General features: G+C 39.4%; 52 protein-coding genes and 1 riboswitch (1 of these 53 running past the window's edge). Of the genes, 18 read left to right on the top strand and 34 right to left on the bottom strand.

The annotated features are described in order from the left end of the window. Nucleotides 1-353 precede the first annotated feature (353 nt). The gene (locus G8761_RS22345; RefSeq protein WP_166030170.1) at nt 354-1,229 is read right to left on the bottom strand and encodes a nucleotidyltransferase-like protein; all 876 of its coding nucleotides are present in this window, start codon (nt 1,227-1,229) and stop codon (nt 354-356) included. A 196-nt stretch (nt 1,230-1,425) separates the two neighbouring features. Here G8761_RS22345 and G8761_RS22350 point away from each other — a divergent pair, with 196 nt between their 5' ends. Further along, a complete protein-coding gene (locus tag G8761_RS22350) occupies nt 1,426-1,782 on the top strand; it encodes a YgzB family protein (protein ID WP_207789310.1) in 357 nt (118 codons plus the stop codon). A gap of 107 nt (nt 1,783-1,889) precedes the next feature. On the opposite strand, the gene perR is transcribed toward G8761_RS22350, so the two are convergent. The 8 genes from perR to G8761_RS22390 all read right to left on the bottom strand — a co-directional run bounded on the left by perR (nt 1,890) and on the right by G8761_RS22390 (nt 7,858). Next, nucleotides 1,890-2,327 carry a peroxide-responsive transcriptional repressor PerR gene (perR, locus tag G8761_RS22355; protein WP_166030172.1) on the bottom strand — a complete coding sequence of 146 codons (438 nt, stop codon included), beginning with the start codon at nt 2,325-2,327 and terminating at the stop codon, nt 1,890-1,892. A gap of 113 nt (nt 2,328-2,440) precedes the next feature. Then, nucleotides 2,441-2,992, bottom strand: coding sequence for a cob(I)yrinic acid a,c-diamide adenosyltransferase (locus tag G8761_RS22360; RefSeq protein WP_166030173.1), 552 nt, complete (start codon nt 2,990-2,992; stop codon nt 2,441-2,443). Nucleotides 2,993-2,995: 3 nt separating this feature from the next. Further along, nucleotides 2,996-3,946, bottom strand: a complete 951-nt coding sequence (locus G8761_RS22365; RefSeq protein WP_166030174.1) for a D-2-hydroxyacid dehydrogenase — start codon at nt 3,944-3,946, stop codon at nt 2,996-2,998. A gap of 229 nt (nt 3,947-4,175) precedes the next feature. Then, nucleotides 4,176-4,643, bottom strand: a complete 468-nt coding sequence (bcp, locus tag G8761_RS22370; protein WP_166030175.1) for a thioredoxin-dependent thiol peroxidase — start codon at nt 4,641-4,643, stop codon at nt 4,176-4,178. A 60-nt stretch (nt 4,644-4,703) separates the two neighbouring features. Next, on the bottom strand, nt 4,704-5,126 hold the full coding sequence (locus G8761_RS22375; protein ID WP_420800278.1) for an ion channel: 423 nt from the start codon (nt 5,124-5,126) through the stop codon (nt 4,704-4,706). A gap of 128 nt (nt 5,127-5,254) precedes the next feature. Next, the gene (locus tag G8761_RS22380; protein ID WP_166030177.1) at nt 5,255-6,040 is read right to left on the bottom strand and encodes an ABC transporter permease; all 786 of its coding nucleotides are present in this window, start codon (nt 6,038-6,040) and stop codon (nt 5,255-5,257) included. A gap of 3 nt (nt 6,041-6,043) precedes the next feature. Next, nucleotides 6,044-6,835 carry an ABC transporter permease gene (locus G8761_RS22385; RefSeq protein WP_166030178.1) on the bottom strand — a complete coding sequence of 264 codons (792 nt, stop codon included), beginning with the start codon at nt 6,833-6,835 and terminating at the stop codon, nt 6,044-6,046. 15 nt (nt 6,836-6,850) lie between these two features. Beyond that, nucleotides 6,851-7,858: an ABC transporter ATP-binding protein gene (locus tag G8761_RS22390; protein WP_166030221.1), complete on the bottom strand. Its 1,008-nt coding sequence runs from the start codon at nt 7,856-7,858 to the stop codon at nt 6,851-6,853. A gap of 214 nt (nt 7,859-8,072) precedes the next feature. On the opposite strand from G8761_RS22390, the gene G8761_RS22395 reads away from it, so the two are divergent. From G8761_RS22395 to G8761_RS22405, 3 genes are all read left to right on the top strand, one after another. Beyond that, on the top strand, nt 8,073-9,368 hold the full coding sequence (locus tag G8761_RS22395) for a glutamate-1-semialdehyde 2,1-aminomutase (RefSeq protein WP_166030179.1): 1,296 nt from the start codon (nt 8,073-8,075) through the stop codon (nt 9,366-9,368). 329 nt (nt 9,369-9,697) lie between these two features. Further along, entirely contained in the window at nt 9,698-14,167 is a 4,470-nt protein-coding gene (locus tag G8761_RS22400) for a glutamate synthase-related protein (protein ID WP_166030180.1), read from the top strand. Between the two features lie 242 nt (nt 14,168-14,409). Next, nucleotides 14,410-15,492, top strand: coding sequence for an FUSC family protein (locus G8761_RS22405; protein WP_166030181.1), 1,083 nt, complete (start codon nt 14,410-14,412; stop codon nt 15,490-15,492). A gap of 255 nt (nt 15,493-15,747) precedes the next feature. Here G8761_RS22405 and G8761_RS22410 read toward each other — a convergent pair whose 3' ends face one another. The 5 genes from G8761_RS22410 to fabL form a co-directional block, all read right to left on the bottom strand. Further along, nucleotides 15,748-17,517, bottom strand: coding sequence for an ABC transporter ATP-binding protein (locus tag G8761_RS22410; RefSeq protein ID WP_166030182.1), 1,770 nt, complete (start codon nt 17,515-17,517; stop codon nt 15,748-15,750). A gap of 186 nt (nt 17,518-17,703) precedes the next feature. After that, on the bottom strand, nt 17,704-18,234 hold the full coding sequence (gene ntdP / locus G8761_RS22415) for a nucleoside tri-diphosphate phosphatase (protein WP_027321011.1): 531 nt from the start codon (nt 18,232-18,234) through the stop codon (nt 17,704-17,706). 188 nt (nt 18,235-18,422) lie between these two features. Further along, nucleotides 18,423-18,680 (bottom strand): YgaB family protein, encoded by a 258-nt coding sequence (locus tag G8761_RS22420; RefSeq protein WP_166030183.1) that lies wholly within the window; start codon nt 18,678-18,680, stop codon nt 18,423-18,425. Between the two features lie 217 nt (nt 18,681-18,897). Then, entirely contained in the window at nt 18,898-19,308 is a 411-nt protein-coding gene (locus G8761_RS22425) for a gamma-type small acid-soluble spore protein (RefSeq protein WP_166030184.1), read from the bottom strand. Between the two features lie 84 nt (nt 19,309-19,392). After that, nucleotides 19,393-20,142, bottom strand: coding sequence for an enoyl-[acyl-carrier-protein] reductase FabL (fabL, locus tag G8761_RS22430; protein ID WP_166030185.1), 750 nt, complete (start codon nt 20,140-20,142; stop codon nt 19,393-19,395). A gap of 146 nt (nt 20,143-20,288) precedes the next feature. On the opposite strand from fabL, the gene G8761_RS22435 reads away from it, so the two are divergent. Then, nucleotides 20,289-20,513 carry a hypothetical protein gene (locus G8761_RS22435; protein ID WP_166030186.1) on the top strand — a complete coding sequence of 75 codons (225 nt, stop codon included), beginning with the start codon at nt 20,289-20,291 and terminating at the stop codon, nt 20,511-20,513. A gap of 59 nt (nt 20,514-20,572) precedes the next feature. Here the strand turns inward: G8761_RS22435 and mutY are convergent, their stop codons facing one another. Next, the gene (gene mutY, locus G8761_RS22440; RefSeq protein ID WP_166030187.1) at nt 20,573-21,691 is read right to left on the bottom strand and encodes an A/G-specific adenine glycosylase; all 1,119 of its coding nucleotides are present in this window, start codon (nt 21,689-21,691) and stop codon (nt 20,573-20,575) included. A 175-nt stretch (nt 21,692-21,866) separates the two neighbouring features. Between mutY and G8761_RS22445 the strand changes: the two genes are divergently transcribed. Beyond that, nucleotides 21,867-22,850, top strand: coding sequence for a metal-dependent hydrolase (locus tag G8761_RS22445; protein ID WP_166030188.1), 984 nt, complete (start codon nt 21,867-21,869; stop codon nt 22,848-22,850). 46 nt (nt 22,851-22,896) lie between these two features. Here the strand turns inward: G8761_RS22445 and G8761_RS22450 are convergent, their stop codons facing one another. Then, nucleotides 22,897-23,166 (bottom strand): YfhJ family protein, encoded by a 270-nt coding sequence (locus tag G8761_RS22450; protein WP_166030189.1) that lies wholly within the window; start codon nt 23,164-23,166, stop codon nt 22,897-22,899. A 131-nt stretch (nt 23,167-23,297) separates the two neighbouring features. On the opposite strand from G8761_RS22450, the gene G8761_RS22455 reads away from it, so the two are divergent. Further along, nucleotides 23,298-23,477, top strand: a complete 180-nt coding sequence (locus tag G8761_RS22455) for a small, acid-soluble spore protein K (RefSeq protein WP_166030190.1) — start codon at nt 23,298-23,300, stop codon at nt 23,475-23,477. Nucleotides 23,478-23,516: 39 nt separating this feature from the next. Here the strand turns inward: G8761_RS22455 and G8761_RS22460 are convergent, their stop codons facing one another. Continuing rightward, on the bottom strand, nt 23,517-23,840 hold the full coding sequence (locus G8761_RS22460; RefSeq protein ID WP_166030191.1) for a YfhH family protein: 324 nt from the start codon (nt 23,838-23,840) through the stop codon (nt 23,517-23,519). Between the two features lie 96 nt (nt 23,841-23,936). Here G8761_RS22460 and G8761_RS22465 point away from each other — a divergent pair, with 96 nt between their 5' ends. Next, nucleotides 23,937-24,605 (top strand): SDR family NAD(P)-dependent oxidoreductase, encoded by a 669-nt coding sequence (locus G8761_RS22465; protein ID WP_166030192.1) that lies wholly within the window; start codon nt 23,937-23,939, stop codon nt 24,603-24,605. 19 nt (nt 24,606-24,624) lie between these two features. Here the strand turns inward: G8761_RS22465 and recX are convergent, their stop codons facing one another. Continuing rightward, the gene (gene recX, locus G8761_RS22470; RefSeq protein WP_166030193.1) at nt 24,625-25,437 is read right to left on the bottom strand and encodes a recombination regulator RecX; all 813 of its coding nucleotides are present in this window, start codon (nt 25,435-25,437) and stop codon (nt 24,625-24,627) included. A 94-nt stretch (nt 25,438-25,531) separates the two neighbouring features. Here recX and G8761_RS22475 point away from each other — a divergent pair, with 94 nt between their 5' ends. The 4 genes from G8761_RS22475 to G8761_RS22490 all read left to right on the top strand — a co-directional run bounded on the left by G8761_RS22475 (nt 25,532) and on the right by G8761_RS22490 (nt 29,002). Further along, nucleotides 25,532-26,437: a TIGR01777 family oxidoreductase gene (locus G8761_RS22475; protein ID WP_166030194.1), complete on the top strand. Its 906-nt coding sequence runs from the start codon at nt 25,532-25,534 to the stop codon at nt 26,435-26,437. A gap of 73 nt (nt 26,438-26,510) precedes the next feature. Further along, nucleotides 26,511-26,636, top strand: a complete 126-nt coding sequence (locus tag G8761_RS22480; RefSeq protein ID WP_166030195.1) for a YfhE family protein — start codon at nt 26,511-26,513, stop codon at nt 26,634-26,636. Between the two features lie 137 nt (nt 26,637-26,773). Further along, nucleotides 26,774-26,941 (top strand): YfhD family protein, encoded by a 168-nt coding sequence (locus G8761_RS22485; RefSeq protein ID WP_166030196.1) that lies wholly within the window; start codon nt 26,774-26,776, stop codon nt 26,939-26,941. A 978-nt stretch (nt 26,942-27,919) separates the two neighbouring features. After that, entirely contained in the window at nt 27,920-29,002 is a 1,083-nt protein-coding gene (locus G8761_RS22490) for a M20 family metallopeptidase (protein ID WP_166030197.1), read from the top strand. Between the two features lie 42 nt (nt 29,003-29,044). On the opposite strand, the gene G8761_RS22495 is transcribed toward G8761_RS22490, so the two are convergent. The 5 genes from G8761_RS22495 to G8761_RS22515 form a co-directional block, all read right to left on the bottom strand. Continuing rightward, entirely contained in the window at nt 29,045-30,274 is a 1,230-nt protein-coding gene (locus G8761_RS22495) for a homoserine dehydrogenase (protein ID WP_166030198.1), read from the bottom strand. A gap of 91 nt (nt 30,275-30,365) precedes the next feature. Then, nucleotides 30,366-30,474, bottom strand: a riboswitch (SAM riboswitch). Between the two features lie 150 nt (nt 30,475-30,624). Continuing rightward, a complete protein-coding gene (locus G8761_RS22500; protein WP_243450122.1) occupies nt 30,625-31,236 on the bottom strand; it encodes a GNAT family N-acetyltransferase in 612 nt (203 codons plus the stop codon). 60 nt (nt 31,237-31,296) lie between these two features. Next, nucleotides 31,297-31,980, bottom strand: coding sequence for a GNAT family N-acetyltransferase (locus G8761_RS22505; protein WP_166030199.1), 684 nt, complete (start codon nt 31,978-31,980; stop codon nt 31,297-31,299). A gap of 26 nt (nt 31,981-32,006) precedes the next feature. Continuing rightward, nucleotides 32,007-32,864 carry a carbon-nitrogen hydrolase family protein gene (locus tag G8761_RS22510; protein ID WP_166030200.1) on the bottom strand — a complete coding sequence of 286 codons (858 nt, stop codon included), beginning with the start codon at nt 32,862-32,864 and terminating at the stop codon, nt 32,007-32,009. Between the two features lie 420 nt (nt 32,865-33,284). Continuing rightward, nucleotides 33,285-38,831 (bottom strand): OmpL47-type beta-barrel domain-containing protein, encoded by a 5,547-nt coding sequence (locus tag G8761_RS22515; RefSeq protein WP_166030201.1) that lies wholly within the window; start codon nt 38,829-38,831, stop codon nt 33,285-33,287. Nucleotides 38,832-39,036: 205 nt separating this feature from the next. Here G8761_RS22515 and G8761_RS22520 point away from each other — a divergent pair, with 205 nt between their 5' ends. After that, nucleotides 39,037-40,179 carry a HupE/UreJ family protein gene (locus G8761_RS22520; RefSeq protein ID WP_166030202.1) on the top strand — a complete coding sequence of 381 codons (1,143 nt, stop codon included), beginning with the start codon at nt 39,037-39,039 and terminating at the stop codon, nt 40,177-40,179. Between the two features lie 192 nt (nt 40,180-40,371). Here the strand turns inward: G8761_RS22520 and nikC are convergent, their stop codons facing one another. From nikC to G8761_RS22545, 5 genes are all read right to left on the bottom strand, one after another. Continuing rightward, entirely contained in the window at nt 40,372-41,271 is a 900-nt protein-coding gene (gene nikC / locus G8761_RS22525) for a nickel transporter permease (protein WP_166030203.1), read from the bottom strand. Nucleotides 41,272-41,290: 19 nt separating this feature from the next. Beyond that, nucleotides 41,291-42,298 carry an ABC transporter permease gene (locus tag G8761_RS22530; RefSeq protein ID WP_166030204.1) on the bottom strand — a complete coding sequence of 336 codons (1,008 nt, stop codon included), beginning with the start codon at nt 42,296-42,298 and terminating at the stop codon, nt 41,291-41,293. 122 nt (nt 42,299-42,420) lie between these two features. Further along, nucleotides 42,421-44,037: an ABC transporter substrate-binding protein gene (locus G8761_RS22535; RefSeq protein ID WP_166030205.1), complete on the bottom strand. Its 1,617-nt coding sequence runs from the start codon at nt 44,035-44,037 to the stop codon at nt 42,421-42,423. A gap of 54 nt (nt 44,038-44,091) precedes the next feature. After that, a complete protein-coding gene (locus G8761_RS22540) occupies nt 44,092-45,060 on the bottom strand; it encodes an ABC transporter ATP-binding protein (protein ID WP_166030206.1) in 969 nt (322 codons plus the stop codon). Beyond that, nucleotides 45,041-46,051: an ABC transporter ATP-binding protein gene (locus G8761_RS22545; RefSeq protein WP_166030207.1), complete on the bottom strand. Its 1,011-nt coding sequence runs from the start codon at nt 46,049-46,051 to the stop codon at nt 45,041-45,043. Before G8761_RS22545 ends, G8761_RS22540 begins: the two co-directional genes overlap by 20 nt. Nucleotides 46,052-46,285: 234 nt before the next feature. Here G8761_RS22545 and G8761_RS22550 point away from each other — a divergent pair, with 234 nt between their 5' ends. Beyond that, the gene (locus G8761_RS22550) at nt 46,286-47,464 is read left to right on the top strand and encodes a trans-sulfuration enzyme family protein (protein ID WP_166030208.1); all 1,179 of its coding nucleotides are present in this window, start codon (nt 46,286-46,288) and stop codon (nt 47,462-47,464) included. Nucleotides 47,465-47,513: 49 nt separating this feature from the next. Here the strand turns inward: G8761_RS22550 and G8761_RS22555 are convergent, their stop codons facing one another. Together G8761_RS22555 and G8761_RS22560 are read right to left on the bottom strand one after the other, a co-directional pair. Beyond that, on the bottom strand, nt 47,514-48,086 hold the full coding sequence (locus G8761_RS22555; RefSeq protein ID WP_166030209.1) for a 3D domain-containing protein: 573 nt from the start codon (nt 48,084-48,086) through the stop codon (nt 47,514-47,516). Between the two features lie 450 nt (nt 48,087-48,536). Then, nucleotides 48,537-49,136 (bottom strand): histidine phosphatase family protein, encoded by a 600-nt coding sequence (locus G8761_RS22560; RefSeq protein ID WP_166030210.1) that lies wholly within the window; start codon nt 49,134-49,136, stop codon nt 48,537-48,539. Nucleotides 49,137-49,573: 437 nt separating this feature from the next. On the opposite strand from G8761_RS22560, the gene G8761_RS22565 reads away from it, so the two are divergent. Further along, nucleotides 49,574-49,780, top strand: coding sequence for a hypothetical protein (locus G8761_RS22565; protein ID WP_166030211.1), 207 nt, complete (start codon nt 49,574-49,576; stop codon nt 49,778-49,780). A gap of 51 nt (nt 49,781-49,831) precedes the next feature. Here G8761_RS22565 and G8761_RS22570 read toward each other — a convergent pair whose 3' ends face one another. Further along, the gene (locus G8761_RS22570) at nt 49,832-50,671 is read right to left on the bottom strand and encodes an STAS domain-containing protein (RefSeq protein ID WP_166030212.1); all 840 of its coding nucleotides are present in this window, start codon (nt 50,669-50,671) and stop codon (nt 49,832-49,834) included. A gap of 387 nt (nt 50,672-51,058) precedes the next feature. Between G8761_RS22570 and G8761_RS22575 the strand changes: the two genes are divergently transcribed. Then, the gene (locus tag G8761_RS22575; RefSeq protein ID WP_166030213.1) at nt 51,059-52,552 is read left to right on the top strand and encodes a peptide MFS transporter; all 1,494 of its coding nucleotides are present in this window, start codon (nt 51,059-51,061) and stop codon (nt 52,550-52,552) included. Between the two features lie 663 nt (nt 52,553-53,215). Here the strand turns inward: G8761_RS22575 and G8761_RS22580 are convergent. Further along, entirely contained in the window at nt 53,216-54,013 is a 798-nt protein-coding gene (locus tag G8761_RS22580; protein ID WP_166030214.1) for a muramidase family protein, read from the bottom strand. Nucleotides 54,014-54,311: 298 nt separating this feature from the next. Between G8761_RS22580 and G8761_RS22585 the strand changes: the two genes are divergently transcribed. Beyond that, nucleotides 54,312-55,301, top strand: coding sequence for a hypothetical protein (locus G8761_RS22585; RefSeq protein ID WP_166030215.1), 990 nt, complete (start codon nt 54,312-54,314; stop codon nt 55,299-55,301). 20 nt (nt 55,302-55,321) lie between these two features. Beyond that, the gene (locus G8761_RS22590; protein ID WP_166030216.1) at nt 55,322-55,882 is read left to right on the top strand and encodes a hypothetical protein; all 561 of its coding nucleotides are present in this window, start codon (nt 55,322-55,324) and stop codon (nt 55,880-55,882) included. Nucleotides 55,883-55,927: 45 nt separating this feature from the next. On the opposite strand, the gene rlmD is transcribed toward G8761_RS22590, so the two are convergent. Both rlmD and G8761_RS22600 read right to left on the bottom strand, forming a co-directional pair. Continuing rightward, nucleotides 55,928-57,307: a 23S rRNA (uracil(1939)-C(5))-methyltransferase RlmD gene (gene rlmD, locus G8761_RS22595; RefSeq protein WP_166030217.1), complete on the bottom strand. Its 1,380-nt coding sequence runs from the start codon at nt 57,305-57,307 to the stop codon at nt 55,928-55,930. A gap of 13 nt (nt 57,308-57,320) precedes the next feature. After that, nucleotides 57,321-57,671, bottom strand: partial view of a DNA-3-methyladenine glycosylase family protein gene (locus G8761_RS22600; protein WP_338001019.1) — the 3' portion only. It continues 516 nt past the right edge of the window; only the last 351 of its 867 coding nucleotides appear in the window; its start codon lies off the right edge, out of view — the gene reads right to left on this strand; its stop codon occupies nt 57,321-57,323.

Here is a 57,671-nt window from a genome sequence, read left to right on the forward strand (position 1 = left end):
TACGTTGGCTGATGAATAAATTCATCATGTTATTGTTTGTTTGTTCACGCTTTGTTTGTTTAGTTTTCAAAGAGCAAGGCAACTTCTTTTGATTCTTCCTCTTTGCAGCCTCGCGACGAGCTGAACATATTCTTCTTGAATAAGCTCTGGCGCAGGAGCAATTATAAGGTTGCATCGTGAAGTTTATTAAGTTCGCCGCTCAGAAGCGACTTTATCAATATACCATGTTAACCACTTTCGTGTCAACATCTTTTTTTACCCGCCGCTCAGAAAAGTTTTTTTAAGAACTTATCGTGGCGACGGATATTAATATACCAAGTAATTTAGCATTGGTCAATAGGTTTTTTGTTTTTTTACAATAATTTTTCTCCAACACAGTAATATCGATGATATATCCCTTGTCCTTTGGTCTCTACGTTTACTACTTCGATAAAATGCTTCTCTACTAAAAACTCTACAAGCACTTCCAGATCGACTGAATATGGCAATACTTCAGCTTCACTCATCATTTGATCAAAAGACCAATATTCCCTGCCCTCAAGAATTTCAAGGAGATGAGCAGCCCCCATATGAGTCCTTGAATGAATTAGAAATTCGCTGGCAAGAAATAAAAGCTCCAGCCTTTTCTCCAAAGATTCCTCACTATTGACCAGTTCTTCATATAACTTAAAGATTTCAGGCTCTATTTGTTTAACCTGCTGCCAAACCGTAAGTTCCGAGTGAAACCCATTTTCTATCACAGATAACCTAGCCAGATGATGAAGGGAATGCACAACGTGATTATAAGCATCAAGATATTGGCGATTTTCAAATAAAGCTCTTCCATCCACATAGCGGCGGATTAACTTTGCAAACTCAATCCCCATTTTTAATTTGCGGCCGTAAAAAGGAAATTCCCGGAGTTCTGTTTTTAGCCTTGATACATACTCATTTCGATCAAATAAAACCTTTGAATCATTTAGCCACTCAAATATTTTTCGATTGGAACCCAGCATAAGCCATTCATTTAATTGGGCTTCAGATACAATATGCATTGCTGCCTTTTTATCATTATAAGCATAGTGTTTGATAAATAGGGGCTGGTCTGCTTCCTTTACAATAAGAAGCAAAACCGCATCAAACGAATCTGTTGTATAGTAAGATTTCTGCTTTTTTTCTATCAGTAATACTCCCAAGGTATTTAACTGACTGGCTCTTTCCTGATATATAGGACGAAGGATATCCTCCATTGTTCATTCCTCCATTTATTTTCCGATGGGGTGGCGGATTATTTTAAAAAACAAATTATAAACTTTTTTTTATTTAATTCACAGGCTTATACTTTCGACAGTAATAAAAAAAATCCTTCTAAAATCCCTACGAAGTTAAGCGCCATCCATTTTTCAAATCGTTTAATTATGTTATAGTCTTTTTCAGGAGGGACGTTTGATGGCTAAATACTCTAATAAAATAAATAAAATCCGGACATTTGCCTTAAGCCTTATCTTTATAGGATTTATTGTTATGTATGGCGGTATCTTTTTCCGGACTTCTCCCGCAATCATGACTACTTTTATGATTTTAGGTCTTCTTTTCATTATTGCGAGCACTGTTGTTTACTTTTGGATCGGTATGCTCTCCACCAAAACAATCCAGGTTGTTTGTCCGAGCTGCGGCAAGCCTACAAAAATGCTTGGCAGGGTTGATATGTGCATGCATTGCAACGAGCCCTTAACTCTGGATCCTCAACTTGCAGGAAAAGAGTTTGATGAAACTTATAATCGAAAAAGAAATCAAAAATAGCTAACCCGCATCACGGGCTAGCTATTTTTTAATTAATTTTTCAAACAAGAGAAAACAAATCATGAATATAAAAAGAAAAAGCCGAAATTATCGACTTTTATTTCTTATTAATGCGCTTCTTTTACTGCACAATCAGGGCAGGTTCCGTAGATTTCCATTCTGTGATGGCCTACTTTGAAACCAGTTACGTGAGAAGCGAGATGTTCTACTTCATCGAGTCCGGGATAACTAAAATCGACGATCTTTCCACATTTCTCACAAATGACATGGTAGTGGTCTGTAGTAATAAAATCAAAACGGCTTGATGCGTCTCCGTATGTTAGTTCCTTAACCAGGCCTACTTCGCGAAATACTCTTAAATTATTATAAACAGTTGCCACACTCATATTTGGGAACTTACCTTCTAAGGCTTTATAAATATCATCAGCAGTTGGGTGTGACATAGAGCTTATTAAATATTCAAGTATCGCATGACGTTGAGGAGTAATACGCACTCCAGTTTCTTTCAACGTATCCAAAGCTTCTTTTAATTGGGGTTGTGACATCGCCATGCACCTCTTTCCAAAAAATATTCTTAGATTATAATTGTTATAATTAGTTTACTAAGAATTCAATCCTTTTGTCAATAAAATAACCAATATATACACGTTCTTCGCAGTTATTCCCCATGAAGCAGCTTATCTGTTACTCCAAGTTTTTCATTAACAAATCTTGCGGATACAAAAAGCAAATCGGACAGTCTGTTTAAATAAGCAAGCACCAGCGGGTTGACTTCATCTTCCAGTCCAACAGCACATCTCTCAGCCCTTCTCGTAATAGTCCTTGCTACATGAAAAGCTGCTCCGGCAGGATGGCCTCCAGGAAGAATAAAATTGGTCAGGGCAGGGAGTACACCATCCCATTCATCTATTTGCTTCTCCATGGTTTCTATATCAACCTCAGAGAGAGACCATTTCACTTCTTTCCCTTTTGGAGTAGCCAATTCAGCTCCCACATAAAAAAGAGTGGTCTGGATTCTGTGGAAAACCCGTTCAAGTTGATTCTTTTCAGTAAAACTTTCTTTTTCTAAGTAACTAAGAGCCAGCCCAATCATGGAATTTGCTTCATCACAGGTTCCATACGCTTCAACCCTCGCATCATTTTTGGAAACTCTTTGTCCATAAATGAGTGAAGTTGCCCCTTTATCCCCGGTCTTTGTATAGATCTTCATATCTTAGTACCCCCTTTCCAAATCAATCACATTGATAAAATCATTCCCGTTATTAATATATGTATGAAGATTATGTTTAAAAATTTCAAAACCTCTTGGCTGATATTTTTTTGTAATACTCGATAAGTGCGGAGTGACGGTTACATTGTTCATTTCCCAGAAAGGGTGCTCAGGTTTTAAAGGTTCATTTTCAAATACATCGAGATATGCATGCGAGATAAGCTCTTCCTCTAGGGCTTTTAACAGGACTTCTTCTTTCACCAAATCTCCTCTGCCTATATTAATAAATACAGCAGATTTCTTCATCAGCCTGAAATGATCCTCATTTAATAAATATTTTGTCTCACTTGTGCTAGGCAATACAGATACAATAAAATCCGGCTCAGATAAATGTTCCTCCAATTTATCAAGTTTAACGGTAATATCCGCAAACTCATTTGCATGTCCGCTTCTGTTGAAACCAATCACCTTCATACCGAAGGCCTGAGCCAGCCTGGCAATTTCTCCTCCAATAGCTCCAATTCCTAAAACCATAATCGTTTTGCCGGATAACTCAGCCATCGGCACTTTTCGGTCCCACTTTTTACTTATTTCATTTTCTCGCAGCTGTTTCCTTTGCTTTACATGCTCCAGCATCGTACCCAGGGTAAATTCAGCCATCGGGATTTTATGTATCCCACTGGCATTTGTTACAAGAATTCCTTTATCTGCACAAGCTGCAAATGGCATTCTTTCTAGACCTGCAGACAAAACCATAATCCATTTAAGATTTTTTGCCAGCTCTATATATTCTGGAGTTAAATCCTCGCCATATGTTAAAAATACTTCAGCATCTGTAAAAGCTTTTTCGGCATTTTTAATTCCTTTATAATACTCAATCTCGATATTTGGAAATTCATCTTTAAAATCCTTTTGTATTTCTTCTGAAGGAACAAATGAGGCCACTATTTTCATGATATACACTCCTAAAAAAAGCTTTTTTTCTATTATGATAACACCTGCTGAGGTTATTTTAAAAATTATAAAAATTAAACCGCCGAATACATAAAAAAGGCGGGCCATTGCTGGCCCGCAAATTCTATCTGAGGAGGTATGCCCTAATAAAATGATATTCAAAACTTGTTTCTTTGCATGGACATCCGCCTTTTTACAGAAAAATAGGCTGAAAAATTTAAAGTCTAAATTATAAATTTTCTTTAATAAAGTTCAAGGCTTCTTCCACATGCCCTTTCACTTTAACCTTTCTCCACTCTTTTGCAACTTTGCCTTCCTTGTCAATGACAAAGGTGCTCCGTTCAATCCCCATGTATTCTTTTCCAAAATTATTTTTAAGCTTCCAGACATCATATTCCTCTGCTGCCTTATGGTCTTCATCGGAAAGCAGCAAAAATGGCAGTCCGTATTTCTCCATAAATTTTTTATGCCGTTCAATAGGGTCGGGGCTAATCCCCAAAATAACCGCTCCCATTTCCCCAAACTGCTCATGCTGGTCGCGGAAATCACATGCTTCTGTGGTACAGCCCGGGGTCATATCTTTTGGATAAAAATAAAGAACCACATTTTTCCCTTTAAAATCTGATAATCTGACGGTTTCACCATTCGTTGCTTCTAAAGCAAAATCAGGTGCCATTTTTCCAATTTCTATAGCCATAAATACCACTCCATTTTTGATTTCTATATATAGCGTATCCAATCTTCCCGCCTAAAACAACTATTTTACTGCTGGCGGTTTATTCTCCATATTAGATACTGCTTTTGCCACGAATGCAGCGGGAATGGTATATCCAATTAAGGCTTCCAAAATGGCTATTGCTCTGCCAACTCCCAACGGTACGATATCTCCATGACCTACAGAAAATAAGGTCATCGCACTAAAATAAACACTTGATTCAATTGTTTCTATAAAATCAGAGGCAGGGCGAACCGTCCCTGTCTCACCCAATACAGGATGGCCATTTAAGTGGAGAAGTGAATATAAAAGAGCAAAGCCTATCATGACAGTCACATAAATTGTTCCCAAAAATAAAAAGTTCTCGATAGAGACAATCTTACCCTTAATCTTATATGGTTGAAAAAGAGTCCTTAAACTCATAAAAATACAAAAAATAATTAATCCTAGCAGTACATAGAACATCAAATCCCCTTCTTCCCTTTTCCCTCAGTTCATTGTATGTCCACACGAGTTAATAAATACAAAAAAGCACCAGGCTAGTACCATTAAAAAAACCAGACTGAAACAGCCTGGCTTTTTTATCATAAATATTAATTTCCGGCGCCTCTGTATTTTTTGACTCCTTGATTCCACAGAAATATAGAAACAGTAAAAAAGACAACCCCTATAACTGGTGTCAAAAAGGAGTAGAAGGTCCATTCTCTTTTCCCAAGAAAGAAAGCGGCTGGATAAACGCCAACGAAAGCAAACGGCAAAATCCAAGTAAGAACAAAACGGATTGCCTTATTATAAATATCAACAGGATACCGGCCGTAGTTCCCGATATTATACATCATGGGCATAATAGATGTCCTTGCGTCGGCCCAGAAGCTGATGCATGCCAGCATGACAAACACCCCTCCATAAACCAGAGCCCCTCCTATTACAAAGAGAAGAAACACAAACGGATCATACCAGTGCATTTCAAGTCCAAGCTTGATACCTGAATAAAACATAATTGCAATTCCTGTAACGGCTCCAAACAATGATTCCAGTTCAATACGCTCCAAAATAATTTGAAACAAGCTATGAATCGGCCTTGTAAGAATACGGTCAAATTCACCTTTTACAATATAACGTTCATTAAAATCCCATATATTAAAAAAGGACGAAAAAACAGCAAATGGAACGAGGAAAAATCCATAAATAAAAATAATTTCATTTCTGGACCAGCCAGCAAGCAAGCTGGTATGACCGAATACCACTAGAATAAAGATAAAATTGACGGCCTGTGAAAGCAAATCGGAAAAAATCTCAACGAATAAATCCGCCCTATATTGAAGCCTTGTCTTCATATACTGGGCAAGATACTGGAAAAACATTGATCCATAAAACATCTATTACCCTCCCTGAATGACAAGCTGTTTTTTTGCTAAACTCCATAAAACCTGAATCGGCAAGACCAAAATAATTACCCAGATAGCCTGCTCCAAAATTGCATGGAAAGCTGCCTGACGGGTGAATCCATTTGAAAAAATCATACTTGGAATATAGCTGATACCCTGAAACGGCAGGTACTTCATGATTCCCTGGGCCCAGCCCGGAAAGAAACTGATAGGCAAAAGAAGACCGGAAAATAAGTCAATTACCACCCTTTTGGCGCGGATCAAGCCGGAATTATTAAATAGGAAGAAGGTAGTAATCCCTGTCAGCAAATTCAACTGAGTATTGATAAGGAAGCTAAGCACTATGGAAACAGCAAATAGTCCCCATACAGCCGGATTCCAGGTGAATTTCACCGGAAAGATAAACGAAACAATCAGCATGCCAGGAACTGAAAAGAAAAACAATCTAAAAATACCCTCTCCCAGCCCCTGCATGGTTTTCATCATTAAATAACTGTATGGCCGGATCAGTTCTACTGCAACCTTTCCTTCCATTATTTCAACCGCCATCTCCCGGTCGATATTGTTAAAATAAAAGGCCCTTGCCATCCATGCAATAGCTACATATGTAGTCATCTGAACAACTGACAGTCCTTCAATTTGTGTTTTATGCCCGTAAATAGCTGCCCATAAAAAATAGTAAGCTCCAATGTTAATGGCATAAATTAAAATCCCTGTATAATAGTTAGTCCGGTAAGCAAGCATCATTAAAAAGCGAATCCGGATCATTTCAATATATTTATCCATTCAGGCTCACCCCTTTCATGAGACAGAACCCTTTTCATAGATATTTCGAATAATCTCTTCTGTTGAGATTTCATTGATCTTCATATCTCTTATTTGATAGGCTTCAGCAACCTTGGCGATAGTCCGGGAAACAAGCTCATTATCCTCAATCATGGCAGAGAATACCATTTTCTTCTCATCCAGTTCCCAGTAAACCGGCATCCCCCGGGTTAAATTTTGAACTGCATTCAATTCAGGGTCTTTTAAAAATTGAAACTGCAGTTCTTTCCCTTCACCCCATTTTTCCTTTAAACTGTTCAAAGCTCCATCATAAATGATATTTCCTTCATCAAGCATGATAACCCTTTGGCATAACGCCTCAATATCTGAAAGATCATGAGTTGTCAGCAAAATAGTTGTATTGTATTTCTCATTAATCTCCTTCAGGAATTCACGAATTTTTAATTTTACTAGTACATCAAGCCCTATCGTTGGTTCATCTAAAAATAAAAGCGGAGGGTTGTGGATTAATGCTGCGGCTAATTCACAGCGCATCCTCTGACCCAGTGACAGCTTTCGCACCGGCTTGTCCAAAAGCGGTTCAATATCGAGCGTTTTAATCACATGATTCATATGCTCGTTATAGTGAGCATCCGAAACCTTATATACTTTTTTCAAAAGCCTAAAGGACTCCTGAACAGCGATATCCCACCACAGCTGGGAACGCTGCCCAAAAACCACTCCTATTGTCTGAACAAACCTTTCCCTTTCCTGGTGGGGATTCATTCCATTTACCATAATCCTTCCGGAAGTAGGTGTCAGGATTCCTGTCAGCATTTTAATGGTAGTGGATTTACCAGCTCCATTTTCACCGATATAGCCCACCATTTCTCCCTGCTTTACAGAAAAACTGATGTCATTTACTGCCGGCACAATTTTATAATTTCGGGTAAAAAGATCCCTAAAGGCACCTTTTAATCCACTCCTGCTAGAGTAACCTTTAAATTCTTTGCGTAAATTTTCAACTTCTATGGCATTTTTCATCTTCATTTGATTCCTCCTGATGATGGGTTGTCCCCAAAAAATTAGTTTAGCCAATCCAGTGGTTTAACACAACTATCCTGATTTTTACAAACCTAAATTCTTTTTATGTAAGAATATAGGAAATTTTCGGATTAAAGAGACATAAGAATGGAACAGGCCAAAACGTTTTTAAAAGTGGTAGAATAGTGAAATATCATTTATAAGGAGGAAAAACATGCAATTCATAAACTCTGAAAGAATACATAGTGAAGCACTTGAACATATAGTTGGAGGAGTAAACAGCCCTTCCCGCTCCTTTAAAGCAGTCGGCGGCGGTGCACCAGTAGTAATGGAACGTGCTCATGGTGCCTACTTCTGGGACGTCGATGGAAATCAATATATTGATTATCTTGCAGCTTATGGTCCTATTATTACCGGTCATGCACATCCCCATATCACAGAGGCAATTAAAAAAGCTGCTGAAACTGGGGTGCTGTACGGAACGCCTACTCCCCACGAAGTAAAATTGGCTAAAATGCTGAAGGAAGCTATTCCGGGTATGGATAAGGTCCGTTTCGTCAATTCAGGAACAGAAGCTGTCATGACGACCATCCGGGTTGCCCGTGCCTATACAGGCAGGGACAAAATCATAAAATTTGCGGGCTGTTACCATGGGCATTCAGACCTTGTCCTTGTGGCTGCTGGTTCCGGCCCATCTACACTTGGAACACCGGATTCTGCAGGCGTGCCAAAAAGTATTGCGCAGGAAGTCATCACGGTACCCTTTAATGATATTGAGCCTTTTAAGGAAGCTCTTGAAAAGTGGGGGAATGAAGTTGCAGCAATATTAGTAGAACCAATCGTGGGAAACTTCGGAATCGTGGAACCGAATCCCGGATTTTTACAGCAGGTAAATGATCTAGCCCATGCGGCTGGCGCACTTGTCATTTATGATGAAGTAATTACAGCCTTCCGTTTTATGTACGGAGGCGCACAAGACCTGCTTGGTATAAGACCTGACTTAACAGCTTTAGGAAAAATTATTGGAGGAGGCCTTCCAATAGGCGCCTATGGCGGTAAAAAAGAAATCATGGAAAAAGTTGCTCCCCTCGGGCCAGCTTACCAGGCAGGAACGATGGCAGGAAATCCAGCCTCAACGCTTTCCGGAATCGCCTGTCTTGAGGTTTTAAAACAAGAGGGCGTTTATGAATACCTTGACCGTCTCGGAGCTATGCTAGAGGAAGGAATTCTAGCTGCAGCCAACGAAAACAGCATTCCTATCACTATTAACCGATTAAAAGGGGCTCTTACTGTATTTTTTACAAATGAAAAGGTTGAAAACTACGACCAGGCCCAAAATACAGATGGTGAAATGTTTGCAAAGTTCTTCAAGCTGATGCTTCATCAGGGGATAAATCTTGCACCTTCCAAATATGAGGCCTGGTTTATGACAATTGCACACACGGAGGAAGATATTGAGGCTACCCTCCATGCTGTGAACAATGCATTTTACTCACTTAAGAACGAATAAATATTCATTTTTTATGCAAAAAGGGTGTGGATAACACGCCCTTTTTATTTATACTATTTTTTGAAAACGTTTACATTTATACGTTATTTAAAAATTTTGCACCTTTTTTTTAATTTCGCATATCCAAATAAATGTATAATTATTTGATTTCTGAAAATTCTTATGATAATATTAAACTATTATTGTTTAACCCTTTAAATAGCAGCCTCGCTAAATAATAAACGAATAATAAGCCAACCCTTTTTTACCACAATACCCTATTAAGTAAACAACAAGATATCTTAGGAGGTGAAAGTGCTTTATAGGCGACATTCCTGTAGAGCCAAATCATGACAAAAAACTGGACCCCTTCTCTTTTTAAAGAATTTTATAAGCAGGAACACGATGCATGTGGTATTGTTGCTTGCCTTGAAAAGGAAAACATCCCGACATCAAAAAATATTTTTGATTGTATAGATGCATTGGTAACAATGAACCATCGTGCCGGCTTTATCAATGGTGAAGGTGATGGCGTAGGAATCCATATCGATATTCCGCGTGAACTTTGGCAAGCAAAGCTTGCAGATGCAGGTCTTAACCCTGAGCTTGCTTTATCTGAAGGTTTTATTGTTGGGCATATCTTTATCAGCAGTAAAACCGACACAAATCTCGTTAAAGAAGAACTTAAACGTAAGCTTAAAGCATATGGCCTTCAGCTCCATTTTGAAACAGACAGGGTAACGGATCCTTCGGCGCTTGGCCCAATTGCCATACAGGAAAATCCTTTATTCTGGCAAATAGCCTGCCTTTCGCCTCTAACCGGAAATGCACTATCAAAAGTTTTATTTGATGTATTAGTAGATTTAGAGCAAAATGAGGCTGTTCATGTTGCTTCCTTAAGCCAGCACCATGCTGTGTATAAGGTAATGGGAGCCGGAGATATTCTGCCGAAATATTACAGTGATCTAGCGAATCCATTGGCAGCTTCTACTATGACTCTTGGTCATAACCGTTATTCAACAAACACTTTATCAAGCTTTTTCCGGGTGCAGCCTTTCAGTGTGCTTGGCCACAATGGAGAAATTAATACCATTGCTAAGCTTAGGGATGAAGCAAAAATGATTGGAGTTCCTCTGGTAAATGGAGGAAGCGACTCCCAGGATCTTAGCCGTACAATAGAGACTTTAATTTGTCGGGATGGCTACACCCTGTTTGAAGCTATGGATCTTATGTTCCCTCCTATTATTAATGAAATAAAATCTTACCCTAAGCATCTTCAGGATTTATATACTTATTTGCGTGAAGGCTGGGGGCATTTTGCCCAGGGTCCTGCAGGTATCATATCCAGATTTGGAGACGAGGCAGTATTCAGCGTTGATTCGCTTGGCTTACGTCCATTATGGATGCTAGAAACAGAGACTTCTTTTCTGTTTTCTTCTGAACCTGGAATAATATCTTCCAGTGAGTATGTTAACGAACCAAAACCTCTAGCACCAGGCGAAAAGGTTGGTTTTAAATGGAATGGAAATAAACTTGCCGTATATGCCCATCCTTCCTACCAAGAGGAAGTTTACAAGAGGTATTCAAAGCGTGTCGATCTGAACAATGCAGGTAAGAGGCTTACTCCTCCTGTTTTGGAGAAGAAAGTGACAATGGCTTACTCGGATAAAATTCATAATGGCCAATATAAGTCCTTTGGATGGGAAAGAGACCATATCCAATTGATTGAGCAAATGGCCGAAAAAGGGGTTGAACCTATACGTTCGCTTGGCCATGATGCTCCGTTGGCTGCTCTTAATCCTGAACGGAAAAATATTCCGGATTATATTAAGGAAAGTGTTGCAGTAGTTACAAACCCTGCAATTGACCGTGACCGGGAAATGGAGCACTTCTCCACGAGGATAATTATTGGTAAACGCCCTAATCTTTTTGCCAGGGAAGCAGAGAGTATCGTACTTGAATTGAACTCTCCTCTTCTTCTTGAAGGCAGGGCAGGATTTGACTGTTCTGATGTATTAGGACAGCCAAGTTTCGACCAGCTGGCAGAGTATTTTATGACTAAGAAGGCTTCGGCATATCTGTCGATAACTTTTGAGGCCAATGAAGAAATTGCGGCTGCACTCGAAAGACTTTCCCAGGAAGCTGTTACCGCTGTTAAGGCAGGAAAAAGCTTCTTGATCCTGGATGATGCTAAAGCACATCAGGACAATAATTTGTGGATCGATCCGCATCTTGCAACTGCAGCTATTAGCCAGGCTTTGGTTAACGCTGATGTAAGACGTGATTGTTCCCTGGTACTGCGCTCTGCAGCCCTCCGTTCTTTACATGATATTGTTACAGCATATGGATTAGGCGCAGACTTAATTAACCCTTACTATATGTTCTTAACAGTACTTGATGAGTCGTTAAAACCACTAACCAATCTCTATACAGCTCTGACAAAGGGATTAGAAAAAGTCATCTCTACGATAGGTATTCATGAATTAAGAGGATATGGCCGCCTGTTTTCGGCAATTGGTTTAAATGAGGAGCTGGCAGAAGCCCTTGGAATCGTCAATTTCTTTGGCTCAAGCGAACTCGAATCTAATTTTACCAGCATGAAAGAAGATGCTATTGCCCGAGCTGCAGACTTCCAGAATGAAAAGGAACGGATCGGTAAGACTTTCCATCTGTTCCCGCGAATTTGGAAAGCAATTAGCGAGGTGGCTTCAACGGGTGATTATACCGCTTTTGGCGAAAAAATCACCGAACAGGAAACGGAGAATCCAACAACTATTCGTCATTTAACAGCTCTGAAAAGAAGCGGAGCCCCTTTTTCTCCTGAAAATGTAGATATTAGCGTTGGAGAGCACAGCCTTCCGTTCGTCATTTCTTCCATGTCCTTTGGCTCGCAGAATGAAACAGCATTCCGTGCCTATGCTGAAGGAGCTAACCGATTAAATATGGTCAGCCTGAATGGAGAAGGCGGAGAAATTAAGGATATGCTCGGAAAGTATCCAAGGACCAGAGGCCAGCAGGTTGCTTCCGGACGTTTTGGAGTAAACGCCGAGTTATTAAATTCGTCTAACTTATTGGAAATTAAAATTGGCCAGGGAGCAAAGCCTGGTGAAGGCGGACACCTTCCAGGTTCAAAGGTAACAGCCAAAATTGCTGAAGCCCGTAATGCAACCATCGGTTCGGATTTGATTTCTCCTTCAAATAACCATGATATTTATTCAATTGAAGATTTAGCTCAAATGATTCTTGAATTAAAAACAGCCAATGACCAGGCTAAAGTAGCCGTTAAAGTACCTGTTGTTCCTAATATCGGAACCATTGCTGTTGGTATCGCAAAGGCCGGAGCTGATATTATTACCCTCAGTGGTTTTGACGGCGGTACTGGGGCTGCAAGAATCCATGCACTCCAGCATGTAGGGCTGCCAGTTGAAATTGGTGTTAAAGCTGCTCACAATGCCCTTCTAGAGAGCGGACTCCGCAATCAGGTTGAGCTATGGGCCGACGGTGGAATCAAAAGTGCAAGTGATGTATTAAAAGTGATGCTCCTTGGAGCTAACCGTGTTGGTTTTGGCACTCTGTCAATGCTTGCTATCGGCTGTACTACCTGCCGCGGCTGTCACTTGGATACATGCCATGTTGGAATTGCTACTCAAATTGAGTCCGAAGCTCAGGCCAAAGATCATGGATTGCGCAGATTTGTTCCGCGCCAGCTAGATTTGGCGGTGCAGGGAATTATGAATCTATTTACCGCATTTGGTAACGAGCTAAAATCTCTTGCTGCCTCAGCAGGAATTAAAAATCTCCAGGATGCAGTCGGACGGTCCGATTTGCTTGAGCAAGTAAGCGGAAGTGAAAAACTTGATTTAACTTATTTGTTAAAGCCTCTAGAAATAACAGAGATCAGCAAATTTGAAGAAGCACTTTCTATGTCAGGTGTGAACGAGCAAATTGCTGTTGGAGCGGAATACCTGGATTCAAGTGTAGAACAATTAAATAGCTCACGGGAATTTTACAGCATCACATCTGAGCAGCGTGTTCTCGGAAGCAGAGTTTCCTGTCACCGTGTACGTGGCAGACTGGACGGAGCTTATCGTCAGCTTCCAGCCGTAAAGCTTGCTTACCGTAAAGGTTCGATTCCTGGAAACGGACTTGGAGCTTATAACAGTGAGGGAATTAATATCCTCATTAATGGAGGAGCTCAGGACGGAATTGGAAAAACCTCTCTTGGCGGAAGTATTGTGGTCCTCAAATCCAAAGGCAAAAATGGACGTTATTATAATGGCTCCGTTGGAAAAGGGTTTGGCTACGGAGCCCAAAAAGGACTTCTTATAGCACAAGGCAATGCAGATGCCAGAGCGGGAATTCGCCTTTCCGGTGCAGATATGATTTTTGGCGGACGTATTCTCACCCCTCTTTCCGAAACAGAAAACGGCAATATCGGGGCTAACGCCAATATTAAAGGGTTTGCTTTTGAATATATGACGAATGGCCGTGCTATCGTACTGGGTGACCCAGGACCATGGATGTGTGCTGGAATGACTGGCGGTGTCGTTTATGTCCGAATTCAGCCTGAGATGGGATTAACTAAAGAAGCACTTCAAAGAAGAATCGCTAAAGGTGCTAAGGTATCCCTCTCTCCTTTAGGAGATAAAGGCAAAACTGATGTTCAGGAGCTCCTCCAAAAGTATACTCAATTACTGTCAGAGGATGGCCAAAACAACGAAGCAAATGAAATTCTGTCCCTCCTAAAGAATCCACAGGAACACTTCCTGCAGATTCTTCCAGTTAAGGAACAAGCAGATCCATCCGTATCGACTGAATGATACTAAATCAACTAAAACTCGGGCAAAGTGGTGCCCGGGTTTTTCTTTTAAACGTTCTGTTAATTGAAAGGGAATCTGCGACACGGGCATATGAAAGTTTACAGAGCACAAAAAACAAAAATCACCAATATCGGTTATTGCTTGAAACTGACCCCTATTCAATGTATAGTACAATATTGTTTAATCTTTAGGAAAAGAGTTTATAGTAACAATAAAAGTTTCAGGAAAGGAATTATTTTAGAATGAAATTAGGCGCCCGCATCCTTAAAACGGGAATAGCAATTGTATTATCATTGTACTTAGGGCAGCTGCTCCATTCCCCGTCACCAATTATGGCAGGGATTGCAGCCATCTTTGCCGTGCAGCCTACTATTTATCGTTCGTACCTGTCTATTATCGAGCAAATACAGGGGAATGTAATTGGGGCTTTACTTGCTATGTTTTTTGTACTTACATTAAGCAATCATCTTATAGTTATTGGACTTGCAGTTATCATTGCTATTACACTCCATTTAAAATTGAAACTTGAAGGGACAATTGGTTTGTCTCTCGTAACACTTGTGGGTATTATGGAAACACCAGGCGATAACTTTATCCAGTTTGCCGTGGTTCGTTTTTCAACTATTATGCTGGGAGTTATTGCAGCATTTGTTGTAAATCTCGTTTTTCTTCCTCCCAAGTATGAAAATAAGCTTTATTATAAAATATCTAATACAACAGAAGAGATATTGCGCTGGATTCGTTTAAGCACGCGAAATGCTTCTGACCACAACCTTTTACGAAATGATATTGACAAATTAAAAGACAATATCATTAAAATTGGGCAGCTATATTTGATGTACAAGGAAGAAAAAAATTATTTTAAGCGAACTGATCCTGTAAAATCCCGAAAACTGGTTCTTTACAGACAAATGACCTATACAACCAAAAAAGCATTGGATACCCTGAAACGGCTTCATCGATTTGAAAATGAACTTCATGCGCTCCCTGAGGAATTTCAGCAGTCGATCCAGACCCAGCTAGATTGTATAGTGAATCATCATGAACAGCTTATGCTGCGGTTTATCGGAAAAATCCGTCAGCAGGCTGTAATCGAAGAAGGAGCTTTTTGCCTGGATAGGAAGGAACTTTTTGACCTATTTATTTCCCGCAAGGAAGCTGCTAACGAAAGTGGAGAAATGCATTTTTACCACACTATGCAAATTGTTGCATCAATTATTGATTACGGAGAACAGGTAGAACATTTGGAAAAACTAATTACAACTTTCCAATCCTATCATCAGGGTGTAAACGAAATTTCTATCGAAGAAGAATCATTGCAATAAGAAAAGCGCAAGCGCCCGTTTTTGCGAAGCAACTAACCTGAGTAAACTTCATGAGACGGCTTCTCTGAATAAACGGCATGCAGCTTTGCGACGAGCTGAGCATATGCTTATTTGAAAAAAGCTGTGCGCAGTAGCATTTGAGTTCGAGGTTCACTTATCTTAGGGAGAAGCGGGATGGACACTAGCTGGTGCTGGAGCTAGTCAATTATAAGGGTTAAAATTTATATCTTTTGAATATAAAAACCGCAGCGGAAATTATTCTGCTGCGGCTTCTTCTTTTTGTTCGAGCTGCTGAACCTGAAATAGTTTATAATAGCTCCCCTGCTTTTTCATTAGCTCGTCATGTCTTCCTATTTCAACAATTTGGCCATGTTCAATTAATACTATCCTGTCAGCATGCGTTATGGTCGACAGGCGGTGAGCAACAATAAAGGTTGTACGGTCCTTAGCTAGTTCTTCCAAGGATTCCTGTATAGAGTGCTCACTCTCCAAATCAAGAGCGGAAGTGGCTTCATCCAAAATGAGAATGGGAGGATTTTTAAGAAAAACCCTGGCTATTGCAACCCGCTGCTTTTGTCCTCCAGAAAGCTTAACCCCTCTTTCACCTACCCTGGTATCATACCCTTCTGCAAGACCAACAATAAATTCTTGGGCATTGGCCGCTCTTGCTGCTTCGAAAACTTCTTCTTCCGCAGCTTCAGGCTTTCCAAGGAGGATATTTTCTTTTACAGACTCACTGAAAAGTATGTTATCCTGAAAAACTACACCAATCTTATCCCTCAATGATTGAACCTGGAAGTTTCGAATATCAATCCCATCCAGCAATATCCTTCCCTCTGTGACATCATAGAAGCGAGGTATAAGGCTTACGAAGGTTGACTTCCCTCCACCACTCATTCCCACAAGTGCAATTGTTTCTCCACTTTTGATATCAAGGGATATGTTTTTTAGAACCATTTCATCATTTTCATTATAAGAAAAGCTTACATTATCAAAGGTAATGTCCCCTCTTACATTTTTACATTCCAAAGCATTTGGGGGATCGACGATATCATATTTTTCATCCATAAATTCGAATACCCGGTCCATACTTGCAAACGACTGGGTCAAGGTTGTAGAGGAATTTACTAATCTTCGGAGCGGGCTATAAAGCTTGTCTATATAGGCAAAAAAAGCAATCATTGTTCCTAAAGTCAGATGATGGATAATAACTAAGTAAGCAGAATAGCCAATGACCACCAAAGGTGCGATATCCGTTATTGTGTTGACCACCGCGAAAGACTTCGCATTCCAGCTTGTATGCTGAAGAGCTTTTGTTAGGAAATTCTTATTTTGCTTGTCAAACTGCTTCTGCTCATATTTTTCAATGGCAAAGCTTTTGATAACTGACATACCCTGGACTCGCTCATGTAAATAGCTTTGTACTTCAGCAAGAGCCTGAGAACGGATTCTAGTCAGATTCCGAAGATTTCCGAAAAAGTAGTTGACGGTAAAACCATAAAGCGGGAAAAGAACAATTGAGACTAATGTTAACTTCACATTCATGGAAAACATAATTCCGATTGCAATAACAATTGTAGCTATATCAAGCCATAAATTCATCAAACCAGAAATGACAAACGTTTTGGTTTGCTCCACATCATTAATCATCCTTGAGATAATTTCCCCTGACCGTGTGTTTGAATAATATTTAAAGCTAAGCTTTTGAATATGCGTATAGAGCCGGTCTCTTATTTCATATAAAATTTTACTGGCAGTCCATTGGGCAAAATACTGGCGATAATACTCAATTGGCGGCCGAAGAACAACGAATATCACAATCATGACTACCATTAAATACATTAATTTAGATATTTTAACATCCTGGGACAAAGAATGATTGCCAATAATATCATCCACCACGTATTTAATTAACATGGGTATAATCAGAGGAATAGCAAATTTAATCAGTCCAATAATGATTGTGCCTATTATTTGAAGACGGTAGGGCTTTACAAATTCAAGATACCTAAAAATATTCCTCAAGCTTATTTCTCCTTCCCTGTAAAAAAGCGCTTCTGCGCCGAAGGCAGATTTAGTTATAAAATTAATATTTTTTACATTCTACACCTAAGATAGTCTGCTATATCGCCTATAGATGTATATTTTCGTAAATATCATACAAAAGCCTGTTGATTACCGACATCAACAGGCTTAAAAAACGAAAGATATTTAACCCCTATAGGTCAAATAACGTTCATACCAGGTATCAATAAAGTCAGGGGCGAACGGTCCTTTTCGCTGGCGAATCCAGCGAATTAATTTTTCAACATTCGCTTTTAGAATCTGGTCGATTACTTCGGGATAATTCATTTCACGGCGGTGGCGCTCATATTCGTCCTCATCAAGAAGATTAAAGGTCATATCCGGAAAAACTTTAATATCTAAATCATAATCAATATATTTAAGAGCTTCTCCATCAAAAATAAACGGAGAACTAATATTGCAGTAATAGTAAATTCCGTCTTCCCGAATCATTCCAATCACATTAAACCAATATTGGGAATGGAAATAACAAATAGCCGGCTCCCTTGTAACCCAGGTTCTTCCGTCAGATTCAGTCACAACAGTCCGGTCATTACCGCCAATCACCAAATTCTGCGATCCTTTCAGGACAGTTGTTTCTTCCCACACCCTATGGATGTGCCCATTGTGTTTATAGCTATGTATTTGCATTGGCTCACCTTCGATGGGTACGCCCATGATTTCTCCCCTACCTTCATTTCTCGAACGCTTTGCAACCTATCCTATTCCGCTCAAACCGACAAAAGGCAACAAAGTCCAATTCCTTTTTTTATTATTATAACGGTTAGTCCGGGAATTTAAAACAAAAGAGCCATTGAAAATCAATGACTCTTTAAAAAACATGGTATTTTTTTATTAAAAAGATCTTACCCAATGATAATTTCATCTTTCTGACAATAGGAGGAAATAACTTCTTCTGTTTGTTTTTCAAACGTTTTCTGTATTTCCTTTAATTCCTCTTTCATACGTTTTACTTCTAATTGGACACTTTCCAGTTCAGTCCCATTCTGGATTTGAAGGAGTTCCTCTTCGATTTCCTGGCAGCGTTCAAGTTCTGATTGAAGGAAAAGTAACTTTTCCATAGTCTTCATTTGTTCTGCAACCAAACGGTTAAAGTTTTCCATGCTCCACCCCGGCCATTTATTTGTTCCTTAAGTAATTCTCCGATAGGAACCTTTTTCCTTTGACTATTTATGGCGATAAGATGGAAGTTTTGTCGAAAAAGAAATCTCATGTTTCCTTATAATATGTAAAAAATCTTTTCAGAAGGATTAATGGAAGTGCGGAAGTTAGAATTTAAAGAAAGCACCCCTCGAGGAGTGCTTTCAAATCTAAAGATGATTATTGTTGGCCGAATTGGCTGCCGCTTTGGCTTTTACGAGACTCAGCTTGCTGATTTTGACGTCTAACTTCAGCAGCATTTGTTTCGCTGCCAAACTCAGTTCCAAATTGGCCTTGGCTTGATTGGCCTTGGCTTGATTGGCCTTGAGAAGCTTGTTGGTTTTGGCGTCTAACTTCAGCAGCATTTGTTTCGCTTGCGAACTCAGTTCCAAATTGGCCTTGGCTTGATTGGCCTTGAGAAGCTTGTTGGTTTTGGCGTCTAACTTCAGCAGCATTTGTTTCGCTTGCGAACTCAGTACCGAATTGACCTTGGCTTGATTGGCCCTGGCCAGCTTGAGCGTTTTGCTGTCTTACTTCCTGAATGTTAGTACCTGCTTGAGTTTTGTTAGGCTGTTGGTTGAATTTAGCCATTGTAATCACCTCCACGCTCATTAATTTAACCAGGTGAGCGGAAGGTTATCCTCTATTTTATTGGTAAAAAACACCAAAGTTTCCCTATACCAATAAAGAAATTCCGCCATCAACAATGATGGTTTGCCCTCTGATCATACTAGCCTGATCAGATAGGAGAAACATTACGCTATTAACAATATCAGGGATTTCCACCATTTTTCCTGCAGGAGTTTTTTGTCTCGCTTCCTCAAGAAGTTCTTCCCGATTTGGAAAATGCTTAAGAGCCTCTGTATCCACCGCTCCTCCAGAAACAGCATTTACCACAATATTTTTTGGTGAAAGTTCTACTGCGAGGTATCGCGTTAACGCTTCAAGAGCGGCCTTTGATACACCAACAGTGGTGTAGTTTTCAAGATAACGAATAGAACCGAGTGAACTGATGCTGACGATTTTACCGCCCCCGTTTCTTTCCATCAGTCTTGCTGCCTCCTGAGCACAGAACAATAATGCCTTACTGTTAATATTCATTGTCCAGTCCCAGTGAGATTCTTCCAATTCCATTGCAGGGCGCAGAACCCCCGAAGCTGCATTATTTACAAAAATATCAAGACGTCCGAATTCCTGCTCAATTTGAGCGAACATATCTTTAATCTTGGCTACATCGCCAACATTGGCCTTTACAACTAAAACCTTACGGCCAAGCGCTTCTATTTTTTCTGCTGTTTCCAGCGCCGACTTTTTGCTTCTGGCATAATTAATTACCATATCATAACCGGCTTCAGCAAGCCTAATAGCAGTTGCCTGTCCAATCCCTCTGCTGCTTCCGGTAACTAGTGCTACTTTCTGTGTCATATGCTTACCCCTTTAGTATTTTTGATTTGTTTACATTTTATCTTTTTGAGGTATAGAAGACAATTCAAACCTAATAATAAAAAGAAGTATGTGCCTTTCATAGGATAAAAATGAAAGGTGATTACTCTATGATAGGAGGAGCTAAAATGTACGTAGGCAGGGATATGACTGAATTATCAATGATGTCAATTAAGGATTGGAAAGACAGTGAACTCGCCTTTTTTCATCATTCACTTCAACAAATAACTCCCTATCTTAATAGCGAGGGCCAAACTATTCACCGTGAAATAATAGAAGAAATAGAAAATAGAGGCGGCATGAAACGAAACGAAGCGGATTGGGCACACGGAACCGAAGTTACTTATGATTAAAATATTGAAACCATTTTGGAGCAAAAAAGAACGCTGACTTTATCCAGCGTTCTTTTCGTTTAATCGTCATTTATTTCGTTTTCAATGTGTTCCTCATACAGTTTTCTCATTTTCTGATGAGAAACCGGAAAGGCATATGGTTCCATTTCTTCAGAAGTGACGAGACGCCATTCCGGAGAATTTTCAAAGCTTCCCGTTAATCTTCCCGTATAAACAGTTGTTTTCCAAATAAGATGAGAAAAAACATGTTCAATAAGTCCAATATTCTTGCCGGGGGAAACAATTAAATCAAACGTTTGATTAAAAAATTCCGAAAGCTGTTCCTTTCCACTTTCAAATGGATGATGGATTTCCAGATTGGGGAATTCCCATAAATTTGCAAGGAGACCCTTATCCGGACGCTTATGAATAAGGAACCTGCCATTCTCATCTGTCAAAACCATTGCAGCAAGCCTTACTTCACGCTGTTTGCTTTTTTTTGTCTTTACCGGCAACTCATCCTGTACCCCCTCATGAAAAGCAATACAATGCTCTCGGACAGGGCATAATAAACAGGATGGTGATGTAGATGTACAAATAAGCGCCCCTAATTCCATTAAAGCCTGGTTAAAAAAAGATGGTTCTTTATGAGAAATTAGAGCTCTTACAGCTTCTTCAAAGATTTTTCTTGAAGATGGCTTGGCTATATCCACCCAAACCGAAAGGATTCGTGATAGTACCCTCATTACATTTCCATCCACAGCGGGTTCAGGTATACCGTAGGCAATACTCAAAATTGCTCCGGCTGTATAGGGTCCCACCCCCTTAAGCTTGGAAATTTCCTGAGGAGTATTCGGAACTACACTTCCGTAATTCTCTTTTACTTCTTTCACAGCAGATTGAAGGTTCCTGACACGGGAGTAATAACCAAGCCCCTCCCATGCCTTTAGGACCTTTTCTTCATCCGCTTCTGCAAGATCATTTAGGGACGGGAAAAGCTCTAAGAAGCGATTGAAATAGGGAATGACTGTATCAACTCTTGTTTGCTGAAGCATGATTTCTGAAACCCAAACTTTATATGGATCCTGGTCTTTTCTCCAAGGCAGGTTTCTCTGTTCTTGTTTAAACCAGGAGATTAAATCATCCTGAAATCCTTTAATATCAAAGTGTTCCAAATTTTTCAAAGGCAGATCTTTCACTTTTGTTCCTCCAAAGTGTTAAACATTTCTTAAATAGGGAATATAATAATATCGTTTTGGTACTATTTAATTTAAAAACATTTTTATTACACTATTACTAAGTTAGACATACAATTAAAAATTCGCAAGAAAGAATTTTTGCCATTTAAATGTAATCAGAAAGGAGGCAGTCCTTTTGGATACAGGAACTCACGTTGTTATGGGACTTGCTTTAGGAGGGCTTGCTACATTGGATCCGGCGGTTACAGCAAATCATGCAACTGCAAGCAGTGTATTAATTGGAACCATTGTCGGATCTCAGATTCCCGACATCGATACCATCCTTAAACTTAGGAATAATGCAGTATATATCCGAAACCACAGAGGAGTCACCCATTCTATTCCAGCTGTTCTGCTATGGCCTCTCGCTATATTGGCGGTTGTATATCCTTTTTTTCCGGATGCAAATCTTCTCCATCTATGGATGTGGACCTTTTTAGCCGTATTTATCCACGTTTTTGTTGATATTTTCAATGCTTATGGTACTCAGGCATTAAGACCATTTAGCAGAAAATGGGTAGCTCTTGGTGTCATCAATACCTTCGACCCGTTTATTTTTGGAATTCATGTTCTAGGTATTTTTATTTGGGCCGGAGGAAACCATCCAGGACCTATCTTCCTGAGCATTTATGCTGTCATTCTCTTATATTATATTGCACGCTTTATAGCGAAGCGTAAAGTAATGGCAGAGTTAAAGAAAATAGTACCGGATGCTACAGAAGTAATCATTGCTCCGACAATGAAGTTTCATCAATGGCGAATCGCCGCAATGAATAAGGATCAATTTTTTGTAGGAGTCGCTAAGAATAATGTGGTAACCATTCTTGATCGCTTTAAGAGAATCCCAGTACCTGAAACTCCTGTTATCGCAGCAGCTAAGAAAGATAAAAACCTTTCTGCCTTTTTATCCTTTTCTCCTGTTTATCGTTGGGAGGTTGATGAATTTGATGATTCCTCTTATGAAGTTAGATTTATCGATTTGCGATACCGCAGTAATGGTTACTATCCTTTTGTAGCTGTTGTCCAGTTAGATAAAAATTTAAATATTATTACGTCTTACACGGGATGGATATTTAGTGAAGAAAAACTTCGAAAAAAACTCGATATCCTTCCTGGTTAAGTAAAACAAGCGATGACAGCGTCATCGCTTGTTTTATATTAGTTGATTAATTTATTGTATTTTTATCCTGGTCCAAATATTGTCTGTATTTAGGGTTCTGGCCTGCGAATTCATGAAGCTTACTGCCGTATTGTTCTATCCACTGACGGACAATTTTTTCGGTCATTTCGCTGCCCTTATATTCTCTGCCAGCACGTGCGTATGTTGTCTCAAAATCATCCCAAAGGAGTTCAACCCACGTTCTTGCCTGTCCATAAGATAAAGCTTCATTTTTCTCGAGGAGAATAGTTGTAAGCCTTTCTTGATAGTCGTTCATACCAGCACACTCCTTTACCAATTATTTTTAACATAACCATGCTTTAAGGGACAAATACTAAACACACGTGGTCAGCATTGGAATTCCTTTGCTCTTCACAGTTTCCCATTTCTTTTGCTGGAGGTAATCTGATGAGAAATAAAGCAACCAATTTTCCAAATCAGAGTCACAATAAGTTTGAGGGAGAACCCAGAGCCAAGGCTGAATATGCATCAAAGCGGGCTGATGGCACCATTAATACACACCCTCAGGAACGTATGCGTGCTTCCAATCAGCGGGAAAATGATACTAGTAACGAATTATTTTCGTAAGAAGGTTTACCCATCAGTGGAGCCTGTCTCCACTGATATTTATTTAAGGGCTTTTAGCATAGAGATCGGAAGCGCCTCTTCTTCGCTTTTACCACCCAGACGAAATCCCCAGGCAAAAACTCCATTTAAGTAGTCAATCTTAAAATAGACGCCAGGATCTCCTTTAATTTCATAAATATCGCCGGCCTTAAAATCATTTGGATCCAATAAATAGGCCTGAGCCATTAGAGCCTTTCTTTCAAGCACGGCAAATTCATTTACCATTCCAAGCTGCTCTGCCTTTCTTGCCTTTTCCTTTAGGCTGGCAATTTCCTGCTTTAATTCATAATCGGACATTTGGCTATATCTTTTTTCCTGCTGCATCCTCATTCCACCTGTCGTTATCTTATCTATTTATTTTAGTATAGTTAATTTTGTATCATAGATAAAGAAAATCACTTTCAGAAGGAGTTTATTTAAATGAAATCAATGATAGTAACCGGAGCCGGTTCAGGATTGGGAAAAGAGTTATCTCTCCTCCTTGCTAAAAAGAATTTTCATTTAATTTTAACAGGAAGAAAAAATTCTAAATTAATGGCTGTGAAGAAAGAAATTGAAGCGTTAGGCGGAAATGCGGATATTCTAGAATTGGATGTTTCAAACGAGGATGATGCAACCAGAAATATAAATACTCTTTGCAAGCAATTTGACGTTTATGGACTTATAAACAATGCAGGTGTTGGCCACTTTGGCCCGATTGTAGAATTAAATAGTATGGAAATTAAAGAAATGATAGAAACCAATGTTTTAGGAACCATATATTTAACCCGGGCTCTTCTACCCCATTTAAATAAAGGGCATATCATTAATATTATTTCCACAGCGGGGCTCCGTGGAAAGATAAATGAATCAGTTTATGCAGCAAGCAAATTTGCCGTTAGGGGATTTACGGAAAGCCTTCAAAAGGAATATCAGGGCTCAGGCATCAAATTTACTGCCGTTTATATGGGGGGAATGGATACTCCCTTCTGGGAAAATACCGACCATATAAAAGATCCATCCAGACTGCGGCCAGCCGGCGAGATTGCAGAAACAATTGTAAACAAAATGGACGAGGATTCAATTATAATTGAAAGCAAAAAACCATGACAGTATTTGTCATGATTTTTTAATCTTCCTCTGATACAGAGTCTAAATAGCGGTCTATTAATTCAAAAGAAAAGCCTTTTCTAAAAAGAGCCTGTTTTACCTTTTGCTTATATTCATAACCGCTGAATTTGGCATATTTACGGCTGGCTTTTTCACCTTGATGCCGAACGGCCTCCATCTCGCTATCAAGGGAATCCTCCTGTTCCAATTCACTGACAGCAATTTGAATTACATCATTGGTATATCCTTTTCGCATTAGCATGCTTTTCAATTTTTCGTTAAGCATACGTTTTGATTCATTTGTGTACTTTTTGCTATATTTTTCGCAAAGCTTCACTGCTTTTTCTATTTGAAGCTCTAAAGGATATTCCTTAAGAGAAGTTTCAATAAAACCATTCTTAATGCCTTTTTCCCGCAGCTCTGTTTGGATTACCTTTACTCCTTTATCGGTAGTATTCATTTGAGTCCTGACAAAGGCAAGCGCAAAATCAAGATCATTGATATATTTTTGTTCAGTTAATTTATGAAGCACTTCATTAATAACTGGATCTTCTATGTCTTTTTTGCTTAAATAATCCCGAATTTCTTTTTCGGACCGAACCCTAGCTGCCAGATATCCGACCGCTTGGTTATATGCTTTTCTAATATCATCCTGATAATTGATCTCCATTAATGAAAGCTCGTCTATTTCCATCCCTTTTTTGAGACTGGAATTAATCAGGACCTCTTCATCAACACTGAATGCATATTGTTCACCTTTGCCATAATCCATAAAGATATTGTATCTGTCTTTATTTTTCTGTTGTGCAGTAATCTTTGTAATGACTGCCATCGAGCTCACCTCATCTACAATGTAGCACATCGTATGAAGTTTTTTTAGCACTTTGCCTGTAAAATTAAATTATATTATTGCTGGGAGGTCTGTTATGAAAATAGCGATTGCAGGTGGTACCGGATTTGTAGGCAAAGCCCTAACTGACGAATTGATTAATAATGGACATAAGGTTTTTATTTTAACCAGAAGAAAAGGAACAGTTTCACCTAAAAAGAACCTCCAGTTTGTTCATTGGCTTGAAAATGACGCCAGTCCGTGGGAAGAACTCGAACAAATAGACGTATTCATTAATCTTGCAGGCGAATCCATAAACAGCGGCAGATGGTCTAAGGAAAGAAAAAGGCGAATTTTACAAAGCAGGCTGAATGCAACAGAAGAACTTCTTAGGATTATAAAAAAACTAAATTCAAAGCCCCGTGTTTTCATTAACGCCAGTGCGATTGGCTTTTATGGAACCTCCACCAAAAAAACTTTTACTGAAGAGGAGAAAGATCCCGGTGGAGATTTCCTGGCCTATACAGTTAAAGAATGGGAACATAAGGCTTATGAAGCAGCAGGTCTTGGTATAAGAACTGCATTTTGCCGCTTTGGCATTATACTGGATAAATCAGAAGGAGCTTTACCACGAATAGTTTTCCCCTATAAAATCCTGGCAGGCGGAAAAATTGGATCAGGCAAACAATGGATGTCCTGGATTCATATAAAGGATGTCATAAGAGGAATTTTATTTATCATTAATAATGAACAGATATCAGGTCCAGTTAATTTTACAGCCCCGAACCCCGTTACGATGAATGAATTTGGGAAAACGGTGGGCAATGTAATTCATCGGCCGCACTGGCTGCCAGCACCTTCATTTGCCTTGAAAATTCAACTGGGAGAAATGAGTTTGCTGGTACTAGAAGGACAAAGAGTTCTTCCTAAAAAACTGCTGGATACAGGTTTTCATTTCGAGTTTACTAAGCTTTCCTCTGCTTTAAAGAATATTTTTTCATAAACATTTTGTATCAATCCCTCTCTCTTGGGCAAAAATTGTAAAGTTGAAACTAAGCTGAAGGGAAGGATTCAAAATGGAAAAAAGAAAGAAAGAAAAGTCCAAGTTCACCTTAACCAGTATGCAGGAGGTTACTTACCAAAGAGCCTTCAAAATGGCTGACCGTGCAGGCGGTTTCGAACAAAAAAGGTCTAAACACTAAACTTTACCTTTCTGTGGATGACACCTATCTCAGGAATTTCCACTTATCCCTGGCTTGATATTAGTAAAAAATAAGGTACGGAACATTGCTTCCGTACCTTTTGCTTTGGAGAAACAGAACTCGAAAGGGGTTATATAATGAATAACAATTCAAGAAGTAAATCAAAGCTTCCTCAAGTGCCTAAAGATATGAAGTCAGACGGCAGAGATGTAGAGTTTTCAAGAGAACTTGCAGACCAGGAAGATTTGGAAGCACAAGCACGTGCAAATGCCGCTAATCAGCGGGTACGCCAAAACAATAAGTAAGAACAAAAGGCGCAAGCGCCCTGTTCAGATGATGAAAGGCTAAATACGCCACGTCCTGTGGCAACGCCTTTCTGACCCACGTCCTGTGGGCCTCCAACAGGCATAAGACGAATCACGTAGTCATCCTCGGAAAAGCTAAAGCTTTTCCTTCGTGCGATGCGGATGCTTCCGAAGCTTTCCTTGTCCTGATTTCTGAAGTGATTTGGCTTATGACCCCGAGGGGCTGGGCGCTGGAGCTAGATTACAATAACCAAGTTCGGAGTTATCCACAAGGTTAAAATCTATAATTTCCTAAAAGTAAAAAAAGAGAAGCAGGGATTCCTGCTTCTTTAAATATTTTATAAGGGGGTAAAGAAAGTTATTCAATCGAATTCTGAAGAGAGGTTATGCAGCAATTACTGCTCAGAATCCGTTTAAACCGTTACAAAACTTAATTGTTCTAGAGGTTGTGGCAGGAACCCTTAGCACTTTCGTAAAAAGGCTTTTCAAAACTCTCCTAAATGAAAATTACTGATCATTTTCCCCGTTTTTCTCCAAAGGAACCTTTTTACTTCCCCTTCTTGATTTTCAATATACGCCGTTCGATCCCAAGAAACAAGGACTTTCACAGCTTTTTAACATATTAATATTGGAAATTTGAAAAGACTGTGAACGCAGACTAATAGTAGCATTATTTTCATAGTACTTTGTTCTTATCTGTGGATAATGTTGATATTGTGGATATCTATTAAAAAGCCAATAATATCAGGCGTTTAACTTAATTGAATAATGTTAATAACAAAATGTGGATAACTAAAAGAAAACCTGTGGATAATGTGGGTAAATCTGTGGGGCACTTAATTAACAACGGTGGATAGTGTGGATAAATCTGTGGATAGTGTGGAGAGAATGCTTAAATTCATCATTATGCAGGATAATCACGTATAATAGGGTATAAAACTATAGTGCATAACTATTAAACTGGGGGTTTTTAGAACGATGGTCATTGATTTATTAAAAGATCTAATATCCATCGACAGCTCTACAAAGGAAGGTGCAAATAAAGCTGTTGATTTTTGTGGAGTTTGGCTTGAAGGCCAGCAGCTTCCTGTTCAAAAAATCGAAAACAACGGTTATAAAATGCTGGTATCTGAAATCGGAAAAGGAGATCGGACTCTTATTTTCAACGGCCACGTAGATGTTGTAACCGGTAAGCCTAACCAATTTATACCCCTTGAAATGGATGGCAAACTTTTTGGCCGAGGGTCCGCTGATATGAAGGCCGGGGTAGCGGCGATGATGTACACCATAAGAGAATTAAAAGATATGAATTTAAACTTTAAAATTCAGCTTCAAATTGTATCAGATGAAGAGATTGGCGGGATGAACTGTTCTGGATATCTGGCTGAAAATGGCTATCTCGGCGATTTTGTCATATGTTCTGAGCCTACCCAGCTGGGAATTGCCCACCAGGCTAAGGGGGTATTGCGCCTGGATATAGAGGTCAAAGGCAAATCAGCACATGGAAGCCGGCCTTGGGAAGGAATCAATGCAATTGAAAAGGCATATCACTTATATGAACAAATTCTAAACCTTTCCTTCGCAAAAGAAAGTACCGCCTATTACAAGCGTCCTTCCATCAACTTGGCTAAGATTCAGGCTGGAGATGCCTACAATAAGGTGCCAGATGAATGTATGATGAGTTTCGATATTCGATTTCTCCCTTCTCAAACAAAAGAAGAAATCCTGGCCCAGATTGAAAGTGTCACAGAAGGAAGGATATTTGTAAATATGTTTGCTGAGCCAATTAATACCCCTTCTAATCATCCTATTATTCAGCTGCTTGGCCCTATTGTTGAAAAGTTCAGCAATACTCCTGCCGTTTATTTTGGACAGCACGGAACTGCAGATACGGTGTTTTTTGCAAAGCAGGGGATTCCTGCTATTGAGTTTGGTCCAAGCGGGGCGAATTGGCATGGAGATGAAGAGTATGTTATTACCGATTCGGTTTATTCATATCAAAAAATGCTGAAAGAGCTAGCTCTTTCAATTGACCTGAAAGCCCTAAAAAATCCTAAATAAATGATTAGCTAAAAAAATAGCACGCAGCTGCGTGCTATTTTTTTATAAAGACGCTGTAAATAAATCACTTGATTCTTTTTCAATCATTTCTGCTAATACAGGAAAAGCTTCTGTTCCCGGGTTTTGATCCAAAATTCGATTTAATCCTTTAACGCTGGATTTAATAATCCATTTGTTATTTGGGTGCTGCTGAAGCCATTCGATAGATGGATCTGCAACCTTCTTTTTCACCCGATCTAAAAGCCAATAAGAGGCTTCCTTTTGACTGTCCTGATCCACAGAATCTCTTATAGGGCTTCCTGCTTCTCTATCGGTTTGATGTCGTGATTGGGCCAGGTCTTCGATTACTGCACTTGCCGTAGGGAACATCCCTGCACCAGGACCTCTTAATGTGATGCTGCCAACAAGGTCCGCTTCAATGCTTACAGCATTTTCCACACCTTCTACATCATAAAACGGACTGCTTTTTCCCACTAAAACAGGCTGTACTGATGCAATGACTTTTCCATCCTTCCATTCAACAGAAGCAATATGTTTAAATTTCAAATGAAGCAGGTCAGCTTCCTCAATCCATTCACGAGTAATGGAGGTTATTCCTTCAACATGGACATCCTTCCATTCCGGCTGGAATCCAAAAGCTAGCTTACTTAATACCATTAATTTATAAAAAGCATCTGTTCCTTCTACATCATTTCCGGGATCTGCTTCAGCATAGCCTTTTTCCTGTGCAGTCTTTAACACGCTGGCAAACGGCTCCTTTTTTTCACGCATTTCAGTAAGAATGAAATTGGATGTACCATTTAAAATACCTTTTATTTTTTTTATATTATTTACTTTTAATAATTGACGGAGAGTCTGGATAATAGGTATTCCGCCACCTACAGTCGCCTCATAACCTAAAGAAACACCCTTATCAGCTGCAAGAAGAGATAATTCCTCGCCATGATAGGCAAACATTTCTTTATTCGCGGTAATGATATTACTTCCCTTTTCAACCGCTCTCTTCAGGTAAGTAAAGGCTGGCTCTCTTCCGACAATTGCCTCGATCATATAATCAATATGCGGGAGGTTTATAATTTCTTCAAAATTATCCGTAACTAAGATATTTCCTGATATTTTTCTCTGCTTTTGTTTATTTCTAACCAGAATAGCGACAATTTCTACTCTTTTTCCTAATATTTTTTCCAGGCGTTCTCCATGTGACTCAATACTTCTGTAAACTCCTTCACCCACAGTACCAAAACCAAGCAAAGCTATTTTTAAAACGCTCATCTTCCCACATCCTTTTTGAAATTTTCATTTTTAAAAAATTACCGGGGAAAATGAAAAAACCCCCTTCGCGTAAGAAGAGGGCATTGTCCTCCTCTTATCTTTCAGGCGAATGCCTGCAGGAATTAGCACCTTTTCAGGAATAAATCCTGAAGGTTGCCGGGCTTCATCGGGCCTAGTCCCTCCGCCTCTCTGGATAAGAGTACTATTAAGTTTCGTTAGTCTTATAAAAGAATATTAAGTCAGCAAGAAATTATTGTCAATATTTTTAAATTTTTTTAAATTAAAACTCTTTTTAACTTTCCTGCTAATTTCCGATTCACAACGGAAAGCTTCCTTGAAAAATCAACGCCTTAAAGAGGCAGCAAGGCAACCTTATCTTTTCCTTTTAATTTTTCAATCATATCCAGCCATTCCTGTGGTTTATTGGAAAGGACAGAATAGTAGACGGAAAGAAAATCGGCTGTTAGGGATGCAGAAATCTCTTCCTGGCTGCCGTCAGTCGGCATAAAGCACAAATCAAGGCCTGAAACAGGCTGGCCATTGTTTTCCCAGGAAGGATGTACATAATTAAGATCAAGACGCTTGTAGCCAAGATGGGAAAGAACCTCCCGGCGTACGTATGGATTCATAACTTCTACTCTGCCAAACTCATGATTCTTTACTCGATAAGGATCATAAATTTCCGCAAACATGCCTGATAAAACCTTCCCCTTTTCCCTTGCAAGGTTTTTGAGGTCCTTTAGACGGTTTTGAGCAAGATAATGGCCAATTCCCAGACCTGGCCTGCTGATAATAGTGAAATCAGTCATGGCAATGTTCCAATTTTTATAATAGCGATATTCTGTTGCTCCTACAACTTCATTTTCATGAACAGCCACAAATACCCGAATTCCCTCATCCTCCAATGGTTCTTTCCAAAGGTTGTATTCCAAGACCTCTTCTGGAGGAAAAATTTCACCCATTAATTGATGCAGCTTTCTAAAATTAGGATCTTCAATCTAACTAATTCTCAAATATTCCATCTACATAAGCTCCTGTTCGCTATTTTTAAAAGGGTTCTTCCATTCCATAAGGACAGCATTATTAAGGGATTCCTCGTCATCCAGGTAATTTTTTATTATCGTTAATGGTACTCGGCCACAGCGAAGCAGAAATGTAACGACGGGGTCTTTCAAGTCACCGTTCATGACGGCCTCTAAATACCTCTCAGGAGTCATCTTATCAGCATGTTTATGGTAACTAGGCATCCTCGCTCCGCCAAGAAGGCGGACAAGTCCTTTTTGAATTACTACATGATACATTGCCTGCATCATTAATTTTCCGAGACCAAGTTTCCGAAACTTCGGCCTGACGCTGATATCCACAATATATAAAGTGTTTCCGTCTGGATTATGATTTCTAATATAGCCTCTATCCGTAATCTCTTCCCAAGTATGTTCTGGTGACTCTGGCTGAAAATCAATGCACATGCCTGTCAGAGAACCTGCAAGTTCTTCGTTTACTACTACGCACAGTGCTCCCTCTGAAAATAAACTAACATGGTTTATAAGCTGCTCCTTATTCCACAACAGCTCGGATGGAAATGGGGGAGGAAAACATTCTGCCTGTATATTTATGAGCTCATCAAAATCCTTCTCGTTATAGTTTCGGATGCAGATGGATATTGGACGATTCTGTTCAAAAACATAAAATTCGCTTTTATACATACAGTCCTCTCCCCTTCAGAGTTATTTTATTTCCAGTCTGTATATAAATCTGTCCGGCGGTCACGCCATGTTGTAACGGATCCCCGCTCCCGGACCTGATATAGAAGTTCAAGATCTAAATCAGCCGTTACAATCATATCATCGTTCATTTCACCTTCCACTAAAATTCCCTTTGGCGGAAATGGGATATCGTTTGGTGTAATAATAGCAGCTTGTCCGAAGTTGGCGCGCATAAAGTCAACTGTTGGAAGCTGTCCTACTGTACCTGTTACAACAACGTAAACCTGGTTTTCTACTGCACGGGCATGGCCTGTGTAGCGAACACGGTGGAATCCATGACGGTCATCTGTACAGGATGGACAGAAGATAATATCTGCTCCTCGTGCTTTCGCCATGCGCACAATTTCAGGAAACTCAATATCATAGCAAGTAAGGATCGCAATTTTTCCTTTTTCAGTATCGAAAATCTGAAATGAGTCGCCAGTTTCCATATTCCATTCATGTACTTCTGTAGGAGTTATATGAAGTTTGGCCTGTTCGGCAATCCTTCCATCCGGATAAAATAGATGAGCCGTATTGTACAGCTTCCCTGCTCTCTCAACCACATGGGTTCCTCCAATAATATGCATTCCTGTCTCTTTAGCAAAGTTGGAAAAAAGGGTACGGTATTGCTCTGTAAAGGAAGGAAGGTCATTTATTGTTAGGCTTTCGCCCTGGCCGTTTCCAATTGATAAAAGCTGAGTAGTAAAAAACTCAGGAAATAAAACAAATTCAGCGCCAAACTCCTGCGCGGTTTTTATATAATGCTCGCTTTGACGAGCGAAATCTTCAAAGGATTTAATAGTATGCAAATGGTATTGAACTGCAGAAACACGAATTTTCATTTCTTCCCCCTAAACTCTTTATTAGATATATATTATTCATCATTTTTATAACTTTAACAAATAAATGGAATCGGGAAAATAGAAAAATAATGGTGGAACATTCGGATAGGAGAATGCTCGCAATTAGCTAGGCTGTGGATAGATAGTTTTGGTGTTAAGTATATTTGTAAGTGTTTGAGCAAATTGTGTTCTAGTTAAACATTCTCCCTACCCTAGTAATAGAAAAAGCAATATATATCTTTATTCCAGCAAAAAAAAATACCCCAATTTGTATAATATAACACATTAGAAAAACTTGGCATTCGCTAAGTCTTTTTGGCGGATGCCCTAGTTTTTCTTATGCGTTCAGAATTTATGGATATAAATTCTGATTAGCCAAAAAGTGCTCCCCTGAATCTGGGGAGCACTTCCTTTTTTTACTTAATTGCCTAAACCTTTTGGAACAGAAACTGTTGTCGAGGATTTATACGTATTTCCTGCTTTGTCAGTAACAAGATAAGTGATCGTATAAACTCTTCCATTTCCTGTACCCTTACGCTCGGAACGAAGGCTAAAGTTAACATCATTTGTGCCGTAGTCTGCACCTTGAATATCAGAAGGATCTGCAGAAGCTTCATTTACCTTAATAGATTCAAGGATTACTGAATCAACACCTGAAAGATTGTCGCCTGAAACCAGTGATGCTTTAATATCAGCCATTTTGTGGTTTGGTACCTTAAGGACTGGTTTATCTACTGATACTTTCAGAGTTGGAGCTGTTTTATCAATGTTAACTACAAAGGATTTGCTGTTTTCCATATTACCAGCATTATCAAAGCTCTTATACTCAATTGTATATTCTCCATCTGTTGTAAGTTCAATTGGATTTTTGTACTCCTGCCAACCTTGTCCATTAATACTATACAATGTAGTTTGAATATCAGATGTTTCATCCGAAGCGATAAGGCTGAAAATTACATTTGAGTTATACCAGCCATTATTTCCAGTTGGTGCTTCAGGGTTTAGCTTTTGTACAGTAACAGGGGCTGTTTTATCAATTTTCACTTCATATGACTTAACAGCTTCAGCATTCTCTTCTACATCTGTACTGCGGTATTCAATATTGTAAGTACCGTCAGAGGTTAATTTAACAGGTGAAGTATAATCTGCCCAATCACCGCCATTTATGCGATATTGAGTAGATTGAACTCCTGATTGATTATCAGTTGCTGATAGACTAAAGGAAACATCAGAAGTGTACCAGCGGTTGCTGCCATTTGCTTCGGCAGGATCTACCTGTATTTGAGTAACTGGTGCTACATCATCCACAATTCTAACTAACTCTTTTGTATCACGGACACGAATTCTGTTTCCTTTTGCATACTTTCCAGTCAGTCCTACTGCCTGAAGAGTTTGACCAACCTTCAAATCAGGTACAGGTCCCGTTTGAGTAGCAATATATCCATCGGTAAAGACTAGGATGTCTCCAGATCCGTCATTAATTACATAAGAATTCTCATCATATTTTGATACAACCTTTCCTGTTACTTTTACGAGTAAACCTTGATTTTCTTCATTGTTTGCTGCACCTGTTGTCACTTCCTGAGGCTGAAGAGGTTCAACATGTCCCAGCTTAATAACATCTTTTGCAAAATCGGTATACTCAAGTTCACGGTTGTTTTCAAAAGTTTTTAGCTGGCCATAAACACGTACTTTGTCCCCTGGCTTTAAAGATCCTTCAGGAACGTCATGGAATGCCATAATACCGCCTGTTTCATCCTGGAGATAGAAGGCATCATAGAACGTTCCCGCACCAGTTGTAACTGTTCCTTCTACTACCACTGGCTGACCCTCTTTTCCTTTTCTAGCATCACTCAAGTCTGATACAACTGTGCCGCGGTCTGCAAGCCAGTTCACAGCGTTTAATGCAACTTCGTCATTTCCTTTTTGATTAAAGGATTCGTCAAGCTGCTTATCATTCATAAAGTTCATACCAGATACAACAATTCGGCCTTTGTCTATGGTTTCTGAAGCAATAGCTGGAATAGATGAACCGCCACTGTTATTGGAAACATTGTCATATATTTTGTAGCCAGATTTCACACTGCCCTGATAGGTTGTCTCGTTGCCGCTTGCTAAAATAGTAACAGTATCACTATCTGTAAGTGCTTCATGACCTACCTTCTCCAAACTTGAGCCGCTGTAGTACTCAATTGTATCTGCCCTGTCTGTAATATAATTGGCTACAGGGTGTAAATGAAGACGGACTGCAAATTTGGATTTAAGAGGATCCGACCAGAAGTTTCCTTCCTTCGTATCATCGTTGATTCCATCATTGTTAACCTGGATGGATGATCCCATTTCCTGAAGTAAGTCATTGTTAATATCTGTGTTGTTGTTGAAGTTACTCTTATCTGTCAGGAATAATGAGCCGCCATTTTTAACAAAGTCGGCAACAGCTTTATTTTCATCCGGCGTCAAATCTGTTTGCGGATGGGTCAGAACCAATACTTTAACATCTTTTAAATTTTCAGCAGTAAGTGGGTTTTTATTTTCAAATACAGTATAACCCTCACGCTGAACCAGTGTTGTAAAACTATTAAAGTTGTTCTTGTAAGTGCCAGGGTCTGTTGATGTGTTTTCATTTTTATGAGCCGCATCAATCATTACCTTGATTCCGAGAGCTTGTTTGATATTTATATCTTTAGAGAATGTATTGTCTTCAGGATTATCTCCAGTTGGAGAATCCACAACAGCCAGCAGCTTATGCTGACCAGCAATAGGATTGTTCCAGACAACAGTTGCCTGTGCTACACCTTTAGCTGCTATTTGAGCTATTGTGCTTTGGCCAATTAAGTTGCTATCCTTTACCTCATCATAATAAAACTTAACATTTAGGTTGGATAATGCAGTTTTACCAAGGTTGCTCACACCGGCTTCAAGCGTAGCAGGGTTTCCAGAGGTGATAGCATCTCCAGCAACTTCAAGACCGCTTACGCGTACATCGACCGGCTGTTCTTTTGTCCAGATTGGAGAAGAGTAAATACGTTCTCCATCCTTCTGTGTTACTTTAACAACAAACCACTGCTGTCCGCCAGTTACTGTTACTTGAGGTTTCCATGTAAAGTCCTTGGAATTTGGAGTAAGTGTGTCAACCACTTTTGATCCGTTCGTGATCAATTCAACTTTTTCAATTGTGTCGTCTGACTTGTATGAAGAAGGCAGATATTCAAAACCCGGCATTGACTTTGACTCCGCAACAGGGTCAGAACCTTTGATATCAAAAGTCAGAGACTTACTGTCAACAACTGAACCCATGTACTGCCCATTAGCCAATACATCCAGTTTAAAGTTTGGATCCTCTTCCATGTAAACCCTCATGTTTTCCATCGAGTGCAGCAAGGAAGCCTGTGACAGATCATCAGAAACAATTACTGTTCTGTTTAGTGTTTGTCCCCATGTACCATCATGGTTATCTTCACCATACGTTGGAGCTACATGCCATCCAAGATCAAGAGCACTGTAGAATTTCTTTTCAGCGTTGGCATAGGCATAGTTACCAGAACCATTACCTACTTCTAGCATTGTAAAGAGCTTATCCACTCTTTGGTCATATGGCATAAAGTTATTAAAAGCATTCGCCGACATATCAGGATGGTTGAATTGTGCAGCAATATTATCGTAGGTTAGAACCCAGGCATAATACTGATTTAAATCCTGATACTTACCGCTGTTCATCTTACGGTCAATAAAATTATCAGTTCCAAAAACATTGGAATGTCCCCATGTTGTTGAAGTCATTTCAAATGCTGGGAAAACTACATACTCACCATTCTTTGTATATTGTTTGGCAAGGTCTTTGGTAAGCTGCCAGTTATCGCCACCTTTACGTTCAGGCATGCCATTATGATCAACCGTATCCTTATCGGCAAGGGTTGAATCAATATCATGGGAGTGGTCAGAAAATGCAAACCAGTCATAGCCATGAGCCTGTCCAGCCTTAAGAGCATCTTCAGGTGTACCTGCTCCATCATGGGAAATATTCGTATGGTTATGCGTTGTTCCCCGGTAGTGGTTACCGCCTGTAAATGGTTGGGCTACATTAAAGGACCATGAAGTATTCGATGTATTTCCTTTATTGTCTGCCGCTGCTACTTCCACTTTATGTGCACCGACTTCAAGTGGATTTGCAAGTTCAAGCGTAACCTGTCCATCCACAACCTTCGCGGAAGAAGCCATTTCCTGGCCATCAACCTTTATCGATAGCTTAGAAGAATCAATTCCACTAGGATCATTAATTTGGAAGCTGATATCCGGTGTAGTAGTTTCAACAATTGAATTATTGACTGGTTGAACACCTGTTATTGCAGGTCCTTCTACATCATTTTCCACTGATACAGCATATGGCGCTGCAGCTGTACCCGCTGTTTTAACATCAGATGGATTTTTTGCTTCGATATAGTAAGAAAATCCTTCTAATGGCAGAGATGCTGCCGGAAGAATTGCTTTATATACTCCATTGCTGTCTTTTGCCATCGGAAGAGCTGTGTAGTCAGCTGCATTGTTACCTTTATAGTAAACTGTTACACTATCAGCACCCGATGCATTGGCCGTGAATTGTACGTCGGTTCCTCTATAAGCCTTTGTAATAGGATCATGGGCCAAAGATAGAACGAAATATTCATTAACGTCTGTAACACTTCTTGGGAATACCTGATAACCACTTGTATAAGGATTATTATCATCGTATTGTCCAACAATACCAGTAACTGTATAATAACTATCCTTCTTAAAGGTACTAGTTAAGTCAATTCCAGTTCCTGACGTAACCCTTACTAGAATAGTTTTCCCTGTATCGTCTGTTAAGGTAACGTTACCTGTTGAAGTTACAGGTATATTGGTTGCTTTTGCTCTTATTTGAACTAGAGTTCCTTCAAGAGGCTCAGCGGTATTAAAGTTTCCAAAGACTGCGAGCTTATTAACTACAGTTGGTGAAATATCGCTGCCTTTTCCTGTAACTTCTACAGAAGTAGGAGTAATCTCTGTCAAACCATTATATTGAGCTACCTGTCCAGTGACTTTTACTTTGTCACCAACTTTTACATCCTGGGTGCTGCCGAATATGTTAACTCCGCCAGTGGCATCTTGTATATAAAAAGACTTGGCTCCTACCACATTATTTGAAACAGTTGCCGTTCCCTCTACAGTTACAGTTTGGCCTAAAAGCTTGGACTGTCCTTCAGAGTCGCTATCTCGTATATCCTTTAAGAAAATAACACCTTCTGAAGGAGTTCCCGGAGTTACAAGTTCAGGTTCCACCGGAGCACTAGAGTTCTGTGGATTTGGGTCAGCTACAACAAAGTCGTTAGCGTTATCATTCGTATCCCATCCATTTCCTTTTCCTGCCCCTTCACTAGTTGGGTCTGAGCTGTCGTTTGCTTTTCTTTCTACGCTTTTATAATTCGAAGGGGCAGGTGCAGGACCACTACCTTCTTTATCACTTGCTGTAGTTCCATAACCTACATAGTCAGTAACATTTGGATCATCTTTTGAAGTTATCTTTGTTGCCACTTTTACCAATGCTACTTTTCCAGCAGCACCAGCCAAATCAACGCTACCAGCGACATCTGCAACAGGCAGGTCTTTACCATTTCCGCTTGTTCCTGCTTTTCCCTGGACTAAATAATATCCATGAGGTTTAATTTCGCCTTTCAATGTTGCAGTACCGGCAACAGTTGTTCCAGCAGCAGAAATATACTGTACAGACCATCCTTCAATACTTATTGCTGTATCTGTCGGATTATATAATTCTATGAAGTCATTCTTATAAATCGCACCACTATTACCGCCACCACCATAAACTTCACTGATGACAACGTTTCCAAATTGTGCTTTAGCATGGGTTGCTAGGTTTGGTAAAAACGACCCACCAAGCAACAAAGCAGAAAGACCCAGACTCCCCCACTTTTTAAAGTGCTTTTTGCCCATCAAACTCCCCCTAAAGATATAGTAGTTTTCCTACAGATTAAAACTACCATCTCAATGTAAAGAATGTATGAGATTTTTGTATGATTTTCTGTAATAAACTATGGGAATATTAGCCCATTTCTAACAATTTATTACACAAACTTTCTGTGCATCCTTATATAATAGAAATTATCTATGATTCTTCCAGAGAGGATGCTAAGTTCTGATGACCCAAAACTATAGAAAAATCGCAGTATTTGTTCTGCTCGCTTGCCTGCTTTTCCCTAGGGAAGGTTTTGCCCATGCTTTTAGTGCAGCGTTTAATACATTAAATTTGTCGAAGAATACTACTGAAATGATTTACTCCATTGATGCTTTATCGGTGATTGAAGGGATCGGTGGAGATAAGAATGATGACGGTAAATTAAGTGAGGAAGAATTAAAGGCAAATAAAATCCGATTCCAGGAATGGGTTGAGGATAGTGTTGTTCTTGAAGTAAACGGTAAGCAGCAAGCAGGTAAAATTACGAGCTTAAAATTAGAAAAGACGAAGGATAAGGATCTTGTTACCCTAACCTTTAAATATCCTGCCTATACTGTTGGAGACACCGTTAAGCTACTGGATGGAATTTTCTATGAAGGCAGCAGAAACTTTGATACCTATACTGATTTTTTAAAAGTGAATAGCGATGGCCAGGTAAGTGAAGCGGTTCTTCAGGGAAAAAACCGGGAATGGACTATGCAGATATCTGAAAACCAACAGGAGCAGCAGCCTGGACAAGCCACAACACAAAAAGCAGATACTCCTGCTCCAACAAATAACACAACAGCCTGGAGTTCTTTTTTAGCACTAGGAGCCAAGCATATTCTTACCGGATATGATCATCTATTATTCCTGTTTGCCCTCCTTCTGCGCAGGCAAACTTTGAAGCAATACATTACTACCATAACCGCTTTTACAATCGCCCATAGTATAACTCTTACTTTGGCGGTAGTAGGAATTGCCGATCTGCCTTCAAGAATAGTAGAATCCTTGATTGCTTTTAGTATCTGCTATGTTGCACTTGAAAATATATTCCGAAAGCAAATTATGTACCGATGGGCCGTAACCTTCTTTTTTGGATTAATTCACGGACTTGGTTTTGCAACTATACTAAGGGAAATGTCACTCCCAAAATCACATCTAGCCATCGCCCTGATCAATTTTAACGTAGGAATTGAACTTATTCAGCTTCTTCTCGTTATCATCATTGTTCCTATTCTTATGAAATTCCAGGGAAGAATGAGTTACCGCAAAATCATTAACGGCGGTTCCGTAATAATTTTTCTACTAGGTTTCGTTTGGCTTATCCAAAGACTATTCTTTTAAATGACAAAGCAGGACATCCGATGCCCTGCTTTTCTTGTTTATATGTGCTGGTTTGGAGCGGAATGATACAGAAAAACCACCTGCGTTGTTAAAACCTTAATCCAGTCCAAATCTGCATGTCTTTTGACTTCTTTCATTTAACACCTCTTTATTATTAGACACATAAAAAGGGAGACTCCCATGAGTCCCCTTTTATTGTTTCATTTTCGGATCCAATACGTCCCTCAGGCCGTCACCCATTAAATTGAAGCCTAAAACTGTCAGCATAATCGCAATACCAGGAAAGAACAGCGTCCAAGGTGCCTGAACCAGATACTGCTTGGAATCAGAAAGCATTTTTCCCCATTCTGGTGTCGGTGCCTGGGCACCAAGACCAAGGAAACCCAATGCGGCTGCTTCAATAATAGCTGTTGCAATGGCCAGTGTAGCCTGAACAATAACTGGTGTCACACTGTTTGGAAGGATATGATGCAGAAGGATTCTTGTATCCTTCATACCCACCGCCCGGGCAGACATAATATATTCCTCTTGTTTTACACTTAGCACTTTGGAACGGACTAGCCTTCCAAAGTTAGGAATATTAATAACAGCAATGGCAACTAGGGCATTTTGCAGTGAAGGACCAAGGATCGCTACAACTGCAATGGCCAGCAGAATGCTTGGAAATGCCAGCATAATATCAAACAATCTCGATATAATCGAATCAGCCCATTTACCGTAATACCCTGCTACAATTCCGAGAAGAGTTCCTGCGACAGCAGATGCCAATACTGAAAATAATCCAACCCATAATGAAATCCGTGCTCCGTAAACGATTCTCGAAAAGATATCTCGTCCAAAATCATCTGTTCCAAACCAATGCTTGCCAGATGGAGCCGTCAATCTCTCCGTAAGCTGCTGTTCTTTAAATCCATAAGGAGCGATGATCGGCGCAATAATTGCAATGATTATAAAAAAGATTACAATGCCCAATCCCACCAAGGCCAGTCTATTTTTACGAAATGCCTGCCATGCCTCTTTCCAGGGAGAGACTGTTTCCTCCTGAGGCTTTACCGCGGGGATTTCAGCAGTTCTTTTCGCCAATTCAGCCACTATTTTTCCCTCCTTGTTTTTAGTTAGTGTATTTAATTCTCGGATCTACAAATGCATATAGAAGGTCAACAATCAGGTTAATCAAAACGAAAATTCCGGCAATGATTAAAATTCCCGACTGAATTACTGGATAATCACGGTAGCCAATGGCATCGTATAAATACCGGCCAATTCCTGGCCATCCAAATATGGTTTCAGTCAGAATGGCGCCTCCTAAAAGAAGTCCAGTCTGCAATCCGATTATAGTAAGAACAGGAATTATGGCGTTTTTCAAAGAGTGTTTATAAACTACCCAAAACATTTTAAGACCCTTTGCTCTCGCTGTACGGATATAGTCAGACTTCATCACCTCGAGCATTGTGGAGCGGGTCATTCTCGCAATAATGGCCATAGGGATAGTAGCAAGTGCCATGCTTGGAAGAATAAGATGTTTAAATACCACCCCGAATTGATCAAACCTTCCGCCCAGCAATGTATCTATCAAATATAAATTAGTTATCGCTGTTACTGGGTCTCGGACATCTTCCCTTCCTGTTGTTGGAAGCCAGCCAAGTTCAATGGAAAAGACCCACTGCCCCATTAAGCCCAGCCAGAAGATTGGAAGCGAAACCCCCACAAGAGCCAGGATCATTGCTGCATAATCAAACCAGGAATTAGAAAACCAGGCACTTATAATGCCTGCATTTACACCAATAATGACTGCAATAATCATAGCAAACACTGTTAGTTCAAGCGTTGCGGCAAGGTAGGGCCAAATTTCCTCATTGATTGGCCCTCTTGTTCTCATTGATATTCCCAAATCTCCATGAAGCAGAGCCTTCAGGTAATCAAAATACTGTATGTACCACGGATTATTTAATCCCAGTTCTCTTGTCAGTGTGGCAATGGCCTCTTTTGTTGCCCTTTGTCCAAGTATAACCTGGGCGGGATTTCCCGGTATGGCATGAATAATGGCAAAAACAACAAGGGTCATTCCGATTAAAACCGGTACAAGTGAAAAAATACGTTTCACTGTGTAATTAAGCAAACCCCTCACCTCTTTCAAAAGTTTAAGCGCTCGTTTTAGGTGCCGGAACTAGAGCTATCTTTTCTAATCTTTAAAAGCTAAGAGTAACAAAAGGGGAGACAGAGCTCCCCTTCCGGCAGAAATTATTTGAACTCAACGTTTGTTAATGCTTCAGATCCAGTTGGATGAGGCAGATACCCAGAAAGGTCTTTTGTTGCTGCTAAAAGAGGTCTGGAGTGTACAAGCGGTACCCATGGAGCGTCATCGTGAATGATAACCTGAGCTTGCTTGTAAAGTTCATTACGTTTTGCCTGATCTGTTTCTGTTTGTGCTTTGATCAGAATGTCGTGAAGCTGATCATTTTTGTAATAAGAGTAGTTATTTGCACCAATGCTGTCTTTGTCAAGAAGTGTGTACAGGAAGTTGTCAGCATCTCCATTGTCGCCTGTCCAGCCAAGCATATATGCATCAAATTCACCCTTGGCTGCCTTATCTAAATAAGTAGCCCAGTCAACTGATTTGATGTTAGCTTTAACACCGATTTTGCTGAAGCTTTCCTGAATTACCTCAGCTACCTTTTGAGCTTCAGGCATATAAAGTCGTGCTACAGGCATTGCCCATAGATCCATTGTAAATCCTTTTTCATATCCAGCTTCTTTCAACAATGCTTTAGCTTTATCCAGGTCGTATTCATAATCCTTAACATCATCGTTATATCCTTCAACGGAAGGCGGCATTGCATTTTTCGCAGGCTCTGCCTTGCCATTGTAGAATGATTTAATAATAGACTCTTTATCAATAGCATGGTTTAATGCCTGGCGAACCAGTTTGTTATCAAACGGCTTGCGGTTTGTTGTAAAACCTAGGTATCCAACGTTCATGGATGGACGTTCAATAACCTGAAGCTTGTCATTAGCTTTAACAGAATCTTCATCGGAGTTATTAAGACCATCCATCAAGTCCACTTCTCCATTTGCAAGTGCGTTTAAACGTGCGGTGTTTTCCGGAATAACACGGAAAATGACTTTGTTTAGCTTAGGAAGTCCTTTTTGCCAATAGTCAGGATTCTTTTCAAGGACGATGCGGTCGTTTTGTTTCCATTCAACAAATTTAAATGGTCCAGTTCCAACCGGCTTCTCTCTGAATTTATCTCCCTCATCCTTTACCGCTTTCGGACTTGCAATTCCGAAAGGAGACATTGCAAGGTTCTTAAGGAATGGAGCCTGAGGTCTTGTTAGAGTAAATTGCACTGTATTAGCATCAAGTGCCTTGACTTCTTTAATAACATGTCCAGGCTCACCCTTGTATCCGCCAAACATTGTATAGTAAGGGAATTTGTCGGCATTGCCGTTCATCCAGCGGTCAAAGTTAAACACGACTGCGTCTGCGTTAAAGTCGGTTCCATCGTGGAATTTAACTCCCTGTCTCAGATGGAAGGTATAAGTAAGTCCATCTGGAGTTACTTCCCACTTTTCAGCAAGACCAGGCTGAACAGTTGTATCCTGTGGTCCATAAGAAAGAAGGTTTTCAAAAATATTATCTGTTACCTTAAAGGTTTCACCTTCTGTTGTTGTGATTGGATCTAGAGAAGTGGAATCTCCGCCACGGGCAAATACTAAAGTATCCTTTTTAGGACCGGCACTAGTACCGTTATCTGTTTTCCCGCCTGCATTTTCATTCGTTTTGCTGCTGTTACATCCAACCAGGAATAAGCTCATGGCTAAGAATGAAATCAACAGCACTTTTAAAGTCTTTTTCATATGCTTTACTTTCCCCCCATATTCTTTATTAAAATCTTTATCAAACGCGGCATACTATTCATTGTATAAATGGCAAGCCACATAATGACCGTTTAAATACCTTTCTGCTGGCCTCTCTGTTTTACAGATATCCATGCATTGCGAACACCTTGTGTGAAACGCGCACCCTGAAGGCGGATTTGCAGGACTTGGAAGTTCACCCTGAATTAAAATGGTTTCCCTTCTGATATCCGGATCTGGAATTGGAACTGCAGATAGAAGTGCCTGAGTGTATGGATGCTTTGGATTTTCATATAATTCTTCGCTATCTGCGAGTTCTATTAATCTCCCTAAATACATAACTCCCACCCGGTCACTGATATGCCGGACGACACCAAGGTCATGGGCGATGAAAATGTAGGTAAGGCCAAATTCTTTTTGTATATCCTTCATCAAATTAAGGACCTGAGCTTGGATGGATACATCCAGTGCCGAAACAGGTTCATCGGCAATGATCAGTTTGGGCTTTGTCATTAGTGCTTTGGCAATACCAATCCTTTGCCGCTGCCCCCCGCTGAACTGGTGTGGGTATCTTTTAGCATGGTAGCTGCTAAGACCCACAACCTCGAGCATTTCCCTTACTCTTTTCTTTCTTTCCTCTTTCGTTCCAATACCATGAACAATCAGTGGTTCTTCTAGAATTTGCTCAATGGAATGCCGTGGATTTAAGGATGCATAAGGGTCCTGAAACACCATTTGGATATCCCGGCGAACCTTTCTTAATTCATTCTTTGACATACTGGTAATCTCTTTATCTTCAAAAATCACCTTTCCGTCACTTGCTTCAATCAGCCTCATCAACAAGCGGCCTGTTGTAGATTTTCCACAGCCGCTTTCTCCTACGATCCCCAATGTTTCTCCCTTTTTGACAAAGAAAGAAACATCATCAACAGCCTTTACTTCTCCTTGTTTTCTTCCTAAGAACCCGCCTGTAATAGGAAAGTATTTTTTAAGTCCTGATACCTCAAGAAGTAACTCTGACATCCTTGTCACTCCTTTCCTTCACTGTATGTAGGAAGCACCGTACTTCATGTCCAATTTTTTCAGTTTCATATAACTCTGGTGCGGATAGACGGCATTCTCCAAAAACTTCCGCACACCTGTCTGCAAACCTGCAGCCAGTTTGCACTGTGCCGGGTGCTGGTACACTGCCCGGAATACTGTACAATCGATCCTTTTTCCCTCTCAGGTCCGGCACTGATTTTAATAGACCTTTTGTGTATGGATGCTGGGGATCTTTTAAAATTGTCCTTACATCACCCTGCTCCACAATTTGTCCCGAGTACATAACAATAACCCGGTCACAAATTTCTGCGACCACACCTAGGTCATGTGTGATGAAGATGATAGAGGTATTTGTTTTTTTATTAAGATCCTTCATTAAAGCAAGTATCTGGGCCTGAATGGTAACATCGAGAGCTGTCGTAGGCTCATCCGCAATCAGAACCTTAGGGTTGCATGCCATAGCCATTGCAATCATGACCCTCTGTCTCATCCCACCTGAAAGCTGATGAGGGAATTCTTTCAGGATTCCTTCCGCTCTGGGAATGCCAACAAGCTTTAGAAGTTCGATGCTTCGAATCTTTGCCTCGTTTTTGGAAAGTTTGGTATGTAAACGAATCGCTTCAAGAAGCTGATTGCCAATCGTGAAAAGCGGATTTAAAGATGTCATTGGTTCCTGGAATATCATAGATATCTGATTTCCCCGAATCCTTCTCCATTCTTTTTCAGTAAAACGAGTCAAATCCTTCCCGTCAAAGATAATTTCACCCTCATCAATATTTCCCGGTGGTGAAGGAATCAGTCCCATGGTAGCCAGGGAGGTTACACTTTTTCCACTTCCTGACTCTCCAACTATTCCAAGGACTTCTCCATCTTTTAATTCAAAAGAAATCCCGTCTACAGCCGCAACCCTTTTTTTTCCGGATTGAAAGGAAACCTTTAAATTATTTATTTTTAAGATTGGATCATTCATTAATTTTTCCACCTGCCTCAAAATCTCGTCTGACAATAATTAATATTACAATAATAAGAATTTATTGATTATTATGACACAAATATTTCAACAGGTACAGACAAAACATGGCAAAAAAATATTTTTTTACTAAAAAACCTCTAAAATACCGAAAATAAAAAAATGATTTTAGCACGGTAAAGAATTATTTCGGAATACTAAAATTTTACACGAATTTTTTCGAGGAGGATTTATATGGAGAAGTTAAGGCAGTTTGAAAAAGACAGTGAAATTTGTATGTACTATGAATGTGAACCGGAACGGTTCCTCGGTGCGGTTATTCCCCCTACCTTTGGGAACTCCCTTTTTCTATATCCTTCACTTGAGGAGCTCGGAAATGCGGTAAAGGATGAGACGGAGCATTATGTTTATTGGCGGGGGACAAACCCGACGGTTGAAATAGCGGAAAAAAAACTCGCTGCGTTAGAACAGGGGGAGCAATGTAAATGCTTTGCATCTGGAATGGCTGCGATAACCGCTGCCCTCTTTTACAGTGTTAAGAAAGGCGATCATGTTGTATGCGTCAGTCATATATACAAATCCACCGTTGACATCTTAAAATACCTGCAAAAATTTGGAGTGGAGTATACGGTTACACAATCAACCTCTCCAGAAGAAATAGAAAAAGAAATACAGCCAAACACAAAGGCGATTTATATCGAGAGTCCAACAGACATGACCTTCAAGATGGTAGACTTCGAAAAAATTGCAGCTCTTGCGAAAGAGCGGAAAATTAAAACTATTGCAGATAATACATGGGCCACGCCCCTTTTTCAAAAACCATTGTCTTTTGGAATTGATATGGTCGTGCACTCAGCTTCGAAATATTTGGGCGGACATAGCGATTTGGTTGGAGGAGCTTTAATAACGAGCTCCCATATTATGAAAAAGCTTTTTAAAAAGGAATTTTTACTTTTTGGAGGCATTATGGGACCCTATGAAGCCTCCCTCCTCCTCCGCGGTTTAAGAACACTGCCGATGAGAATGAAAGCCCATGAGGAAAATGCAATTAAGATTGCTAAATTTTTAGAGGGGCATCCAAAAGTAGCCAGGGTGAACTATCCTGGACATCCTTCTAGTGAGGACCAAGAAATTATAAAGAAACAGCTGCTTGGCTTCTCAGGGTTATTGGCATTCGAATTAAAAGATGCAAGCTTTAAAGCGGTCAAAGCAGTCATTAATAATCTTAAAATATTTAAAATCGGTGTTTCCTGGGGCTCATTTGAAAGTCTTGTCATGTCTCCGAATTACGGCTATAACACAGCAGATCTGAAAAAGGAACAAATCAGCGAAGGGCTTATTCGCCTTTCTATTGGACTGGAGTCTACAGATGACCTGATAAGGGATTTGGAACAGAGTTTGGAAAGAATTTAACGGCATAAAAAAGGGTGTCCCGGCAATCCCGGACACCCTTTTGATTATATTATTTTAAAATTGTTACCTTAACTGTTTTTCTTCCCCAGTTAATAGCATCCTTTTTAGAAGGAACAAAAATGTCAATTTTATTACCTTTGATGCTGCTGCCTTTATCTCCGGCTACAGCATATCCGTATCCTTCTACATATACCTTGCTTCCCAGAGGGATCACTTTAGGATCTACTGAAATAACCTTTGCATTAGGGTTTTTCTTCAAGTTTATTCCTGTTGCTGTGATGCCGCTGCATTTGGTGCAGTTAAGAGTGTAGGCACTGGCTGACACAGTAATCACTTTCCCTGCTGGTTTGACAGCTGCTGTTGTTTTAGCAGCAGGCTTGCTTACTTTTGCGGCTGGCTGACTAGCCGTTTCAAACTTTAGAACCTGGTTAATAGAGATTCTATCTGATGTAAGATGGTTCCATGCTTTTAAGTTTTGAACACTAACCTTATATGTACGAGAAATTTTGTAGAGTGAATCGCCTTTTTTAACCTTATATGTACCGGATGCTGCAAATGCTCCACTTTGACTGCTAAATAATAATATTAGGATAGAACTTATACTTATTACGAATTTTTTCAAGTTGAAAACTCCTTTGTTTAGTTCTCTATCAAAAAAATAACATAGAAGTATTACAGTAGTGTTTCAGTGGCTTTCTATTTACATTACAAAAGGACTAAATTTTCTAAAAATTGACCATTTATTCCCTTTATCAAACAAAAAACCCCTGTTTTTAACAGGGATTATTCAAATCTATTCTTTTAATAAATTGATTTTGCGCTTTACTTTCCAATGGGCAGTAACGAGTATAAGCATCAGTACCAAATATGTACATTTTAATAGCCAGGAAAAGTCAGATTTTATATTAAACATGATGTTAAATGATAATAGAATCAATGTAAAAAGTGCCCAAATGAGACTTTTTAATAATCCATTGTACTTTTCCACCTTCGAGTCTATACCTGTTTCTGCAAAAACGTCTATAAAAAAACGCCCCATATAAAAGGGACGTTCGTAGATATGCATAGCATATTAGAGCAGATGCGCGGTACTATTTAAGAACTTTATAACTCTCCTATTTTCTCTTATTTCCAATAGATGTATCCCGGTGTCTCCTGTTGAAAATACCGACTTATCCTTTGCAGAAAGTCCAAGAAATATCTTTAAAAAGTTCGAAATAAATCCGCCATGTGAAACAATAGCTATTCTATTTAGATTCCCATATTCATGGATTATTCTATGGAAGACCGATTCAACCCGATGGAAGAACTCTAGATCGGATTCACCCTCCTGAATAGGAATATGTATAGGTCTGCCTCCCTCTGGAAGAGGGTACTTTCGAGCTGCTTCCTCCCTGGACATTCCAGCCAATATTCCGTTATTATATTCCATCAATTCCTTCACAAATATTAATTCGCAGCCAGTTGCGGACTGAAGAATTTCTGCTGCCTTGGAAGCCCTGATTAGAGGACTGGATAAAATAACCTCAGGCTGATAATTCCTTTTAATATAACTTGCCATTCTTTCTGCCTGAGAAAGTCCCAAGTTAGTTAACGGAAAATCAGCTCTTCCCTCATGCATTCCCATCAGATCTGCTTCAGACTCACCATGCCTGATTATTAATATTTCCATAAAAAATCTCTCCTGTTCATGGAAGCCTTTTTCGTGGCTTAAATTAAAAATTAATTACTTATTCTTCCTTTTAAGCTTATATCCTGTTTATAAGTAAAAAAATAAAAAACGCCCAGCCAAAGGCAGACGTTTGTCAATTATATGAGTTAAGTGCACATTCCAATAATTTAATATCCTTGTATATCTCTTGTTTTAGACTAAGGTCATGACAACGCTGATAGTCCCTTTGCAGTCGTCTAAGCTCTTGGGTGAATAGTAGATACTCATAGTTAGCTTCCATAATCGACCTCTTCTGTTGGATTATCAATCTTCCATACCCTTTTCCAAGAGATCATAAACCAGCTAAACTGTTTTTTTAATTTCTTAATCCCATTTAGAGGAAAATATTATATTCTCTAGAATTCTACCTTAAACCGTTAAATCTTAGGAGGTTTTTTATGAGCTATTTTGATTACAAAACTAAAACGAAGAAAGATGGAAGCAGCCTCATTACAGTCAGAGATATAGGTGAAAATGCATTACTCGAATTTGAGGAAAAAGGCAGCGACATAAGCATTATTATCCGGTGGCAAAATGAAAAAACTGCCGGTTTTAAATTTCCAAAGGATCTCTTTTTAAAAGTTTATAAAGATATTAATGAATAATCATAAGCCGACAAAAGAAAAGGCTCTGTCAGCCTTTTAAATGTTCATACTTTAATTAATAGTAAACGACCGCATTGCTTTTGAGAGAGTTGGTGTAATTGATATATTTTTAAAAGATATTCCCAACTGTACAGCCGTTGCAGCAATTTCAGGACGAATGCCGGACAGAGTTGTTTTGATTCCTATTAAGCGTAAGGACTCAATCAATTGAAATATCTTTTGTGCTACCAATGTATCTATTATAAAAACTCCTGATAAATCGATAAACAAATGCTGTATACCTTTTTTTGAACATTGTTTAAGAGTATTTTCGAGCAAATGCTTAGCTCTATGGGTATCTATCGTTCCGACAATCGGCAAAAGCCCCATATTATTATTGATTAAGATAACTGGAGAGCCCAGTTCATTAATTAACTCCTGCTGTGATTGAAGCCTTTGCTGTGAATATTTATGGCTTTCCTCTACGAACCAGCTCATTACTTCCCCAAAAATGTTGATAATTTTTCGGTTCCATCCATTTATAATCTCTTCATCGTAAATGTCTGAAGTAGATTCAACAAATTCTCTAATATAATCCAAGTATTGTTCCTGAACGCGGAAGAATTCTTTTAAAACAATATGTATGGGCGTTTTTTGATGATATTCATCTGTAGCAACCATTAAGACCCATTCTTTAAATTGGTGAAAAGCGGTATTATTTTCAAGGAGAAATGCCTGGCAAAAATGAAGATGGAATTCATAGTTTTGCTGTTTCAATTTTTGAATAACATCTTGATTGTTATTGGCATAAACACCTGCTGTTTGATTTTTATCAATAGAGTTGTACCATTCCTCTGTTAAGCTTAAAGCTTTACCTAAGAGAAACTCACTAACAGCTTCAATACTATTCATATCTGTCCCGTCTCCCCTCTAGCTAGCAACTTCTTTTAATGTTTGATATTCAATCCTGTCAATATTCCGCTTTATTTATCATATTTCAATTAAAAATAGGTGTCTATTTAAATCAAAGCTCATTTTTCAACAAAATTTGCGTTCAATTGAAATCTTTTCATAATCAAGCAGCTAATTCACCCCCTATATTTATTCTAGTGTTTCAGAAAATACATTCTAGTCTGAATAAATTTACTATTTTAAAAAAATTTATTTTTTTAATATTAAACCTCTTCTCTCCTTGTTTTTTTGGATAATAGAACGGATTATTCCCTGTTTTCCAAAAATAGTTTTTGACAGACTATAGGCCCAGAAAGTATTATAGTAAAATATAAAGGAGGTTGTAAGATGTCAGACTTTAATAGACAGAAAATTGTGGACAGTGTACCGCAAACAGGATTCTTTGGACATCCTAGAGGATTATTTACCTTATTCTTTACGGAATTCTGGGAGAGATTTTCCTACTACGGAATGAAAGCAATCCTTGTTTACTATATGTACTATTCCGTATCAAAAGGCGGTTTAGGAATTGATCAAAATACAGCCCTTGCGATTGCCTCAGTATACGGATCGTTAGTGTATATGTCAGGAATTATTGGCGGATGGATATCAGACAGGATAACAGGATCTTCTAAAGCCGTATTTTATGGCGGAATCCTGATTATGTTTGGTCATATTGCCTTAGCTATTCCAGGAAGTATGACAATGTTCTTTGTTTCTATGGTTCTTATCGTACTTGGTACTGGTTTGCTGAAACCTAATATTTCAACAGTTTTAGGTGAAATGTACGATATTAAAGATGCACGCCGTGACGCAGCGTTCAGTATTTTCTACATGGGTGTTAACCTTGGTGCATTCGTTGCGCCGTTAATTGTCGGAACTGTCGGAATGAAATACAATTTCCACTTAGGATTTGGTATTGCAGCAATTGGTATGTTCCTGGCTTTAATAGTTTACATGGCTACAAAGAAAAAAACTCTTGGGCTTGCTGGTACATTCGTAGCAAACCCATTGCCACAGGCTGAAAAGAAAAAAGCTTTTACTCAAATTGGATTAGTGGCAGTTATTATAGCTGTTTTAATCGCAGTTGCTGTTTCAACAGGAACTTTAACGATTGAATCATTTATTAACTTAGTTGGTATCTTAGGATTTGTTATTCCTATTCTTTATTTCTTATTTATGTATCGCAGCCCGAAAACAACCAAAGAAGAGCGTTCTCGTCTGATTGCCTATATTCCGCTCTTTATTGCATCTGTAATGTTCTGGTCAATTGAAGAACAAGGTTCAACTATCTTGGCAAACTATGCAGATAAGCGTACTCAATTAGACTTTGCAGGAATGCATATTTCACCAGCATGGTTCCAATCCCTGAATCCATTATTCATTATTGTTTTGGCTCCAGTTATTGGTGCAATCTGGGTTAAATTAGGCGACAGACAGCCTAACTACGCACAAAAGTTTTCATTTGGTCTATTATTTGCAGGATTATCATTCCTTGTAATTCTTTTACCAGCTTGGATGGGCGGCAACAATGCCCTTGTTAATCCATTATGGCTTGTATTAAGTTATCTTGTTGTTGTTATCGGTGAGCTTTGTTTATCACCAGTTGGTCTTTCCGCTACAACTAAATTAGCTCCTTCTGCTTTCTCTGCACAAATGATGAGCTTATGGTTCTTATCGAACGCAGCAGCTCAAGCCCTTAATGCACAGGTTGTTAAGTTCTACACACCAGACAACGAAATGGCCTACTTCGGTACAATCGGCGGGGTATCCATCATTTTAGGTTTTATCCTTTATGCTCTGGCTCCAAAAATCCAGACATTTATGAAGGGTATAAAATAATAGTAAAAAGGGTTCCTCAATGGGAACCCTTTTTTTAATGCAAAGATTTATATAAGCATCCTTTTCTTTACCGGGAGAATGATGTTCATTAATCCACTCTTTCCCTTCAGCAATTACTTTTGTCGGTTTACCAAACCTTCATACGCTGGTATGGAACCACTCCTGTATAGTCCATCCATTCCCGCTTCAACATTTCCTTCTCCACCAACAAGATATGCAATAAAATCACTTTTCCAGCAGAAAGATATTGTTACAGGAATTATTGCATTTTCCAAATGAAAGGGCAGATGGCGTGCGCCACCTGCCCTTATTTATTAACAGCACTGACCTGTATCGCCAAGCAGAACCAAACCTTTTTTATCTCCGCTGAGATCCAGCAAAAGATCTTCTGTATTAGGCTCAATAATAGGGTCAATCGCTACTTGAATTTCATTGATAGTGAATATTAAATCATCTTCTTCCGGCTCATCCAGAGCCAGTCCTATCCTTGGCTGTCCTCAGCCAAAGCCATCGAAATAGACACGAATGTTTTTAACATTCTTAGCTTCAAACATTTGCAATAGAATATCGCGAGCATCATCGGTGATTTTCATGTTCAGTCTCCCTTCTATTGAATATTTTAATAGCTTTTTTAAAATAGTGCAAAAGTATTGCAGGACATGTTTAAAAGGACGAAATGACTGATCTATTTTTATGAATAACAGTTAGAGTCTGCCCCGACTTTTTTTCGTAATCCTGGGCTGCACCATAAGGAACTTTCAGAACCATAGGCTTACCCTGTACCTCAAACTCAACTGTGAAGCTATCAGAGGCCCCCATCACCTTTGCCTCCATGAATTCATTGTTTCCAGGGATACTTAGCTTTTGTCCGATTAATACCATTTCTCTGCTTAGTCCATTTTCTTTGGCCAATTCTTTAACTGTTACTCCAAAACGTGCAGCAATTCCCCATAATGTATCACCAGGATAAACGGTATATAGCTCGTCCTTTTCATGGATATAAGTTTCAAGCGGGACAGCAATCTTCTGGCCAATCTTTACTTGGTCATTATGCAGGTTGTTTTCTTTTTTCAAAACATCTACAGAAATATTGTACCTTTGTGCTATCGAGAAAAGAGTTTCTCCCTTTTGGATGGTATACTCATTTTCGCTTAATTCTTGCCCATCGTAGTTTTCAGGGACTAAAAGCATTTGCCCCTCAAAAATCCCCTCACCTTGTAAACCATTTACTTCCTTTAATTGTGCAACACTAACCTGATACTTTTGAGCAAGGCTAAATAACGTATCATTCTTTTTAACCATGTACTCCGTACTGCAGGCCCCTGCTTTGCTATTCATAAAAGTAAAAACAGTAATTGTTCCGGCAAAGGCAGCAGCTGCAATCTTTTTCTGGCGTGCTCTAACATTTTCTTTACGCACTTTTGCTAATCTTTGTTTTCTCTTTAATAAAATTGTCGTCAATGCTAAATCCCCCAAAAACTCTCTATGTATGCGGACAGAGTCCAATAAAGTATTCGTCGAAAAAGGGAGATTTTTGACTTAAGGGGAAAAATTATCCTGTATTTGTGATAGTTTGACTAGAAAGTTAAATTAAAGCCAATGAGATAGGCACCACCTTTTTGAAAAGTATTCCAATATCGTGGGACTTTACATCTTAATTAACATATTAAAAAGCCTACTATTATACCTCGTTGAAACCTTTTTTCTTTGATAGCCTGATAAAAGAAATAAAAAATTTCAGGGAAAAAGGAGAAATGAAATGAATTTCGGAAATATTAGTCGAAAAAATTTTAAGAAAGGGATTTTCTTTTTATGGGCCCTTTTAGCAGCTTCTTCATTGTTCACTTCGCCTAAAAGCGCAAGTGCTGCAACACCACCACCTGCGAGTACCAGTTATTATATGGATACAATAGATACTCAAACTCTTTATGACATGGGGTATCAAAAAGGACGGGAAGACTATAATAAAGCTGGCACACAAAAGAGTATTGTTATTCTTGACTTTGGCGGACAGCCAACAAGTAATAGTCTATCACTTCGGGGAATGCCAGATGCCACTCTGGACCAGGCAGCAAAAGCAGTAGAGGAATATTCCCATGGTTACTGGAAAGGTACAGGCACTGACACCGGCTCACTGGTACATGTAATAGTCGGTACAAATAATTCGTATAATGTAACTTATGAAGGCGGACAGAACTTCGCAAAAATGATTAATAACATTAACAGCTATAACAATACAAATTCTTATTCGGATCAAGTAGAAGTAGATGGCGGAAATGATATGGAGCCTAGCTATGCAGATCCTGTTAGTACGAGAAATTGGGTAAAAGGCTACGATACAGTTAATAGTTATTCACTTTATAATTACGGAGCCGCTGATGGCTGCTATCATACCAATACATCTACAGGTTCAATAAATTATTCATGTAATAACGGCTGGAAGTATGAAGACCTTTATTACGTTTCTTGGGGGGCTCCTCCCGCAGTACCTCTCCCTCAAATCTATGATAATGGCGGAATTATGGCCGAGCAGTGGCAAAACATTAACAAATATGCCATTGTTTCACATAATGCCTATATGGATTTTACAGGTTCGTTAACTCAATATGGCGCATGCCAGCAAAACGGCTGCAGTTCATCATTGGATAATACTCCATCACAGGGATGGACCCAATTCTATAATAAATTGAATAGTGATCCAAAAACAGCAGAATCAACACTTGATTCCACTGATATTAAATGGCATTAATTTTGAAAGGATGAAATTAGATGAAAATGATTGTGAAGACAGTTTTAACAGCAACTATTCTATTCGGAACCGGATTTACCTACTATCATGTTTCTGCATCGGATTCTAAATATGATCAGTTACCACCAGAAAAGAAGGATATACAAGAACGTAAAGAACTGAATAAAATAAAGGCTAAGAATGACAAAATTACTAAAAAGGACAGCAAAGATGGCCCTGCTATCGTTCAGCATGACCGTGAAGTAACAGCTCAGCTGCTGGACCGTATTGAAGATCCTATAAATGACTCAACAATTAAATTCACGAATGGATGGATTAGTTCTGTTAAAAACCAAGTAATGAATGGACGAATCGTAACAGTAGAAGCGGGCGCTTTATTGGCAGATCCTGCACAAGGTATTATCCTTGTCAGAATCGATGGAGCCAACAGAAACTTCCAGGGAGAAAAACAATATAAAACACCAGAGAAACATGGCGAAGTTAAGGTTATTAGTTACAATGGTTTTAACTTAAAGCTTCAGGCTAAAGATGGCAAGAAGTGGACGTTTAACGTTCCATCCGGTAAATTTCTAAACAATTAACAATAGAAAGGCAGCTTACCCTTTTGGTGAGCTGCCTTTTTGCTATTATTTTAAAACAAGCTTAGTGACTGCTTCAACATGGGATGTTTGAGGAAACATATCAACCGGCTGAATATACTCGACTTTAAAACTTTTGCTTAAATCCTGTATGTCTTTGGCGAGAGTTGATGGATTACAGGAAACATAAATCATCGTTTTTGGCTTTACCTGGAGGATTGTCTGCTTTAATTGATTATCCAATCCTGTACGTGGCGGGTCTACCACAATCACATCCGGTTTCCATCCTTTTTTCACCCATTTTGGGAGTACTTCTTCCGCTTTCCCTGGTACATATTTTGTATTGGTTAAGGCATGGCGTTTGGCGTTCTTTTTGGCATCTTCGATCGATTCAGGAATTACATCCATACCCCGAACCTCGGCCGCCTGTTCAGCAAGCCATAAGCCAATCGTACCTACTCCGCAATAAGCATCCACTACTTTTTCTGCACCTGTTAAGGCAGCAGCTTTTTTCACCTCATTATAAAGGTTGACTGTTTGCGCAGGATTCAATTGAAAGAACGTTCTAGCCGAGAGTTCAAACTGAAGATCACCTAAGGTCTCCTGAATAAACTCCTTCCCTGCCATCAGTTCAGTTTCTTCACCAAAAATCAGGGAAGTTTTTTCCCCGTTGATGTTTTGTACTATCGATTGAATGTCTGGGAGCTGCTTCTGGATTTCCTGAACCAGACGCTCTTTATTCGGAATTTCTTTTTGGGAGGTAATCAGGACTATTTGCAGCTCATTTGTCTGGATTCCAACACGGGCAACGATTGTCCTTACAATTCCTTTTCGCGTTTTTTCATTGTAAATTGGAATTTGTATTTTCTCCAAGATACGTTTTACCACTACAGTAGCCTTATTGGTTTGCGAATGCTGAACAGGACAATGATCAATATTAATTAATTGATGCGAGTTAAGACCATATAAACCTGCGAGGACCTTTCCGCCCTTTTCTCCGAGCTGAAAACTGCTTTTGTTCCGATAGCTCCAAGGATCTTCCATTCCAATGGTTTGACGAATATCGAGATTTTCTACTTTTAGTTTAGAATGGCGTTCAAGTGACTGGATAATAATATCCCGTTTTCCCTCAAGCTGCCCCTGATAGCTCAAATGCTGGAGCTGGCAGCCTCCACACTGCTCATAATAAGGACAGGGCGGCTGGACGCGATCTTTGGATGCCACACGTATTTTTTTTATCCTTGCTTCGGCAAATTTAGGATTCACCTTTGTTGCTTCAACCACGACTTCCTCACCCGGAAGTGCACCTGGCACAAAGACAACCTGTCTTTTGAAATACCCGACGCCTTCCCCATTAATTCCAAGACGCTTAATTGTCAGAGGGAAGGTTTGCTTGGGCTGTATCTTGATGGTTTGCTGGTTGTTCACGTTATCACTCCAATTATTCAATACTTCTCCACAAATAAAGGGAAGCGTAGCTTAAATATGGATGCCAGTTTATCATGTATTCTTCCATTTCAGCCATTGTCGGCTTAGCATCCAATTTATATAATTTTTTTAAAGCATTTTGCAGGCCGATATCAGCCGTAGGGAATAAATTTTTCCGCCCTAGACCAAACATTAGGAAATTTTGCACGGTCCATGGGCCAATCCCACGCAGCTTGATTAATTTTTCAAAAATAACCTGCTCGTCTTCCTGCATTAATTTTTCGATATCCAGTTCGTCACTTGCTATGGCCTGTCCTATTCCGATTGTATATTCCGCTTTCCGGCCGCTGAACTGAAGTTCCCT

The sequence above is a fragment of the Neobacillus terrae genome (assembly GCF_011393025.1).
GTDB lineage: Bacteria > Bacillota > Bacilli > Bacillales > Cytobacillaceae > Neobacillus_A > Neobacillus_A terrae.

Coding starts and splice junctions, on each gene's coding strand:
- G8761_RS22345 (WP_166030170.1), bottom strand. CDS start 1,229: ATGGAGGATATCCTTCGTCCTATATATCAGGAAAGAGCCAGTCAGTTA.
- perR (WP_166030172.1), bottom strand. CDS start 2,327: ATGTCACAACCCCAATTAAAAGAAGCTTTGGATACGTTGAAAGAAACT.
- G8761_RS22360 (WP_166030173.1), bottom strand. CDS start 2,992: ATGAAGATCTATACAAAGACCGGGGATAAAGGGGCAACTTCACTCATT.
- G8761_RS22365 (WP_166030174.1), bottom strand. CDS start 3,946: ATGAAAATAGTGGCCTCATTTGTTCCTTCAGAAGAAATACAAAAGGAT.
- bcp (WP_166030175.1), bottom strand. CDS start 4,643: ATGGCTATAGAAATTGGAAAAATGGCACCTGATTTTGCTTTAGAAGCA.
- G8761_RS22375 (WP_420800278.1), bottom strand. CDS start 5,126: ATGTTCTATGTACTGCTAGGATTAATTATTTTTTGTATTTTTATGAGT.
- G8761_RS22380 (WP_166030177.1), bottom strand. CDS start 6,040: ATGTTTTATGGATCAATGTTTTTCCAGTATCTTGCCCAGTATATGAAG.
- G8761_RS22385 (WP_166030178.1), bottom strand. CDS start 6,835: ATGGATAAATATATTGAAATGATCCGGATTCGCTTTTTAATGATGCTT.
- G8761_RS22390 (WP_166030221.1), bottom strand. CDS start 7,858: ATGAAAAATGCCATAGAAGTTGAAAATTTACGCAAAGAATTTAAAGGT.
- G8761_RS22395 (WP_166030179.1), top strand. CDS start 8,073: ATGCAATTCATAAACTCTGAAAGAATACATAGTGAAGCACTTGAACAT.
- G8761_RS22400 (WP_166030180.1), top strand. CDS start 9,698: ATGACAAAAAACTGGACCCCTTCTCTTTTTAAAGAATTTTATAAGCAG.
- G8761_RS22405 (WP_166030181.1), top strand. CDS start 14,410: ATGAAATTAGGCGCCCGCATCCTTAAAACGGGAATAGCAATTGTATTA.
- ntdP (WP_027321011.1), bottom strand. CDS start 18,234: ATGGGCGTACCCATCGAAGGTGAGCCAATGCAAATACATAGCTATAAA.
- G8761_RS22420 (WP_166030183.1), bottom strand. CDS start 18,680: ATGGAAAACTTTAACCGTTTGGTTGCAGAACAAATGAAGACTATGGAA.
- G8761_RS22425 (WP_166030184.1), bottom strand. CDS start 19,308: ATGGCTAAATTCAACCAACAGCCTAACAAAACTCAAGCAGGTACTAAC.
- fabL (WP_166030185.1), bottom strand. CDS start 20,142: ATGACACAGAAAGTAGCACTAGTTACCGGAAGCAGCAGAGGGATTGGA.
- G8761_RS22435 (WP_166030186.1), top strand. CDS start 20,289: ATGTACGTAGGCAGGGATATGACTGAATTATCAATGATGTCAATTAAG.
- G8761_RS22450 (WP_166030189.1), bottom strand. CDS start 23,166: ATGAACGACTATCAAGAAAGGCTTACAACTATTCTCCTCGAGAAAAAT.
- G8761_RS22455 (WP_166030190.1), top strand. CDS start 23,298: ATGAGAAATAAAGCAACCAATTTTCCAAATCAGAGTCACAATAAGTTT.
- G8761_RS22460 (WP_166030191.1), bottom strand. CDS start 23,840: ATGCAGCAGGAAAAAAGATATAGCCAAATGTCCGATTATGAATTAAAG.
- G8761_RS22465 (WP_166030192.1), top strand. CDS start 23,937: ATGAAATCAATGATAGTAACCGGAGCCGGTTCAGGATTGGGAAAAGAG.
- recX (WP_166030193.1), bottom strand. CDS start 25,437: ATGGCAGTCATTACAAAGATTACTGCACAACAGAAAAATAAAGACAGA.
- G8761_RS22475 (WP_166030194.1), top strand. CDS start 25,532: ATGAAAATAGCGATTGCAGGTGGTACCGGATTTGTAGGCAAAGCCCTA.
- G8761_RS22480 (WP_166030195.1), top strand. CDS start 26,511: ATGGAAAAAAGAAAGAAAGAAAAGTCCAAGTTCACCTTAACCAGTATG.
- G8761_RS22485 (WP_166030196.1), top strand. CDS start 26,774: ATGAATAACAATTCAAGAAGTAAATCAAAGCTTCCTCAAGTGCCTAAA.
- G8761_RS22490 (WP_166030197.1), top strand. CDS start 27,920: ATGGTCATTGATTTATTAAAAGATCTAATATCCATCGACAGCTCTACA.
- G8761_RS22495 (WP_166030198.1), bottom strand. CDS start 30,274: ATGAGCGTTTTAAAAATAGCTTTGCTTGGTTTTGGTACTGTGGGTGAA.
- G8761_RS22500 (WP_243450122.1), bottom strand. CDS start 31,236: ATGGGTGAAATTTTTCCTCCAGAAGAGGTCTTGGAATACAACCTTTGG.
- G8761_RS22505 (WP_166030199.1), bottom strand. CDS start 31,980: ATGTATAAAAGCGAATTTTATGTTTTTGAACAGAATCGTCCAATATCC.
- G8761_RS22510 (WP_166030200.1), bottom strand. CDS start 32,864: ATGAAAATTCGTGTTTCTGCAGTTCAATACCATTTGCATACTATTAAA.
- G8761_RS22515 (WP_166030201.1), bottom strand. CDS start 38,831: ATGGGCAAAAAGCACTTTAAAAAGTGGGGGAGTCTGGGTCTTTCTGCT.
- G8761_RS22520 (WP_166030202.1), top strand. CDS start 39,037: ATGACCCAAAACTATAGAAAAATCGCAGTATTTGTTCTGCTCGCTTGC.
- G8761_RS22535 (WP_166030205.1), bottom strand. CDS start 44,037: ATGAAAAAGACTTTAAAAGTGCTGTTGATTTCATTCTTAGCCATGAGC.
- G8761_RS22540 (WP_166030206.1), bottom strand. CDS start 45,060: ATGTCAGAGTTACTTCTTGAGGTATCAGGACTTAAAAAATACTTTCCT.
- G8761_RS22545 (WP_166030207.1), bottom strand. CDS start 46,051: ATGAATGATCCAATCTTAAAAATAAATAATTTAAAGGTTTCCTTTCAA.
- G8761_RS22550 (WP_166030208.1), top strand. CDS start 46,286: ATGGAGAAGTTAAGGCAGTTTGAAAAAGACAGTGAAATTTGTATGTAC.
- G8761_RS22560 (WP_166030210.1), bottom strand. CDS start 49,136: ATGGAAATATTAATAATCAGGCATGGTGAGTCTGAAGCAGATCTGATG.
- G8761_RS22565 (WP_166030211.1), top strand. CDS start 49,574: ATGAGCTATTTTGATTACAAAACTAAAACGAAGAAAGATGGAAGCAGC.
- G8761_RS22570 (WP_166030212.1), bottom strand. CDS start 50,671: ATGAATAGTATTGAAGCTGTTAGTGAGTTTCTCTTAGGTAAAGCTTTA.
- G8761_RS22575 (WP_166030213.1), top strand. CDS start 51,059: ATGTCAGACTTTAATAGACAGAAAATTGTGGACAGTGTACCGCAAACA.
- G8761_RS22585 (WP_166030215.1), top strand. CDS start 54,312: ATGAATTTCGGAAATATTAGTCGAAAAAATTTTAAGAAAGGGATTTTC.
- G8761_RS22590 (WP_166030216.1), top strand. CDS start 55,322: ATGAAAATGATTGTGAAGACAGTTTTAACAGCAACTATTCTATTCGGA.